Annotated in this window: 55 protein-coding genes (1 of these 55 cut by a window edge); 25 read left to right on the top strand and 30 right to left on the bottom strand. The window is 64.0% G+C overall.

Annotation, left to right across the window (positions count from 1 at the left end):
* The 7 genes from HWQ56_RS03110 to HWQ56_RS03140 form a co-directional block, all read left to right on the top strand.
* On the top strand, positions 1-112 hold the final stretch of the coding sequence (locus HWQ56_RS03110) for a precorrin-8X methylmutase (RefSeq protein WP_158154181.1). It extends 515 nt beyond the left edge of the window; the window shows 112 of its 627 coding nt (coding positions 516-627); its start codon lies off the left edge, out of view; its stop codon occupies positions 110-112.
* Entirely contained in the window at positions 109-843 is a 735-nt protein-coding gene (locus HWQ56_RS03115) for a precorrin-2 C(20)-methyltransferase (protein WP_425331931.1), read from the top strand. Before HWQ56_RS03110 ends, HWQ56_RS03115 begins: the two co-directional genes overlap by 4 nt.
* Entirely contained in the window at positions 840-2,543 is a 1,704-nt protein-coding gene (gene cobJ / locus HWQ56_RS03120) for a precorrin-3B C(17)-methyltransferase (protein ID WP_425331932.1), read from the top strand. Before HWQ56_RS03115 ends, cobJ begins: the two co-directional genes overlap by 4 nt.
* Positions 2,544-2,688: 145 nt before the next feature.
* A complete protein-coding gene (locus HWQ56_RS03125; protein WP_176569757.1) occupies positions 2,689-3,339 on the top strand; it encodes a hypothetical protein in 651 nt (216 codons plus the stop codon).
* 109 nt (positions 3,340-3,448) lie between these two features.
* On the top strand, positions 3,449-4,213 hold the full coding sequence (locus HWQ56_RS03130) for a hypothetical protein (RefSeq protein WP_158154179.1): 765 nt from the start codon (positions 3,449-3,451) through the stop codon (positions 4,211-4,213).
* Between the two features lie 63 nt (positions 4,214-4,276).
* Entirely contained in the window at positions 4,277-4,957 is a 681-nt protein-coding gene (locus HWQ56_RS03135; RefSeq protein ID WP_176569758.1) for a hypothetical protein, read from the top strand.
* Positions 4,958-4,959: 2 nt separating this feature from the next.
* Complete coding sequence (locus tag HWQ56_RS03140; RefSeq protein WP_158154177.1) at positions 4,960-5,574, top strand: hypothetical protein; 615 nt, start codon at positions 4,960-4,962, stop codon at positions 5,572-5,574.
* A gap of 1 nt (position 5,575) precedes the next feature.
* Here HWQ56_RS03140 and HWQ56_RS03145 read toward each other — a convergent pair whose 3' ends face one another.
* The 13 genes from HWQ56_RS03145 to HWQ56_RS03205 form a co-directional block, all read right to left on the bottom strand.
* The gene (locus tag HWQ56_RS03145; RefSeq protein ID WP_176569759.1) at positions 5,576-6,172 is read right to left on the bottom strand and encodes a MarC family protein; all 597 of its coding nucleotides are present in this window, start codon (positions 6,170-6,172) and stop codon (positions 5,576-5,578) included.
* 98 nt (positions 6,173-6,270) lie between these two features.
* Complete coding sequence (locus tag HWQ56_RS03150) at positions 6,271-9,039, bottom strand: hybrid sensor histidine kinase/response regulator (RefSeq protein WP_158154175.1); 2,769 nt, start codon at positions 9,037-9,039, stop codon at positions 6,271-6,273.
* Between the two features lie 122 nt (positions 9,040-9,161).
* Positions 9,162-10,448: a phosphoribosylamine--glycine ligase gene (gene purD / locus HWQ56_RS03155; RefSeq protein WP_158154174.1), complete on the bottom strand. Its 1,287-nt coding sequence runs from the start codon at positions 10,446-10,448 to the stop codon at positions 9,162-9,164.
* 99 nt (positions 10,449-10,547) lie between these two features.
* Positions 10,548-12,155, bottom strand: a complete 1,608-nt coding sequence (gene purH, locus HWQ56_RS03160) for a bifunctional phosphoribosylaminoimidazolecarboxamide formyltransferase/IMP cyclohydrolase (protein WP_158154173.1) — start codon at positions 12,153-12,155, stop codon at positions 10,548-10,550.
* 79 nt (positions 12,156-12,234) lie between these two features.
* The gene (fis, locus tag HWQ56_RS03165) at positions 12,235-12,555 is read right to left on the bottom strand and encodes a DNA-binding transcriptional regulator Fis (protein WP_008368706.1); all 321 of its coding nucleotides are present in this window, start codon (positions 12,553-12,555) and stop codon (positions 12,235-12,237) included.
* Positions 12,552-13,565, bottom strand: coding sequence for a tRNA dihydrouridine synthase DusB (gene dusB / locus HWQ56_RS03170; RefSeq protein ID WP_158154172.1), 1,014 nt, complete (start codon positions 13,563-13,565; stop codon positions 12,552-12,554). The genes fis and dusB overlap by 4 nt, the downstream gene beginning before the upstream one ends.
* Positions 13,566-13,740: 175 nt before the next feature.
* Positions 13,741-14,973, bottom strand: coding sequence for a DUF3426 domain-containing protein (locus HWQ56_RS03175; protein ID WP_176569760.1), 1,233 nt, complete (start codon positions 14,971-14,973; stop codon positions 13,741-13,743).
* Positions 14,974-15,013: 40 nt separating this feature from the next.
* Positions 15,014-15,892: a 50S ribosomal protein L11 methyltransferase gene (gene prmA / locus HWQ56_RS03180; protein ID WP_176569761.1), complete on the bottom strand. Its 879-nt coding sequence runs from the start codon at positions 15,890-15,892 to the stop codon at positions 15,014-15,016.
* A gap of 104 nt (positions 15,893-15,996) precedes the next feature.
* Positions 15,997-16,449, bottom strand: a complete 453-nt coding sequence (locus HWQ56_RS03185; protein WP_158154169.1) for a hypothetical protein — start codon at positions 16,447-16,449, stop codon at positions 15,997-15,999.
* A 150-nt stretch (positions 16,450-16,599) separates the two neighbouring features.
* Positions 16,600-17,961, bottom strand: a complete 1,362-nt coding sequence (gene accC, locus HWQ56_RS03190) for an acetyl-CoA carboxylase biotin carboxylase subunit (RefSeq protein ID WP_158154168.1) — start codon at positions 17,959-17,961, stop codon at positions 16,600-16,602.
* Between the two features lie 17 nt (positions 17,962-17,978).
* Complete coding sequence (gene accB, locus HWQ56_RS03195) at positions 17,979-18,437, bottom strand: acetyl-CoA carboxylase biotin carboxyl carrier protein (protein ID WP_158154167.1); 459 nt, start codon at positions 18,435-18,437, stop codon at positions 17,979-17,981.
* 447 nt (positions 18,438-18,884) lie between these two features.
* A complete protein-coding gene (dsbD, locus tag HWQ56_RS03200; protein ID WP_176569762.1) occupies positions 18,885-20,669 on the bottom strand; it encodes a protein-disulfide reductase DsbD in 1,785 nt (594 codons plus the stop codon).
* A gap of 122 nt (positions 20,670-20,791) precedes the next feature.
* Positions 20,792-22,402, bottom strand: a complete 1,611-nt coding sequence (locus tag HWQ56_RS03205) for a GGDEF domain-containing response regulator (protein WP_176569763.1) — start codon at positions 22,400-22,402, stop codon at positions 20,792-20,794.
* 274 nt (positions 22,403-22,676) lie between these two features.
* On the opposite strand from HWQ56_RS03205, the gene HWQ56_RS03210 reads away from it, so the two are divergent.
* The 5 genes from HWQ56_RS03210 to HWQ56_RS03230 all read left to right on the top strand — a co-directional run bounded on the left by HWQ56_RS03210 (position 22,677) and on the right by HWQ56_RS03230 (position 27,900).
* Positions 22,677-23,759, top strand: a complete 1,083-nt coding sequence (locus HWQ56_RS03210; protein WP_158154164.1) for a DUF2333 family protein — start codon at positions 22,677-22,679, stop codon at positions 23,757-23,759.
* A gap of 3 nt (positions 23,760-23,762) precedes the next feature.
* Complete coding sequence (locus tag HWQ56_RS03215; RefSeq protein ID WP_176569764.1) at positions 23,763-24,293, top strand: NUDIX hydrolase; 531 nt, start codon at positions 23,763-23,765, stop codon at positions 24,291-24,293.
* A 312-nt stretch (positions 24,294-24,605) separates the two neighbouring features.
* On the top strand, positions 24,606-24,977 hold the full coding sequence (locus HWQ56_RS03220) for a translation initiation factor Sui1 (RefSeq protein ID WP_158154162.1): 372 nt from the start codon (positions 24,606-24,608) through the stop codon (positions 24,975-24,977).
* Positions 24,978-25,120: 143 nt separating this feature from the next.
* Positions 25,121-27,034, top strand: a complete 1,914-nt coding sequence (gene speA, locus HWQ56_RS03225) for an arginine decarboxylase (protein WP_158154161.1) — start codon at positions 25,121-25,123, stop codon at positions 27,032-27,034.
* 5 nt (positions 27,035-27,039) lie between these two features.
* The gene (locus tag HWQ56_RS03230) at positions 27,040-27,900 is read left to right on the top strand and encodes an alpha/beta hydrolase (protein WP_176569765.1); all 861 of its coding nucleotides are present in this window, start codon (positions 27,040-27,042) and stop codon (positions 27,898-27,900) included.
* Positions 27,901-27,924: 24 nt separating this feature from the next.
* On the opposite strand, the gene HWQ56_RS03235 is transcribed toward HWQ56_RS03230, so the two are convergent.
* From HWQ56_RS03235 to HWQ56_RS03250, 4 genes are all read right to left on the bottom strand, one after another.
* Positions 27,925-29,262 (bottom strand): MATE family efflux transporter, encoded by a 1,338-nt coding sequence (locus HWQ56_RS03235; protein WP_176569766.1) that lies wholly within the window; start codon positions 29,260-29,262, stop codon positions 27,925-27,927.
* Between the two features lie 40 nt (positions 29,263-29,302).
* Positions 29,303-29,596, bottom strand: coding sequence for a hypothetical protein (locus tag HWQ56_RS03240; protein ID WP_158154158.1), 294 nt, complete (start codon positions 29,594-29,596; stop codon positions 29,303-29,305).
* A 146-nt stretch (positions 29,597-29,742) separates the two neighbouring features.
* On the bottom strand, positions 29,743-30,156 hold the full coding sequence (locus tag HWQ56_RS03245) for a response regulator (RefSeq protein ID WP_176569767.1): 414 nt from the start codon (positions 30,154-30,156) through the stop codon (positions 29,743-29,745).
* 25 nt (positions 30,157-30,181) lie between these two features.
* A complete protein-coding gene (locus HWQ56_RS03250) occupies positions 30,182-30,361 on the bottom strand; it encodes a Flp family type IVb pilin (protein WP_176569768.1) in 180 nt (59 codons plus the stop codon).
* Positions 30,362-30,677: 316 nt separating this feature from the next.
* Between HWQ56_RS03250 and cpaB the strand changes: the two genes are divergently transcribed.
* From cpaB to HWQ56_RS03290, 8 genes are read left to right on the top strand one after another with little or no spacing between them, the layout of a single operon-like run.
* Entirely contained in the window at positions 30,678-31,613 is a 936-nt protein-coding gene (cpaB, locus tag HWQ56_RS03255; protein WP_176569769.1) for a Flp pilus assembly protein CpaB, read from the top strand.
* Positions 31,614-31,634: 21 nt separating this feature from the next.
* The gene (locus HWQ56_RS03260; RefSeq protein ID WP_176569770.1) at positions 31,635-32,873 is read left to right on the top strand and encodes a type II and III secretion system protein family protein; all 1,239 of its coding nucleotides are present in this window, start codon (positions 31,635-31,637) and stop codon (positions 32,871-32,873) included.
* Positions 32,874-32,882: 9 nt separating this feature from the next.
* A complete protein-coding gene (locus HWQ56_RS03265) occupies positions 32,883-34,061 on the top strand; it encodes a CpaE/TadZ family protein (RefSeq protein ID WP_176572327.1) in 1,179 nt (392 codons plus the stop codon).
* A complete protein-coding gene (locus HWQ56_RS03270) occupies positions 34,058-35,329 on the top strand; it encodes a TadA family conjugal transfer-associated ATPase (protein WP_176569771.1) in 1,272 nt (423 codons plus the stop codon). The genes HWQ56_RS03265 and HWQ56_RS03270 overlap by 4 nt, the downstream gene beginning before the upstream one ends.
* Before the next feature lie 11 nt (positions 35,330-35,340).
* On the top strand, positions 35,341-36,225 hold the full coding sequence (locus tag HWQ56_RS03275) for a type II secretion system F family protein (protein WP_176569772.1): 885 nt from the start codon (positions 35,341-35,343) through the stop codon (positions 36,223-36,225).
* Position 36,226: 1 nt separating this feature from the next.
* Positions 36,227-37,111 carry a type II secretion system F family protein gene (locus HWQ56_RS03280; RefSeq protein ID WP_176569773.1) on the top strand — a complete coding sequence of 295 codons (885 nt, stop codon included), beginning with the start codon at positions 36,227-36,229 and terminating at the stop codon, positions 37,109-37,111.
* A gap of 19 nt (positions 37,112-37,130) precedes the next feature.
* Positions 37,131-37,823, top strand: a complete 693-nt coding sequence (locus tag HWQ56_RS03285; RefSeq protein WP_176569774.1) for a tetratricopeptide repeat protein — start codon at positions 37,131-37,133, stop codon at positions 37,821-37,823.
* A 12-nt stretch (positions 37,824-37,835) separates the two neighbouring features.
* Positions 37,836-38,096, top strand: a complete 261-nt coding sequence (locus tag HWQ56_RS03290; RefSeq protein WP_176569775.1) for a DUF3613 domain-containing protein — start codon at positions 37,836-37,838, stop codon at positions 38,094-38,096.
* A 3-nt stretch (positions 38,097-38,099) separates the two neighbouring features.
* On the opposite strand, the gene HWQ56_RS03295 is transcribed toward HWQ56_RS03290, so the two are convergent.
* Positions 38,100-38,864: a response regulator transcription factor gene (locus HWQ56_RS03295; RefSeq protein ID WP_176569776.1), complete on the bottom strand. Its 765-nt coding sequence runs from the start codon at positions 38,862-38,864 to the stop codon at positions 38,100-38,102.
* A gap of 122 nt (positions 38,865-38,986) precedes the next feature.
* A complete protein-coding gene (locus tag HWQ56_RS03300) occupies positions 38,987-39,457 on the bottom strand; it encodes a prepilin peptidase (protein WP_158158436.1) in 471 nt (156 codons plus the stop codon).
* Between the two features lie 74 nt (positions 39,458-39,531).
* On the opposite strand from HWQ56_RS03300, the gene HWQ56_RS03305 reads away from it, so the two are divergent.
* On the top strand, positions 39,532-39,984 hold the full coding sequence (locus tag HWQ56_RS03305; RefSeq protein ID WP_176569777.1) for a TadE/TadG family type IV pilus assembly protein: 453 nt from the start codon (positions 39,532-39,534) through the stop codon (positions 39,982-39,984).
* Positions 39,981-42,659: a PAS domain-containing sensor histidine kinase gene (locus HWQ56_RS03310; RefSeq protein ID WP_176569778.1), complete on the top strand. Its 2,679-nt coding sequence runs from the start codon at positions 39,981-39,983 to the stop codon at positions 42,657-42,659. Before HWQ56_RS03305 ends, HWQ56_RS03310 begins: the two co-directional genes overlap by 4 nt.
* 12 nt (positions 42,660-42,671) lie before the next feature.
* Here HWQ56_RS03310 and HWQ56_RS03315 read toward each other — a convergent pair whose 3' ends face one another.
* From HWQ56_RS03315 to HWQ56_RS03355, 9 genes are all read right to left on the bottom strand, one after another.
* Positions 42,672-44,567 (bottom strand): TadG family pilus assembly protein, encoded by a 1,896-nt coding sequence (locus HWQ56_RS03315; RefSeq protein WP_158158433.1) that lies wholly within the window; start codon positions 44,565-44,567, stop codon positions 42,672-42,674.
* Between the two features lie 75 nt (positions 44,568-44,642).
* Positions 44,643-45,206 (bottom strand): DUF4136 domain-containing protein, encoded by a 564-nt coding sequence (locus tag HWQ56_RS03320; protein ID WP_176569779.1) that lies wholly within the window; start codon positions 45,204-45,206, stop codon positions 44,643-44,645.
* Positions 45,207-45,301: 95 nt separating this feature from the next.
* Complete coding sequence (locus HWQ56_RS03325) at positions 45,302-45,892, bottom strand: DUF4136 domain-containing protein (RefSeq protein ID WP_158155024.1); 591 nt, start codon at positions 45,890-45,892, stop codon at positions 45,302-45,304.
* Between the two features lie 16 nt (positions 45,893-45,908).
* On the bottom strand, positions 45,909-46,658 hold the full coding sequence (locus HWQ56_RS03330; protein WP_158155022.1) for a methyltransferase domain-containing protein: 750 nt from the start codon (positions 46,656-46,658) through the stop codon (positions 45,909-45,911).
* Entirely contained in the window at positions 46,655-46,960 is a 306-nt protein-coding gene (locus HWQ56_RS03335; protein WP_158155021.1) for a MazG-like family protein, read from the bottom strand. Before HWQ56_RS03335 ends, HWQ56_RS03330 begins: the two co-directional genes overlap by 4 nt.
* 103 nt (positions 46,961-47,063) lie before the next feature.
* Positions 47,064-47,669 (bottom strand): LysE family translocator, encoded by a 606-nt coding sequence (locus HWQ56_RS03340; RefSeq protein WP_233270868.1) that lies wholly within the window; start codon positions 47,667-47,669, stop codon positions 47,064-47,066.
* A 19-nt stretch (positions 47,670-47,688) separates the two neighbouring features.
* Positions 47,689-48,528, bottom strand: a complete 840-nt coding sequence (locus HWQ56_RS03345) for an AraC family transcriptional regulator (protein WP_176569780.1) — start codon at positions 48,526-48,528, stop codon at positions 47,689-47,691.
* A gap of 51 nt (positions 48,529-48,579) precedes the next feature.
* On the bottom strand, positions 48,580-49,434 hold the full coding sequence (locus HWQ56_RS03350) for a MaoC family dehydratase (protein WP_158155017.1): 855 nt from the start codon (positions 49,432-49,434) through the stop codon (positions 48,580-48,582).
* A 2-nt stretch (positions 49,435-49,436) separates the two neighbouring features.
* Positions 49,437-50,786 carry a 3-oxoacyl-ACP reductase gene (locus HWQ56_RS03355; protein WP_176569781.1) on the bottom strand — a complete coding sequence of 450 codons (1,350 nt, stop codon included), beginning with the start codon at positions 50,784-50,786 and terminating at the stop codon, positions 49,437-49,439.
* A gap of 121 nt (positions 50,787-50,907) precedes the next feature.
* Here HWQ56_RS03355 and HWQ56_RS03360 point away from each other — a divergent pair, with 121 nt between their 5' ends.
* Positions 50,908-52,185: an acetyl-CoA C-acetyltransferase gene (locus HWQ56_RS03360; protein ID WP_176569782.1), complete on the top strand. Its 1,278-nt coding sequence runs from the start codon at positions 50,908-50,910 to the stop codon at positions 52,183-52,185.
* Here the strand turns inward: HWQ56_RS03360 and HWQ56_RS03365 are convergent.
* Entirely contained in the window at positions 52,172-53,206 is a 1,035-nt protein-coding gene (locus tag HWQ56_RS03365; RefSeq protein ID WP_158155012.1) for a bile acid:sodium symporter family protein, read from the bottom strand. The two genes, HWQ56_RS03360 and HWQ56_RS03365, sit on opposite strands and share 14 nt — an antisense overlap.
* An 88-nt stretch (positions 53,207-53,294) precedes the next feature.
* Between HWQ56_RS03365 and HWQ56_RS03370 the strand changes: the two genes are divergently transcribed.
* Positions 53,295-54,083 carry an AraC family transcriptional regulator gene (locus HWQ56_RS03370; protein ID WP_176569783.1) on the top strand — a complete coding sequence of 263 codons (789 nt, stop codon included), beginning with the start codon at positions 53,295-53,297 and terminating at the stop codon, positions 54,081-54,083.
* A 174-nt stretch (positions 54,084-54,257) separates the two neighbouring features.
* On the top strand, positions 54,258-55,226 hold the full coding sequence (locus tag HWQ56_RS03375; RefSeq protein WP_158155009.1) for an autotransporter outer membrane beta-barrel domain-containing protein: 969 nt from the start codon (positions 54,258-54,260) through the stop codon (positions 55,224-55,226).
* Positions 55,227-55,430: 204 nt separating this feature from the next.
* Here the strand turns inward: HWQ56_RS03375 and HWQ56_RS29360 are convergent, their stop codons facing one another.
* Positions 55,431-56,198: a methyl-accepting chemotaxis protein gene (locus HWQ56_RS29360; protein ID WP_425331950.1), complete on the bottom strand. Its 768-nt coding sequence runs from the start codon at positions 56,196-56,198 to the stop codon at positions 55,431-55,433.
* Between the last annotated feature and the right edge of the window lie 61 nt (positions 56,199-56,259).

The raw sequence follows: 56,259 nt of genomic DNA on the forward strand, positions 1-56,259 counted from the left end.
GATGCTGGCAGCTGACAGCCGTGGCATTCCCTTCGTGATCGTCGAAGGCCGTCGCGGCGGTAGCGCCATGGCGTGCGCCGCGGTCAACGCCCTGGCCACGGAGGTCGAATGATGCAGGCTCGCGGACGTTTGCTCGGCCTGGGCGTGGGGCCCGGCGACCCGGAACTGATCACCGTCAAGGCCCTGCGCCTGCTGCGCGAGGCGCCGGTGGTGGCCTATTTCGTGGCCAAGGGCAAGAAAGGCAACGCCTTCGGCATCATCGAGGGTCACTTGCAACAAGCGCAGACATTGTTGCCGCTGGTGTACCCGGTGACCACCGAGGTACTGCCCGCGCCGCTGTCTTACGAGCAGGTGATCAGCGACTTCTACGACACCGCCAGCCTGGACGTGGCCGCCCACCTGGACGCCGGCCGCGATGTAGCGGTGATCTGCGAAGGCGACCCGATGTTCTACGGTTCCTACATGTACCTGCATGACCGCCTGGCCGAGCGTTACGAAGCCCAGGTGATCCCCGGCGTCTGCTCGATGCTCGGTGGCGCCTCGGTGCTGGGCGCACCGCTGGTGTACCGCAACCAGAGCCTGTCGGTACTGTCCGGCGTGCTGCCGCCCGAGGAACTCAAGCGCCGCCTGGCCGATGCCGACGCGGCCGTGGTGATGAAGCTGGGCCGCAACTTCCCCAAGGTTCACGCGGTACTGACCGAGCTGGGCCTGGCCGAGCGTGCGCTGTACGTGGAGCGCGCGACCATGAGTAACCAGAAGATCGTGCCGATCAATGAGGTGGACCCCACTTCGTCACCGTACTTCTCCCTGATTATCGTGCCTGGCGAACGGTGGCAAGGATGATCAATACCCATGCACCGGCCATTGTCGTGCTCGGCAATGGCAGCCTGGCCACGGCCAGACGCATCCAGCAGATGTACCCCGACGCCTTGATCCATGGCCTCGCCGACCGGGTCGAGGGCGCCGACCGGACTTATGCGGATTTTGGCGCCAACCTGCGCCAGCTGTACCAGCAGGACGTGCCGATCATTGCCCTGTGCGCCGCAGGCATCGTCATCCGTAGCCTGGCCAGCGTGCTGCTGGACAAAGGCGCCGAGCCGCCCGTGCTGGCGGTGGCCGAGGACGGTAGCGCCGTGGTGCCGCTGCTGGGCGGCCTGGGTGGGGTGAATGTGATGGCCCGGCAGCTGGGCGCTGGCCTGGGGGTGGCGGCCGCCATCACCACCAGCGGCGAGTTGCGTTTCGGCACCTGCCTGCTGAACCCGCCAAGCGGCTATGCCCTGGCCGATCTGGAGCTGGGCAAGCGGTTTGTCAGCGACCTGCTGGCCGGTGAGCCCGTGCGCATCGAGGGTGACGCCCCCTGGCTGTCCCAGGCGCGGCTGCAGGAGGACGAACACGCGCAGTTGGCCATTCACGTGGGCTGCGCCGCGCGGGTTCCGTCCGCCAGCGAGCTGCTGATCTACCCCAAAAATGTATTGGTAGCCGTGGACGCCGAGTTGCCGGACATCGCTGCCAGCGTGCGCGATGCCCTCGAGCAGGCCAGGATCGCCCTGCCAGCGCTGGCCTGCCTGTTGGCCAGCGACAACCAGATGGCCAGCGCAGCGCTGCGTGACGCCGCTGATGAATTGGGCGTAGCGCTGCGCTTCGCCCCCCCATCCGCCACCATCAGCAGTTTGGCCGAACAGGCGGTGCCGCAATTGCTACCGGCGTTGAGCGTCAACGACAAGCTGGCCATCGCCGTGGCCAAGCAGCCATTGGACGTCTCGCGGATCGGCCGTGTACGCGGCCGGTTGGCGGTGATCGGCTTGGGGCCTGGGGCCGCCGAATTCATGGTGCCGGCCGTGAAGGCGGAGCTGGCGCGGGCCAACGATATTCTGGGTTACGAGACCTACGTGCGCATGGCGGGCCCGTTCCGCCCGGACCAGGTGATGCACTGCACCGACAACCGTGAAGAGATGCAGCGCGCCCGCCACGCCTTCGAGTTGGCGGCGCAGGGTCGCTCGGTGGTAGTGGTGTCCTCGGGCGACCCAGGGGTGTTTGCCATGGCTGCCGCGGTGCTGGAAGCGTTGCACGAATCCAGCGAAGCCACCTGGCACAACGTGGAACTGGCGATACTGCCAGGCGTTTCGGCCTCCCTGGCCACCGCCGCCCAGGCGGGCGCGCCGCTGGGGCATGACTTCTGCGTGATGTCGCTGTCAGACAACCTCAAGCCGTGGGACATCATAGAAAAACGCCTCGACCTGGCTTGCCAGGCAGACCTGGCACTGGCCTTCTATAACCCCATATCCCGTTCACGCCCGTGGCAATTGGGGCGTGCGCTGGAGATCGTGCGTCAGCACCGTTTGCCTGAGACCCCCGTGGTATTGGGGCGTGATATCGGCCGGCCGGGCCAGACGCTGCGCAACATCACCCTCGGTGACTTGACCCCGGAGCTGGTGGACATGCGCACCATGGTACTGGTCGGTTCTTCGACCACCTGTGCCTTCCCGCGAGCCGAAGGTGGCAGCTGGGTCTACACCCCTCGCTGGTACGGTCAAAAGCCCTGAACGCTGGCGTGACAGGCGGCGGATGGACCCGCCTCCTGCCGGCCGTGCCCTGAGCGGACGTTCCTCCTGATATTGGCTCCGGGATCCAACGTAAAGTCTTGGCAAGCCCCCACTCCGAGGGCGCTTTCGACAGGGAGTCGATGCCATGAATACTACCGAGCAACGTATCTTCACCAGCCACCGCTGCGCCGCCGGTTTTTCCGAAGGCCTTCCCGATGAATATGCGCAGGACATCCTGCACCTGCTCCAGAGCGCCGACGCATTCGCGTGCCGCGCCTATGATCGACAGCAATCGTGGATAAGCTGGCAGGACCGCTATTGCAACCGTCTGGAGAAGTACGGTTGCACACGCCGCAGCGTGATCGACTCCACTCCCCACTTCATTCGTTCACTTCATGAACTCCAGGCGTTGACCCTCAACGTCATCGGCATGCATGACAGCGGCCGGCTTGTAGACCTCAGCCGCGAGTGCGTCCAGGCACTGGCTATCGGGACCGTCGCCGGTGCTTTTTTCAGTGGCCGCGTGGTGGGTGGGTATAGCCAGAACTGGCAGGTAACCCCGTGCGGTCAGAATGACCATGGCGAGGTGGAGTTGCTGGTGTTGGGCGTGCACATGGCGTGCAACGTCGAGTCCCGGAGTCATGGCCTGTGGACCGCCAACACTCGCGAAGTGGTGTTGCGTTTGAAGGGTGGGGTCTACTGTTTTGAGCCGCAGCGCTTCGAGCCCTGGCGTGAAGAGATTTTCAGTGCGTTGACGGTCGCCCGCAAGCAAGCGTTCGTGCGTACTTTGCTCTAGGTCGGCGGTGCCGGGGTATGGGGTTTCCCGGTTCCCGACCTGTTCGTGCTGCTCTAATTTGTGCCTCATCAGGCCCATGCAGGGCCTGCTTACTAAAAGGGAATTTGCAATGAGTCAGATCACTGATTTGTCCAAGGGCCAACGCGTGGCCATGCTGCGCACCTTCAATGTCGACGCCGGCTGGCGCGTGATGGAGGCCGACCAGGAACAGGCGGAATGCGCGGCGGTCGTCGCCAATGGTTTGCTGGCTTTCGTTAAGGGCGTCAGCAAAAAGTACCGTCAAGATGCGCAGAATGCCTACCTGTACGCCACCATGGCTGCCGACAAGAAGTGCGGCAACTACGGTGAGGGCGAGCAGTGGTACAAGGTGTTTTGCGACGTCATGGGCTTGGCGGGTTGGGTGGTGAAGGAAAGCTCTTTCCGTTCCTACAATGCCACCGAGCGAAATTTCAGCATGGAAAAGGTGGCGATCGAGATTCTCAAGGGTGCCGTCATTGCTGCGGCCATGGGCCCGGCCGGCACGGTGAGTGCTCTGGAAACCGCGCGCAAGGCAGTCGATGCCGTAGGCAAGGACGATGAAGCGGTAACCCTCTTCGACCGCAGCGCCAAGAAGGATCGCGGTGGCAACTTTGGTATCGGTAGCGTCGTGGAGGAAGACGGCGACGTGTGCATGGCACTGGGCATCGTTCAGTACAAGGGCGCCAAGGCGACCACCAGCGTGCTGTTTTCCAAGTGGGACAGGGCCGACCTTGAAATCTACCAGGCCAAGACTGTGTTCTGGATGGATGAAATGGGTGTCGAGGACTCGCGGGATGAAATCCGCAGCATCATTCGTGAAGCCCGCAAGAAGAAGATGAAAGAGACCCCCATTTGATGTATTGGCCGCACGGGCTCCATTGGGCAGCCCGTGCGGCACCATTTTCTCAAGGAGAGACGCATGGTCACTACCAAGGATGAAACCTGGCTGGACGCTGGGCAGCTGCTTTGCATTGATGCCGGGCTGTCGGACGAAGACAGGCAAGACGTGCTGCTCTGCAGCTTGTATTTTCAGCTGGCGGCATCGAAGAAAATCGACAAGTTAGAGCATGCCGCCCGGTGGTTCGAGGTTTACCAGGGTTGCCTGCAAAACCTGGGGTGGCAAACGGTGAGGTCAGGGCAGTTCGGTAAGGCGTTCGCGCCTGGTCTGGCATTTACCTGGCAGGACATCCTGCGCGGTGTGGTGCGTGAAGGGCTGCCGTTCGACCTGAAGGGTGTCGCCCAGGTGTTTGAGCCCGGGCAGGGCTTGGATGACCCTGCTCGCAGCCGGATGGCGGCGCATTCGATTGGCGTGCAGGGCAAGGGCACCAAGGCGCGTCACCAAGTGGCATTGCTGCTGGCATCGGGCCACTCTGGCGCGAGGATGAACCTGCTGCTGGTGCACTTCCAGACGCAGCAGGTGTTGACGGGGGACATCACCCAAGCCCGCTTCGATAGCACCGCGCTGCAAGGCGAAGTAACGGCGGCCTGGCTTAGCGTTCGCCCGGATCCTTTCATTTTTCCCGAATTTCGCGAGGACATGTTCGACCGCTTGAAGGGCCGCGCCGACCATCATCTGCTGCGCATCCAGGACGGAAATTGACCATGTTCGAGCCCGATGAAAATGTGGTTTCCTTTGGCATCGGCCTGACCTCGCAAAACCGTTCTGACATCAGTGCCCTGCTGCAGCAGGCCGATCGTTTCGCCAGCCACGCCTATGATCGCAACGTCCATTGGCAGGCATGGCTCGATTATTACGACAGCCGTCTGAAGAAACATGGTTGCAACCGCTTGAGCACCATCACCAGCCAACCCCTTTTCGTTTCGGACATGCGTGATGTGGACGAGGTGAAGCTGGATATCGCCAGTTTCGACGACCCCCAGAAGCTGTTCGACCTGGCCCGCAGAGTCATGGCTGCGCTGGGGTTGCATGACTTTGTACGCGCTTGGCTCAAGGGCAACGGCAAAGGTGATGCGCGCATGCTGTCATGGGTAGTGGTGCCGTGCGAACTCAATGCACGCGGCGAGATCGTACTCACCACCTTTGGCGTACAGGTGCGCGGGCTTCCGCTGTCCACCCAGCAAAAGCCCGAGGTAGTGATCCGCATGAGCGGTGGGGTGTACATTTTCCAGCCTGAAGTGTACGAGCGTTTTCGCACCCCGATTCGAGAAGAGCTCAAGGGCATCGCATTGCGCAGGCTGGTACAAATGCGCATCTAGTTCAGGGCAGCAGGTAGCCCTTGATACCTGTGAAGATGATCTGGGCGGCCAGGGCGCAAACGAACAGCCCCATCAAACGGCTGACGATCTGCAGCCTTTGTTCGCCCAGCAACCGTTCGATACGGTTGGACAGGTACAGCACCAGGCCGACCGTGACGCTGGCCAGCGCGATGCTCAGGATGGCCATCAACTTGTCGTCCCAGTGGGGCTGGCTGACGCCCATGACCAGCAACGCACCGATCGTGCCCGGGCCCACAGTGATGGGAATGGTCAGGGGCACGATGGTCACATCCTGCTGAACATTATCGGTCTGCACCCCCGACTTGCCCTGCGCCATGCCCAGCGCGGAGATGAACAGCACGCTGCCGGCACCGATGCGGAAGGCGTCGGCGGTGATGCCGAAGACGCTGAAGATCACTCGCCCGAACAGGTACAGCAACACACTGGAGACCAATACCCCCAGGGCCACCTTCCACGCCAGGCGTTTTCGTTCCTTCGGCGAGTAGCCCCGCGACAGGCCGATGAAACAGGAGAGCACGAAGAATGGGCTGTAGAGCACCAGCATTTTCAAATAAACGCTGAACAACGTGTGGAGCATGGGCAAGGGCTCTTGGCAGGGGTGGGCGACGGCAGAGTCTAGCGTGGCGGACGCATGTCTGTCTTATTGGCGCAGTTGACGAGGAGGGGTTGTGGGGCTCAGGAGTTGCTGGCCTGGCTTTGCGCCTGGTTGCGCTGTGCTACCCAGTGTTCGATAAGCTCGCGCAATTGTGACAGTTCTATCGGCTTGGCCATGTGCCCGTCCATGCCGGCCTGGCGTGCGCGTTCCTTGTGTTCGGTCAGGATGTGCGCCGTGAGGGCCACCACGGGCGTGCGCTCGCGGTTGGTGCCCAGTTCCCAGTCGCGCAGCTGCTGGGTGGCGGAGAAGCCATCCAGTATGGGCATTTCGCAGTCCATCAGCACCAGGTCATAACGTTGCGCCTTCATCGCCCGCAGGGCTTCCTCGCCGTTGCTGGCCGTGTCGGGTTGCACGTTGAGCTTGCCTAGCATGCCGCGGATCACTTTGGTGGAGATGCTGTTGTCCTCGGCCACCAGAATACGGAAGTCGCCAGGCACCGAGATCGGCGCGTGGGGCTGCGGGGCGCTGGCCTGGGCGGTGGCCTGCCCGCGTTGCGCCAGTTCGTCGGCCAGGGTGGTCTTGAGGGTGTAGCCGGCCACAGGTTTTGCCAGGATGCGCTTGATACCGGCATTGCGGGCGATGATCTTGGTAGGTGCGTTGCTGATGCCGGTCAGCATGATGATCAGAATATCGTGGTTCAGGCTGGGGTCTTCCTTGATCTTGGCCGCTAGTTGCATGCCGGTCATGCCAGGCATGTTCTGGTCCAGCAGTACCGCGTCGAAATAGTCGCGCAGGTGTGCCTTGGTGCGCAACAGCGCCAGCGCTTCCTTGCCCGAGGGCACCGAGCTGACGTTCAGCCCCCAGGCACTGCACTGTTGCACCAGCACCTTGCGGCAGGTGTCATTGTCGTCCACCACCAGCACCCGCGCGCCGCGCAGAGGGCCGTCCAGGTCCAGGGTCGGGTGTTCCAGGCGTTCCGGGTCCAGTGGCAAGGTCAACCACAGGGTGCTGCCCTGCTGGCTACCGCTCTTGATACCGAACTCGCCTTTCATCAGCAGGATCAGTTGGCGGGCGATGACCAGCCCCAGGTGCCCGCCCACGCCATTGCCCGACAGCAGGTTCTTGCTGTGCAACTCGCTGTGCAGCAGGGCGTCGCGCTCATCGCGCGGGATGGGCTCGCCGCTGTCCTGCACCGCGATGCGCAGGCGCGGCTCGCCACTGCGCTGGTCCAGCGCGACCACCAGCAGCACTTCGCCTTCGTCGGTTTTGCGCAGGGCGTGGTCTAGCAGGGCCAGCAGGGTCTGGCGCAGGCGAGTGGGGTCGCCGCTGATGACCTGGGGTACCTGGGGCTGGGTGAAACTGATCAGCTCGACGTTTTGCTGTTCGGCCTTGGCGCGGAAGATGTTCAGGCACTCTTCGATCAGGGCGCTGAGGTCGAACTGCACGTCATCGAGTTCGATCTGCCCGGATTCGATCTTGGAGATGTCGAGGATCTCGTTGATCAGCGTCAGCAGCTCATTGCCAGCGCTGTGAATCGTTTGCACGTAGTCGCGCTGCTTGACCGAAAGGGGCGTACCGAGCAGCAATTCGGTCATGCCCAACACGCCATTCATCGGGGTGCGAATCTCGTGGCTGATGCGCGCGAGGAACTCGGCCTTGGCGTTTATTTCCGCGGTGCTGGCGGCCAGTTCGCGGCTGGCGCTGAAACGGTCCTCGCTGATGGTGCGCAGGCGTTCGCTCAGGGCTGTGTTGAGCATCAGCCCAGTCAGCGCGCCTATGCCCATCAGCCCGAGTACCAGCCACTGGGGCGGGGTACGGGTCAGCACCAGCAGGGCGGGCAGCACGATCAACACACCCAGGTTGAGCAACAGCATGGCCCAGGTGAACAACCGTGCCGGCCGATAGCCTTTCTGCCAGTGCCAGGCCGCGGTCAGCAACATGCCCAGGCCGCCCACCACCATCATGGCGTAGGTGATGGAGTTGATGGGCAAGCCATCGACCATCAGCACCAGCAGGCCGCTAAGGCCGATCAACAGCTTGGCGGCGCCCAGCAGACGGTCGATCAGCGGGGTAGTACGCGGTGCGAAGAAGCGTTGGGTGAACATCAGGCAGCAAATGGCCGCCACCATCAGCGACAGGTAGCTGCCCGTGGTGCGCAGGGAGTGCCAGGTGTCGAACCAGGGGCCGCTGAGGTTCAGCAGGATCGCGGCGCTGAGGGTAAGCAGCGTCTCGGCGGCCGCCAGCCACAGGCTGCTGCTCGACCGGCTGTAGGCGTAACGGGCCAGGTTGTGCACCACCAGCATGGCCAGGCAGCCGAACAGCAGGCCCATGAGCAGGGTCTGGCGCTGGTCGGCGGCAGCGGTGACGGCAGGCAGCAGGGCGACATTGGGGCGCAACTGATGGGCCGATGCCAGGCGCAGGTAAAGGTCCAGGGCGTGCGAGCTGATGGGCACCGGCAGCAGGATGTCGGTGTTGGCCAGGGCGGGTTCCACGCCCAGGCTGTCACGACCACTGCGTTGCTGGCGGACCAGCGTATCGCCGTCCAGTACGTAGAATTCGAGCTCGGACAGGTCGGGCGCGAAAATGCGCAATACCTGTTCGTGAGGGCCGGGCGGCAGGCGGTAATGCAACCATTGCGCGGTATTGGCGGCGGTAGGGGTCAACTGGCTCAGTTCGAGGGGGCTGAACTGGTTTTGATAGCGGGGCGAGCGTATGTCGCTCAGTTGCAGGTGTGCGTGTTCATCGAGCAATACCGACCAGCCACTGCCGGACTCGGCCATGGCCGGGTACGCGCACAACAGGGTCAGTGCACAGACAATCGATGAAATGGCGATCCTGAGCCAACGCACAGCGAAATCCCTTCGAAGGTTTAATGACTGAGTATAACTATGCGCGGCGGATAAAGCGTAGGGCTACTGGCCGAACGGCCTTTAGTACCGGTCTAACCCGGTACTAAAGGCGTAAGGAAATGTTACTTGGCGCTTTCCCGAGCGATGGCGCGGTAGCCAATATCGGAGCGGTAGAAGCAACCTTCCCAGTCGATCTGGCTGGCCAGGGCGTAGGCTTGTTGCTGGGCTTCACCCACGGTATCGCCCAGGGCGGTGGCACACAGCACGCGGCCGCCGGAGGTCACGACCTGGCCGTCTTTCAAGGCGGTACCGGCGTGGAAGACCTTGCCGGACAGTTGCGCGGCAGCGTCCAGGCCGCCGATGGCGGCGCCCTTGGCGTAGTCGCCCGGGTAGCCGCCGGCCGCCAGCACCACGCCTAGGCTAGGGCGCGGGTCCCACTGGGCCTCGATCTTGTCCAGCGCCTGGGCCAGGGCGGCCTCTACCAGCAGCACCAGGCTCGATTGCAGGCGCAGCATCACGGGCTGGGTTTCGGGGTCGCCGAAACGGCAATTGAACTCGATGACCTTCGGGTTACCGGCCTTGTCGATCATCAGGCCTGCGTACAGGAAACCGGTGTAGACATTGCCTTCCTCGGCCATGCCGCGCACGGTCGGCCAGATCACCTGGTCCATGACCTTCTGGTGCACGTCGGCGGTCACCACCGGGGCAGGGGAATAAGCGCCCATGCCGCCGGTGTTCGGGCCGCTGTCGCCGTCGCCGACGCGCTTGTGGTCCTGGCTGGTGGCCATGGGCAGCACGTTCTTGCCGTCGACCATGACGATGAAGCTGGCTTCCTCGCCGTCCAGGAACTCCTCGATGACCACGCGCGAACCGGCGTCACCGAAGGCGTTGCCGGCCAGCATGTCGCGCACCGCGTCCTCGGCTTCGGCCAGGGTCAGGGCAACGATGACGCCTTTGCCGGCGGCCAGTCCGTCGGCCTTGATGACGATGGGCGCACCCTTTTCACGCAGGTAGGCCAGGGCAGGCTCGATTTCGGTGAAGTTCTGGTATTCGGCGGTCGGGATCTTGTGACGGGCCAGGAAGTCCTTGGCGAACGCCTTGGAGCCTTCCAGCTGAGCGGCGCCCTTGGTAGGGCCGAAGCAATCCAGGCCACGGCTGCGGAACAGGTCGACGACACCGGCCACCAGCGGCACTTCCGGGCCGACGATGGTCAGGGAAACGTTCTTCTCGGCGAAGTCGGCCAGTTGTTCGATGGCCTGCACGTCGATGGCGACGTTTTCGCACTTGGCTTCGGTGGCAGTGCCGGCGTTGCCGGGGGCGACGAAGACTTTCTCGACACGCGGGTCCTGGGCTACTTTCCAGGCCAGGGCGTGTTCACGGCCGCCGCTGCCAATGATCAATACGTTCATAGCTAAAAACCTCGAATTCTGTGTGGGCTTGCGCTGCAGGTGCAGAAACAGCGATTTCCCGTGGGGAAAACCGCGAATCGCGGCTTCCCCTGCTCTCGATCAGTGGCGGAAATGACGCATGCCGGTGAAGACCATGGCGATGCCGGCTTCGTCGGCCGCGGCGATGACTTCGGCGTCACGCATGGAGCCGCCTGGCTGGATCACTGCGGTGATGCCCACCTTGGCCGCGTTGTCGATGCCGTCACGGAACGGGAAGAACGCGTCGGAGGCCATGACCGCGCCCTGTACCTGCAGGCCAGCGTGCTCGGCCTTGATGGCGGCGATGCGCGCGGAGTTCACGCGGCTCATCTGGCCGGCGCCGACACCGATGGTCTGGCGGTTCTTGGCGTAGACGATAGCGTTGGACTTCACGTACTTGGCCACTTTCCAGGCGAAGATCAGGTCGTGGATCTCCTGCTCGGTCGGGGCGCGCTGGGTCACCACTTTCAGGTCGTCGGCGCCGATCATGCCGATGTCGCGGCTCTGAACCAGCAGGCCGCCGTTGACGCGCTTGTAGTCCCAGGCAGCGGCGCGGTCGGCCGACCACTGGCCGCAGGCCAGCAGGCGCACGTTGGCCTTGGCGGCAACGATGGCGCGGGCTTCTTCGCTGACGCTCGGGGCAATGATCACTTCCACGAACTGGCGGTCGACGATGGCCTTGGCGGTCTCGGCGTCCAGTTCGCGGTTGAAGGCGATGATGCCGCCGAACGCCGACTCGGTGTCAGTGGCATAGGCCAGTTCGTAGGCCTGGCGGATGCCGCCTTCGGCGTCTGGGCTGACGGCCACGCCGCACGGGTTGGCGTGCTTGACGATCACGCAGGCCGGTTTGACGAAGCTCTTCACGCACTCCAGGGCAGCGTCGGTGTCGGCCACGTTGTTGTAGGACAGTTCCTTGCCCTGCAACTGGGTAGCGGTGGCGATGCCCACTTCGGCTGGCTTGGCTTCCACGTAGAACGCCGCACTCTGGTGCGGGTTCTCGCCGTAGCGCATTTCCTGGGCCTTGATGAACTGGCTGTTGAAGGTGCGCGGGAATTCGCTGCGGCCTTCGGTGCTCAGGGTCTCGGCGGCCTGGTTCACGGTGCCCATGTAGTTGGCGATCATGCCGTCGTAGGCCGCGGTGTGCTCGAAAGCCTTGAGCATCAGGTCGAAGCGCTGAGCGTAGGTCAGGCCGCCGGCCTTCAGGCTGTCCAGCACCTGGCCGTAGTCGCTGGCGTTGACCACGATGGCCACGTCCTTGTGGTTCTTGGCCGCGGAGCGGACCATGGTCGGGCCGCCGATGTCGATGTTCTCGATGGCGGTCGGCAGGTCGCAGCCCGGCTTGCTGATGGTGGCTTCGAACGGATAGAGGTTGACCGCGACCAGGTCGATCGGCTTGATGCCGTGCTCGTTCATGATGGCGTCGTCGACGCCGCGACGGCCCAGGATGCCGCCGTGGATTTTCGGGTGCAGGGTCTTCACCCGGCCGTCCATCATTTCGGCGAAGCCGGTGTAATCCGCCACTTCCACTGCGGCAACGCCGTTGTCCTGCAGCAACTTGAAGGTACCGCCGGTGGACAGGATCTCGACGCCCAGGGCTTCGAGTTCACGGGCGAATTCAAGGATACCGGTCTTGTCGGAGACGCTGATCAAAGCGCGGCGGACGGGCAGGCGGGTAGTCTGGTCGGTCATTTCAATTTCCGTCTAAAGCAGAGGAGTCAGCAAAAAAGGCGACCCTGGACAGGTCGCCTTTTCTGGTTTGAATGCATGCTTACAGCAGATCGTATTGCTTGAGCTTCTTGCGCAAGGTACCGCGATTCAGGCCCAGCATCTCGCTGGCCTTCGTCTGGTTGCCCTTGACGTAGTTCATCACGCTTTCGAGCAAGGGGGCCTCGACTTCGGAAAGCACCAGGTTGTACACGTCAGTGACGGCAGCGCCCTCAAGATGGGCGAAATAATTGTGCAGCGCCTTCTCAACACTGCCGCGAAGGGTCTGACCCTCTTCGCTTGGCGTGTTCAGGTGCTGTTTCAAGTTGACGTTGTCGCTCACGGGCGTTGTTCCACTCACTAAAGTCTCGGTCATCATCGTCATGCGGCCACCCCCTGTCCGTCCCCTGTCACAGGGCTCTCATTACATTCACCGAGGAACTGGCGAACGTTGGCGCACTGCGCTTGCGTATCTTCCAAGCGGTTGAACTGGGCGCGGAATTCCTTGGCGCCCGGCAAGGTGGCCAGGTACCACCCGACATGCTTGCGGGCGATACGCACGCCCATCACATCGCCGTAGAAGGCGTGCAGTGCCGTCAGGTGCTCCAGCAGAATCTGTTCCACTTCACTCAATTGCGGTGCCGGCAGCAGTTCGCCGGTGCGCAGGTAATGCTCGGTCTCGCGAAAGATCCACGGCCGCCCCTGGGCGGCGCGGCCGATCAGCAGGCCGTCGGCGCCGGTGGCGTCGAGGACGCGCCGGGCCTTTTGCGGTGAATCGATGTCGCCATTGGCAAAGACCGGGATGGACACCGCCTGCTTGATGGCAGCGATGGTGTCGTATTCGGCTTCACCCGTGTAAAGGTCGGCGCGTGTGCGGCCATGTACCGCCAGGGCGCTGATGCCCGCCTGCTCGGCAATCTTTGCAACGGTGATGCCATTCTTGTTGGAACGGTCCCAGCCGGTGCGAATCTTCAGGGTGACGGGCACCTGGACGGCGCCGACCACGGCATGCAGGATCTCCTGCACCAGGGCCTCGTCTTTCAGTAAAGCGGAACCTGCCGCCTTGTTGCAGACTTTCTTCGCCGGGCAACCCATGTTGATGTCGATGATCTGGGCGCCCATTTCGACGTTGGCCCGTGCGGCCGCGGCCAGCATCTGCGCGTCACCGCCGGCGATCTGTACCGAGCGGGGCTCGGGATCGCCTTCGTGGATCATGCGCATGCGCGACTTGCGGCTGTTCCACAGGCTCATGTCACTGGTGACCATTTCTGATACGACCAGGCCTGCGCCCATCCGTCGGCAAAGCTGCCGGAAGGGCTGGTCCGTGACCCCCGCCATGGGGGCGAGGATCAGGGCGTTGTTCAATGTGTATGGGCCGATGCGTACCGCCGACATAGGTGTTCCCTGTTGTGGGGCCGGATCATTAGAGTTCGAAAAAGGGTGGGCATAATACCCGCTCTCGGTGACCGGATAAAGGTCGTTTTGGATAAAATCTGAACAACTATTTGCTTATGCCAAGCGGTTTGGTCGCTCGGCAGCTCCCGCAGCCGCCACTGTTTACAGGGGCTGGCTACTCCGGGGAGCGGAAGCTGAGGCTGTAATTCACCGCTTTCGGGCCCGGGTCGAGGATGTCCAGCGAGATGTGGATCGGGGTCTGGGGTGGCATTTCGGCCTGGCTACCGGCCAGCTCGCCCGACAGGTATTCGCCTGGCTTGAACCGACGACTGGCTATCAATTGGCCATTGAGGTCGGCGAAACGCAGTTCCAGCAGCGGGAAGGGCTGGGAGAACGGCGCGCGGTTGTAGATGATGGCGTCCACCACCAGCGCGCCATTGAAGTCGGGGTGGCTGCGCACCACCAGGTTGCTGCTCTTGATGCGGTCGATGTCGACCTTCGACGGCACGCTGCAGCCCAGGCTCGGGCATACCTGCTGGAACCATGGCCGGTACTGGTCCTGGCGGGCCAGTTCGTCGAAGTGGTACCACAGGTACTGGCCGCCCAGCGCCAGGGCGGCCACCAGGGTCGCCAGGGTCCACAGCAGCCGTTTACCCCACGGCGTGCGGCGTTTCTGCCAATCCAGTTGCAGCGGGTCGTCCATCAGGTCCAGCAGCGGCGCCTCGCGCAGGTTCGGCTCGCTGCGTTCGTGCCGGCCAGGGCGGGGCGCCGGTTCGTCAGGGTCGTCATCATCGGCATCCAGCGCCGACAAGCGCTCACCACGCGGCGGCAGGTCGTCATCAGCGTGCAGGCGGCCAAGGGCGGGCGCGTGCGCTTCGACGGGCGCCAGGGTCAGTGAAGGCTCGGTGCGCTCGTTGTCGGTGTCCTCGTCAAGGGCCGGCTGGCGCTCGATGATGGGGGGCGACGGTTCGTCATCGTCGTGCAGTTCGAGGTCCTCGGCGTGGGTGCCGAAGGGCCGCTCGTGCCACGCTTCATCCTGATGTTCGTCCCGGCTGGCGCTGAATGACTCCTCGCGTGGAGGGTGGTCCTTGAATGCCTTGACCGGCTGGATCTCCCGTTGCTCCAGGCGTGCCAGTTCGCCGTCGAGGTCGAGCTGGTCGAGGTCCAGCTCGTTGGCCGTCCACTCGCGCAGGCTGATGGGCGCGGCGCGCTGCTCGGCCACCGGTGGCGCGGGTTCCTGGGCCGGTTCCTGGCGGCCGGTGCTTTGCTCCAGCAACTGGCGCGCAGCGTTGAACACCTGCAGGCAGGCGCCACAACGCACCACTCCGCGGGCCACGCTCAGTTGAGTGTGGCTGACGCGAAAGCTGGTCTGGCAATGGGGGCACTGGGTGACGAAACTGTCGGTCATGCGCGGGTCCGGGTTATGCAGACAAGCATTCTAGGCACTCTCAGCGGCGGCGACCACTGATGCGTACCCAGCCATCGCGGTTGGCGATAGGGTCCAGGTCGAACGCGGCGGCATAGGCGGCGGCCACTTCCTCGCCTTGCTCGGCAAGGATGCCCGACAGGGCCAGCAGGCCGCCTGGCTTCACCAGGCCGGTCAGCTGTGGCGCCAGGGAAACCAGTGGGCCGGCCAGGATGTTGGCCACCAGCACATCGCTCTGTACTTGCGGCAGGTCTTGCGGAAGGTACAGCGGGAACTGCGCGTCGGCCACGCCATTGCGCCGGGCATTGTCGCGCGATGCTTCCAGCGCCTGCACGTCGATGTCGGTACCTACCGCCTGCTCAGCGCCGAGCAGCAGGGCGGCGATGGCCAGAATGCCCGAGCCGCAGCCGAAATCCAGCACGCTCCGGCCCTTCAGGTCCTGGCCATCGAGCCATTCCAGGCACAGCGCGGTAGTAGGGTGGGTGCCTGTGCCGAAGGCCAGGCCCGGGTCCAGCAGCAGGTTCACCGCGCCAGGCTCCGGGGCGGCGTGCCAGCTGGGCACGATCCACAGGCGCTGGCCGAAGCGCATGGGGTGGAAGTTGTCCATCCAGGTGCGCTCCCAGTCCTGGTCCTCGATCACCTCGGCGTGGTGCTCGGGCAGCACCGCGCCGGTCAGCAGTTCCAGGTGGGCGAACACGCTGGCGGGCTCGGCGTCGGCTTCGAACAGGGCCAGCAAGTGGGTGTGGGCCCACAGCGGCGTGGTGTTGAGTTCCGGTTCGAAGATCGGCTGGTCCTCGGCGTCCATGAAGGTGACCGAAACGGCGCCGACTTCCAGCAGGGCGTCTTCATAGGTTTCGGCTTGTTCTGGGCTGATGGCCAGACGAACTTGCAGCCACGGCATGGCGGGTACCTTTGAATAAATGGTGCGAAAGCATTGCAGTTTACTAGAGCCGCCGCTGAAAAGCTCCGAGGAAAAGCAGGTGCGGCGGCTTGCATCGGCTCCTTTCAGGGCCTGAGGTTGAATGTTCCGTCACCGCGGAAGTCAACCCCGGTTTGCTCGGGGTTGGGGGTCTGGAAGGCGAACTCACCTTTAAAGGTGTGCTCTTTTACGTTGATGTCCACGTCCAGATGGCCTTCCAGATAAGTGCTCCGTGACCATACATCGCCGTACTGGTCGCTGACATTCCAGAAGTATTGGAACAAGAAATCCGGCGTGGAAATCTTTCCTTTGATGATTGTCGACTCTGAGTCCGCCGGGATTAGCAGGAAAAAGGCCTGGAAGGAGGCGGAGTTTCGGTCGCCTGTGCTTGCTTCAAGCGTCCAGCCAGTGCGCCCCCAGCCAAGGAGGGTGTGGTCCGCCTGAAACGAGGAGCCGTTGCGTGTCCATTCGAACGTACCTGATGGCCGGGTGCCTGGCAGAATGTTCAACGCGCCAGGATTTGGTTTGTGTGAAAACATGGGATGATCTCCGGTAGGGTGCGCGGTCGCGCTTGACCATCCTCCTGCCGTGAAGCTTGCCGCCGCAACTGTAAGAAGTGACAGGTAAGCACCAATGAAAACGCCCCGACAAGTCGGGGCGTTTTTTGTGCAGCTATCTACAACCGTGGATTACTTCTGGGCAGCCAGCTTGTGTTCCAGGTAGTGGATGTTCACGCCGCCTTTGCAGAAGCCTTCGTCGCGGGTCAGGTCGCGGTGCAGCGGGATGTTGGTCTTGATCCCGTCCACCACGATCTCGTCGAGGGCATTGCGCATGCGCGCCATGGCTTCGTCGCGGTCCTTGCCGTAGGTGATCAGCTTGCCGATCAGCGAATCGTAGTTCGGCGGAACGGCATAGCCACTGTACAGGTGCGAATCGACGCGAACGCCGTTGCCGCCCGGTGCGTGGAAGTGCTTGACCGTGCCTGGGCTCGGGATGAAGCTCTTCGGGTCTTCGGCGTTGATGCGGCATTCCAGCGAGTGGCCGCGGATGACCACGTCGTCCTGGGTGTACGACAACGGGTTGCCCGCAGCAATGCTCAACATCTCCTTGAGGATGTCGATGCCGGTGACCATTTCCGATACCGGGTGCTCTACCTGTACGCGGGTGTTCATTTCGATGAAATAGAACGCGCCGTTTTCATACAGGAACTCGAAGGTGCCAGCACCGCGGTAGCCGATGTCGATGCACGCCTTGACGCAGCGGGCGAAGACCATCTGCCGGGCTTCTTCGTCGATACCCGGTGCCGGGGCTTCTTCCAGTACCTTCTGGTGACGGCGCTGCAGGGAGCAGTCACGGTCGCCCAGGTGGATGGCGTGGCCCTGGCCGTCGGACAGTACCTGCACTTCCACGTGGCGTGGGTTGGTCAGGAACTTCTCCAGGTAGACCATCGGGTTGCCGAACGCAGCACCGGCTTCGGTACGGGTCAGCTTGGCCGAAGCGATCAGGTCTTCTTCCTTGTGCACCACGCGCATGCCGCGACCACCACCGCCACCGGCGGCCTTGATGATCACCGGGTAGCCGACTTCACGGCCGATGCGCAGGGCTTCTTCCTCGTCTTCGGGCAGCGGGCCGTCGGACCCGGGAACGGTCGGCACGCCGGCTTCGATCATGGCGTGCTTGGCCGATACCTTGTCGCCCATCAGGCGAATGGTGTCGGCTTTCGGGCCGATGAAGGCGAAGCCGGATTTCTCGACCTGTTCGGCGAAGTCGGCGTTTTCAGCCAGGAAGCCGTAGCCAGGGTGAATGGCGGTAGCGCCAGTCACTTCGGCAGCTGCGATGATCGCCGGAATGTGCAGGTAGGATTGCGCAGCCGGTGCCGGACCGATGCAAACGGATTCGTCTGCCAGGCCCAGGTGCATCAGCTCCTTGTCGGCCTTGGAGTAGACGGCGACAGTCTTGATGCCCAGTTCCTTGCAGGCACGCAGGATCCGCAGGGCGATTTCGCCGCGGTTGGCAATCAGGACTTTTTCCAATTTCGCAGGTTGGGACATCGTTGGCTCTCCGCGATTCAAACGATGGTGAACAGCGGCTGGTCGAATTCAACCGGCTGGCCGTCTTCCACGAGGATCGATTCGATCACACCGCTGGTTTCAGCTTCGATGTGGTTCATCATCTTCATCGCTTCGACGATGCACAGGGTGTCGCCTTTCTTCACGGTCTGGCCGACTTCAACGAAGGCTGGCGAGGCAGGCGAAGCCTTGCGGTAGAAGGTCCCGACCATTGGCGAGCGCGCCACGGTGCCGTTCAGTTTCGGTGCGGCGGCCGGGGCGTCCGCAGCGGCGGCGGCTGGTGCTGCAGCCGGGGCGGCGGCAGGGGCGGCAACCGGGGCTGGAGCGTAGTACTGCTGGGCCGGGGTCTTGCTGTGGCGGCTGATCCGTACGGACTCTTCGCCTTCACGAATTTCCAGCTCGTCGATACCGGACTCTTCCAGCAGCTCGATCAGTTTCTTTACTTTGCGAATATCCATTAATCATCAACTCCCAAGGGTCGGTCAGGGGCGTTCAGGTAGTGTGTACAAATCGTTCCAGGGCGACCTCCCAAGCCAGTCGACAAGCGCTGGCGCCAAGGCCGCGGATCACCGTGGCGGCCGGTAGGGCCTGCCATGGCGATGGCGGAAATTGCTGCGGCGGCCCCGTGGGACACCCGCTGTTCGAGAAGTGGGATGCTCACTCTTGGCGGCGCGTCACGTTTTGCGTTGATACCAGGGGCAACTTGGGCGAAAACCTGAGGATCATCTGCATTCACGGCTCCTTGAATCTACCCGGGTTGTTCAGGCGGCACGACTATGCCGCAATGGGGCGACGACTGTCCAGTCAAGCACAATAGCCTGCACGTTGCCCGATGTTCGCCTGAAAATTGTGACTTGTTTGCTGAAATGAGTCACTTAGGTGGGCGCGGACGCTGAAGGCGCGGCTCAACGCGCCATTTGGCGGTCGGCGAGGGCGATCTTGCCGAGAAAGTCGACGGCGTTGATCTCGCCGATGACCTTGGCCTCAGTGATTTCGCTGCCGTTCGGTGCGAAGAACATCAGGGCAGGGGGACCAAACAGCTTGTAGCGGTCCAGCAGGGCGCGCTGCTCGGCGTTGCTGTCGGTGACGTCGAAACGTACCTGCTGGTAGCCCGCCAGGCGAGCTATCACCTGGGGGTCGGTGAGCACGTCGTGTTCGATGACCTTGCAACTGATGCACCAGTCGGCGTACCAGTCCAGCACCAGCGGCTTGCCGGCCTGTTTCGCCTGGGCCAGGGCTGCGTCCAGCTGCGCGGCGGTCGTGACTGTCTGCCAGTGGGTGCTGGCCGGGTTGGCCGTGGCGCTGGCGGCCAGCGGGGCGGGAAGCGGGCGTAGCGGGTCGCCCTGGCCACTGAATGCGCCATACCAGCACGCCAGGCCATACACCAACAGCAGCAAGCCCAGCAGCTGCGCCAGACGCTGGCGCGGCGGCTTGGCGGTGAACTCCAGCGCGCCCAGGAACAGCGCCACGCCCGCCGCCAGCAGGCCCACCAGCAACAGTGTCGCCGGCCCCGGCAGTACCCGGCTGAGCAGCCCGATGGCCAGGCCCAGCAGCAGCACACCGATGGCATTCTTGACCAGCTCCAGCCACGGCCCGCTTTTGGGCAGCCAGGTGACCCCGCCAATGGCCACGGCCATGAGGGGCAGGCCCATGCCCAGACCCAGGGCGAACAGTTTGAGCGCCCCGCCCAGGGCGTCGCCGGTGGTGCTGATGTACAGCAGCGCACCGGCCAGCGGCGCCGAGACACAGGGCGACACCAGCAGGCTCGAGAGCACGCCCATGACCGCGGCGCCCCACAGCGAGCCGCCCTGGGTGTTGCCAGCGATACGGTCCAGGCGGTGACTGATGGCCGCTGGCAGCTTGAGCTCGAAGAGCCCGAACATCGACAGGGCAAACACCACGAAGAACAGCGAGAATGGTCCCAGCACCCAGGCCGATTGCAGCCTTGCCTGCAGATTCAGGCCGGCACCGAACAGCCCCATCAACGCTCCCAGCACCGCGAAGCACAGCGCCATGGGCAGCACGTAGGCCAGCGACAGGCTGTAACGGCGCACTTTGCTGGTCTGGCCACGCATGACCACCGCCGAAAGAATCGGCAGCATGGGCAGCACGCAGGGCGTGAAGGTCAGGCCTATGCCGCCCAGCAGATACAGCAGCAGTTCATTCCACGACCAGCCGCGCACAGGGGCACTGTCGACGGCAGAGGCGGTAGCCTGCGCCGGTGCGCCGCCATCGATGGCCAGCTTCTCGGTTTCCGGCGGGTAGCACAGGCCCTTGTCGGCGCAACCCTGGTAGGTGACGGCGAGGGTGAAGGGGCGTTGGTCAGCCGGGTCGCGGGGCAGTGTCACCTCGACGATGCCGTGGTACACCTCGACGTCGCCGAAGTAGTCGTCGTGCTTCTTCTCGCCGTCCGGCAACTGTGGCGCGCCGAGCTTGACGTCGGCTGGCGTGGCCTTGAACTGGAAACGGTGGCGGTACAGGTAGTAGCCGTCGGTGGCGACGAATTGCAGGGTGATGGCGTCAGGCGTGGTCTTGCTGAGGTTGAGCTGAAATGCCTGGTGCACCGGCAGGAAGTCGCTGTTGCCGTTCGGGGCGCCGCCCAAGGTAGCGCTGGGGCGTGAGTCCAGCAGACCGGCACCGAAAGCGGGCAGGGTCAGCACCAGTAACAGAAGGCAAAGCAGGCGGCGCATGGCAATCTCGCGAAACAAATGTGCGCGCATGATAGCCCAGCGGGCTCTGCCGTGCAGGGGGCGGGGTTGTTACTTCATCTGTCGGCTGCGGTTGCCCGGTTGCCGAGCCTGGCCAACCTCAGTCAAACGGCCAGCACCCGATTGCGTCCCAGCCCCTTGGCCCGGTACAGCGCCTCATCGGCCAGGGTGGCCATGGTCAGGCTGTCGCTGGCCTCGACCATTGCCACCACCCCCGCGCTGAACGTGCACTGCAGGTCGTGGGGTTGGGCGGGATAATGGATCTCCGCGAAGCGCTCGCGAATCTCGTCGAGCACGGCGTGGGCTGCCGCGATATCGGTGTCGGGCATGACGATGGCGAATTCCTCGCCACCGTAGCGGCCGATGAAGTCGGTCTTGCGCAGCCGCTGCTTGAGGAACAGCGCCAGGCTCTTGATCACCCGGTCGCCCATGGGGTGGCCGTGGCTGTCGTTGACCTTCTTGAAATGGTCAATGTCGAGCATGGCGAAGCTCAGCGGCTGGCCCTCGCGGCGGGCCCGGAACGCGCAATCCTCCAGCAGTTGCAGGATATGGGTGTGGTTGTACAGCCCGGTCAGGCTGTCGCGCACCATGCGCGACTTGAGGTTGCGCGCGCGAGCGGCGCGGTTGCGCACCGTGGTGATCAGGTGGCGCGAACGGATGGGCTTGGTCAGGAAGTCGTCGCCGCCTTCGCTCATGGCGTCCAGTTGCTTGTCCAGGTCGTCCTCGGCCGACAGGTAGATGATCGGCACGCTGACATAGCGGTCGTTGTGGCGGATGACCTTGGCCAACTCGGGCCCCGTGCAGGCGGGCATGTACATGTCCAGGATGATCAGGTCGGGTTGGAAGTCGGCCAGTTCCGCCATGGTGCCGATGGGGTCGGTCAAGGTACGGGTGACGATTCCGGCGTTGTTCAGCAAGCGTTCGGTGTGCATCGCCTGAGCGCGGGAATCGTCAATGATCAATACCTTGAACGGCTCGTACTGGGCCACGCAGGTCAGGGCTTCGATCTTTTCCAGCAGGCCGGAGGCTTCCAGGGCACCGGTGAGAAACTCCTGGCCGCCGGCGCGTACCGCCGCTAGTCGCGTGGGGGTGTCGGCTTCATGCAGGCTGAAGAACAGCAGCGGCAGTTTCGGTTCCTGGCCTTGCTGGGCCTGGGCGGCCAGTTGCAGGCCGGCGCCGCGACCGCCGAAGTCCACATCCATGACGATGGCCGCCGGCAGGCACTCGCGTAGCGAGTCCTGAAACGCCGCGGGGTTGACCAATGCCTGCACATACAGGCCGAAGAACTCCAGTTGCATGGCCAGCCGTTCACCGCGCTCGACGTCCTGCAACAGCAGATAAACCGGCTTGCGCACGGGCGGCAGCGGGGTCTGGTCGAGGCTGTCGCCGTGGCGCAGGCCCGTGCGGGACAGGCGTTGCATCAGGCGGTTGAGCTCGCTGATGGCCTCGCTGCTCAAGCGTCCCTGGTTGGTTTCCACGGCCAGCAGCACCTGCTGGAGCTGGCGGGCGATCTGGCTGTGCTCGGGTTGTTCGAAACGTTCGGCGAAGCGCAGCAGGCGCACGTTGGCTTCATCGAGTTCACACAAGCTTTCCCCCGACCATTCGCTGCGTTGCAGGCGCTGCCAGGCCTCCAGAATATGCCGGGCCTGGTGGATGACCCGCTGGGCAAAATGATGCTTTAACCGCTCTCGGCTGGGGTCTTGGGGTTCGGTCATGGGCTGACTGCTTATGGGGGCAAGGTGCTGCGTGATGGCCCTATGCTAGCACAGGGTTTTTTTCTCGTGCTGGCCGCTGGGCATATAAAGGCAAAGGTTCTTGCATTCATTTAATGACTGGCCAGTCGCTTATGCGCGGGCCGCTGCTTGATTTATAGTGCAGGCCAGGGTCGCGAGCCCCGCAGTGTCTCGAGGCGTCACATCGAGTTTCACTGGCACGATGCGCGGGGTTCGCGGTCGAACTTTTGAATTCAGTGATCGAAAGGATATAGCCATGCTGGACTGGAAGAACCGCACAGGCAAAGGCGAGGCGCCCGCGAGCGCCGACAGCAAGGGAGCGGCTGCAACCGCACCGCGCAGTTACCTGCGCGGCCTGCTGGTCAGCCGCGCATTGCTCAGCGTCATCGCGATCTACCTGCTGGTTACCGGTGCCCTGGGGTGGTACTGGAGCGAAGAGCCTGCGCTGTTCCCGGTGCAACAGCATGCCCAGGAGGCTGCGGCCCACGAGGGGCACAAGATGGTGGTGGGCTACACCACCGTGGAAACCCTCAAGACTGTGGCGGGCACCCTGCTGAACAAGCCTGGTGGCTATATCTCCAACGACCGTTTCCCCCCAGGCCTGTGGATGGACAACATGCCCAGCTGGGAATACGGCGTACTGGTCCAGGTACGCGATTTCAGCCGTGCGCTGCGCAAGGATTTCGCCCGTTCCCAGTCGCAATCGGCTGAAGACGGCGACCTGGTGCGCGCCGAGCCGCGCTTCAACTTCGACAACAAGAGCTGGATCTGGCCATCCAGCGAGTCCGAGTTCCAGGAAGGCATCAATTCCCTGAGCCGCTACCAGGCGCGCTTGTCCGACCCTAACCAGACCGGAGCGCTGTTCTACCCGCGCGCCGACAACCTGAACAACTGGCTGGGCGACGTCGCTACGCGCCTGGGGTCGCTGTCCCAGCGCCTGTCTGCCAGCGTCGGCCGAGTCAAGCTCAACAGCACCCTGAAAACCGAAACCGTGGTGCCGGGCCAGGCGCCGCAGCTGGACGAGGAGATCGTCGAGACCCCCTGGATGCAGATCGATAACGTCTTCTATGAAGCTCGCGGCCAGGCCTGGGCCCTGTCGCACATGCTGCGCGCGGTCGAGGTGGACTTCGCCGATGTTCTGGCCAAGAAGAACGCCACGGTCAGCGTGCGCCAGATCATTCGTGAACTGGAAGCTTCCCAGGAGCCGGTCTGGAGCCCGATGATCCTCAACGGCAGTGGTTTCGGCATCCTGGCCAACCATTCCCTGGTAATGGCCAACTACATCTCCCGCGCCAACGCGGCGGTCATCGACCTGCGTCAATTGCTGTCCCAGGGGTGACGGATGAGCTACTCCGATAAAGAAGCGGCGCACCGCGCTGCTTCCGACGCCGAGCAGATTGCCTGGGTCGACGAACAGGACACCGTGCTGGGCGCCTTGCCGCGCCAGCAACTGCGTGAGCGTGGCCTGATCGGCCGCGCCACCTTCATCGTGCTGTTCAACGCCGCTGGCGAGCTGTGCGTGCACCGCCGTACCCTGAGCAAGGCGGTGTACCCCGGTTACTGGGACGTGGCGGCCGGTGGCATGGTGGGTGCTGGTGAAAGCTATGAGGATTCGGCGGCCCGCGAGCTGCACGAGGAACTGGGAGTGGCCGGCGTGCCCCTCACGGCCCACGGCCATTTCTTCTTCGACGAACCCTGCAACCGCGCCTGGTGCGCGGTGTACTCGGCGGTGTGGGACGGCCCTTTGAGCGTTCAACCGGAAGAGGTCATGGAGGCGGGGTTCATGCCCGTGGCCCAGGCCCTGGCCGAAAGCGAAACCCGGCCGTACTGCCCGGACTCGCTGATGGCACTGCGGCTGTGCATAACCCCGTGAGCCACGGTGTGGGCTGGCTTGCCCTGGAGCTTCGCAGGTTTCAGACGTTCGCTGGCAAGCCAGCTTCCCCATGACGGAGCGGCGCGTCCTCGATATGAGTGTTTGCCCAACGCGCGGCACGTCGCGAAAGTTGTGGAAAATGGCGCGTTTTGGCACTTAGCATTCCTTGCATTTGCCGTTACACTGCGCGACCTTTTCAAACTGCAGGCCTTCAACCGCCTTCAGTAGCGCTGCCCCTGCCTGAGTGGGGCTTCGCGGTCGGTCCCGCCCCGTGCGCCGGCCAGTTTTTTCGTCCTCACAAGAGGATTGCCAGTGGCCAAAAAAGCCGCATCCTTCGCCGCACTCGGCGGCCTGGTGTTCTCCACCGATGCAGGTCGGCATTGCCCGGACTGTCGTCAACCCCTGGATGCTTGCATCTGCAAGCAAGCCGTCATCCCTGAAGGTGACGGTATTGCCCGTGTGCGTCGTGAAAGCAAGGGCCGGGGCGGCAAGACGGTGACCACCATCACCGGCGTCCCGCTGGCGCCCGACGACCTCAAGGAACTGGCCTCCACCCTCAAGCGTCGCTGCGGTACCGGCGGTGCACTCAAGGATGGCGTCATTGAAATCCAGGGCGACCACGTCGAGCTGCTGCTCGGCGAATTGGTCAAGCAGGGTTTCAAGGCCAAGAAGTCCGGCGGCTGAGCCGCCCGGGCGCTTTCTCCCTTTTTGCAAACTTGGCGCGCCCTGCAGGGTCTACCCTGCACAGGCGGGTAATCGTCATCTTCACTTATTACACTGCAGCGGCCCGATGGCCGCTGGCATTTGACTTTTTATAGGGGACTTCGATGTCCGTACGACGCACACGCAAAGACGATGGCAGCCAATGGACAGTTGCGGACAGCCGCAGTGTTTACGGGATACGCCATTGGGGGGCCGGTTATTTCGCGATCAACGAGGCCGGGCGCGTGGAAGTGCGTCCCAATGGGCCGCAGAGCGCACCCATCGACCTGTTCGAACAAGTGGACGAACTGCGCAAGAGCGGTTTGTCGCTGCCATTGCTGGTGCGCTTCCCTGACATTCTGCAAGACCGCGTGCGCCAGCTGACCGGCGCCTTCGACGCCAACATCGCGCGCCTGGATTACCAGAGCCAGTACACCGCGCTGTACCCGATCAAGGTGAACCAGCAGGAAGCGGTGGTGGAAAACATCATCGCCACCCAGAACGTGTCCATCGGCCTTGAGGCCGGTTCCAAACCCGAGCTGCTGGCCGTGCTGGCCCTGGCGCCCAAGGGCGGCACCATCGTCTGCAACGGCTACAAGGACCGCGAGTTCATTCGCCTGGCGCTGATGGGCCAGAAACTGGGCCATAACGTCTTCATCGTCATCGAGAAAGAGTCGGAAGTGGCGCTGGTGATCGAAGAAGCGGCCGACCTCAAGGTCAAGCCGCAGGTGGGCCTGCGCGTGCGCCTGTCGTCGCTGGCCTCCAGCAAGTGGGCCGACACCGGTGGCGAGAAGTCCAAGTTCGGCCTGTCGGCCGCCCAGTTGCTATCGGTCGTGGAGCGCTTCCGCGCCGCCGGCCTGGACGACGGCATTCGCCTGCTGCACTTCCACATGGGTTCGCAGATCGCCAACCTGGCTGACTACCAGCACGGCTTCAAGGAAGCCATTCGCTACTACGGCGAACTGCGCGCCCTGGGCTTGCCGGTGGACCACATCGACGTGGGCGGCGGCCTGGGCGTCGACTACGACGGCACCCACTCGCGCAATGCCAGCTCCATCAACTACGACATGGACGATTACGCCGGTGTCGTGGTGGGCATGCTCAAGGAATTCTGCGACGCCCAGGGCCTGCCGCACCCGCACATTTTCTCGGAAAGCGGCCGCTCCCTGACCGCGCACCACGCCATGCTGGTGGTGCAGGTGACCGACGTCGAGAAGCACAACGACGACGTGCCGGAAATCGAAGACAAGGAAAGCCTGCCGGAAACCGTGCAATGGCTGGTGGACCTGCTGGGCCCGACCGACATCGAAATGGTCACCGAGACCTACTGGCGCGCCACCCACTACATGAGCGACGTAGCCACCCAGTACGCCGATGGCAAGATCACCCTGGCGCAGAAAGCCCTGGCCGAGCAATGCTACTTCGCCGTGTGCCGCCGCCTGCACAATTCGCTGAAGGCGCGCCAGCGCTCGCACCGCATGGTGCTGGACGAACTCAACGACAAGCTGGCCGACAAGTACATCTGCAACTTCTCGGTGTTCCAGAGCCTGCCCGACACCTGGGCCATCGGCCAGGTACTGCCGATCCTGCCGCTGCACCGCCTGGACGAAGAGCCCATGCGCCGCGCCGTGCTGCAGGACCTGACCTGCGACAGCGACGGCAAGATCAAGCAATACGTCGACGAGCAGAGCATCGAGACCAGCCTGCCGGTGCATTCGGTGAACGAAGGCGAGGACTACTTGCTGGGTATCTTCCTGGTCGGCGCCTACCAGGAAATCCTGGGTGACATGCACAACCTGTTCGGCGACACCGACTCGGTGAACATCTACCAGAACGCCGATGGCAGCGTGTACCACGCCGGCATCGAGACCCACGACACCATCGAGGACATGCTGCGCTACGTGCACCTGTCGCCCGAGGAACTGATGACCCACTACCGTGACAAGGTCGCCAGCGCCAAGATCAGCGCCCGTGAACGCACTCAGTACCTGGACGCATTGCGCCTGGGCCTGACCCGTTCCTCGTACCTGTCGTCGTGAGCTGAATGAGAGGCCTGCTGGCCGTGCTGGGCGGGGCGATCATCGCCCTGCTGGCGGCCTGCTCGCCGCTGAAACTGGTCGACGGCCTGACACCGTCGGACAGTTACCGGCTGACAGCGGGCATTGCCTACGGCAGCGACCCACGCCAGCAACTGGATATCTACCAGCCTTTGAAACCACTGCCGGAGCATCCGGTGGTGGTTTTTTTCTATGGGGGCACCTGGAACAGTGGCTCGCGGCAGCAATACCGGTTCGTCGGCGAAGCCCTCGCTTCACGGGGCATACTGACCGTGGTCGCCGATTACCGGCTGTACCCGCAGGTGCGCTACCCCGACTTCCTCAAGGACAATGCCGCGGCGCTGGCCTGGACCTGGCGGCACATCGCCGGGTATGGCGGCAACCTCGAACGACTGTTCGTGATGGGGCACAGCTCCGGCGCCTACAACGCCTCGATGCTGGCGCTGGACCCGCGCTGGCTGGCCGCCGAAGGCCTTAGCCCCACCATCCTGCATGGCTGGATAGGCCTGGCCGGGCCCTATGATTTCCTGCCCATCGAAAACCCGCAAGCCAAGCCCGTGTTCTTTTCCCCTCACGAGCCGCCCGACTCCCAGCCCATCCACCACCTGAGCGCCCAGGCACCACCGGCGCTGCTGATAGCCGCCAACAGCGATAACCTGGTCAACCCGCGGCGCAACACCTGGCAACTGGCGACCCGTTTGCGCGAGCAAGGCGTGCCGGTGCAAGACTTCTACTACAACCGCATCAACCACATCACGCTGGTGGGCAGCCTCGCCCGGCCGCTGCGCTGGTTGGCCCCGGTGCTGCCGGACATCGTGCAATTCGTCAGCCGCCCGTCAACCCCGTAGCAGTGGCAGCGCCCTGCGAAAGCGTCAGGTGAACCAACCGTCGCGCTGGTGCAAACGCCAGCCCACCACCCCCAGCGTCACCGCCCGCAACGCCATGAACAAGAGAAAACTCAACCACAGGCCGTGGTTGCCCAACCCTGTGGTCAGTACTGCCACCGGCAGCATCAGCGCCACGCTCAGCAGCATGGCGTTGCGCATTTCCCGCGCCCGGGTGGCGCCGATGAACAGGCCGTCGAGCAGGTAGCTGGCCACGGCTATCAGCGGTAGCACCGCCAGGTAGGGCAAGTAGGTATCCGCTGTCTCGCGCACGCTGGGAATGTCGGTCTGCATGGCAATGAACAGGTGCCCGCCGAACAGGAATACCCCCGCGAACGCCACGCTGGCCAGCAGCGACCAACCGCAGGCCACCGTCATGGACCGCCGCAGTTGGGCACGGTTGCCCGCGCCGATGGCGTGCCCGCAGAGCGCTTCCACCGCATGGGCCAAGCCGTCCAGGGCGTAGGCCGTGATCATCAGGCCATTGAGGAGCAGGGCATTGGCGGCCACCGTGGCATCGCCCAGCCGCGCCCCCTGCACGGTCACCAGGAAGAACACCAATTGCAACGCCAGGCTGCGCAGGAAGATGTCGCGGTTGACCACCAGCATGGGCTTCCAGCTATGCCAGGCTTTCAGTGCCGCCCACGCCATGTGCCCCGGGTAGGCCCGCAACGATGGCCGGGTCAGCGCCAGGCCGATGGCCACCGACAACCACTCCGCCAACACCGATGCCCACGCCGAGCCGATCACGCCCCAGCCAAGCCCAATTACCAACCACAGGTTCAGACCGATGTTGGTGAAGTTGGTGACCAGCAGGATGGCCAGTGGTGCGCGGGCGTTCTGGGTCCCCAGAAACCAGCCGACCAGGGCGTAGGTCGCCAGCGCGGCGGGCAGGCCCAGCAGGCGCACTTGGAAGAAGTCGCGGGTACTTTGCTCAAGGGCCGCCGAGGGTTGCATCAGGCCCAGGGCCAGGTGGCTGAACGGCAAGGCCAGGGCCCACAGCAACAGGGAAAACAGCAGGGCCAGGGACAACCCCTGCACCAGCACCCGGCGCAACATGGCGCCGTCGTCGCGCCCCGCCGCCTGGGCCGCAAACCCCGTGGCGCCCATGCGCAAAAAGCCCATCATCGAGGCCAGGAAACTGTAGAGGCTGGCGCCCACCGCTACGGCGCCCAGTTGGTGAGCGTGGGGCAGGTGGCCGATGACAGCGCTGTCGACCAGCGCCACCAGTGGCACGGAAATGTTGGAGAGGATCATTGGCGCGGCAAGGCCCCACACCCGGCGGTGGGTAGGGCGGTCGCGCCAATCGTTCAGCAGTGTACTCATGCGGGCTCCTTCACGGGCCCGACATGCTACCTCATTGTGCTCAGTGGATAATCCAGCTGAGCAGCCACAAGCCCAGGATCAGCCAGATCACCCCGAGGAAAATCGAGGCGCGCATGAACGCGCGTAAGGCTGAATACAGAAACATCAGGCCGATGACCAGGGCGATGATGCTGATCAGCGAGGTGTCCATGCCCAGGGTGCGCGACAGCCCCTCGACGAAATTGCCCCCCGCGTGGGCCAGCAGGTTGAACAGCCAGCTCAGGCTGTCGACCACGAAACGAATGATCGCGCCCAGCGCCTGGCCCAGCCATTCGAAAAAACCATCTGCGTGCATGTGTGCTTCCCGATCGATTACCGGCTGATGCCGGCCAGAGGCTTGGGCAGGGGCTTTGCCGCCGAGTTCCCCTGCTGCCTATATCTTAGCCAGCCTGACAGTGACCTGGGTGGCTCCGTGTGACCGGGCCCATGACGCCTATGTGCTCAATGGCCAACCAGATGGACCTTGGGTTGCGGGAAGAGGTTGTTCAGGGTTTCCAGCAAGCGCACGTGATAGATGGGCTTGCGGAACAGGTCCAGCACCTGCAGGCGCAGCATATCGCTGACGTCCTCCATGTCGGCGTGGCCCGAGGTGACGATCACCGGCAAATGCTGGCGCGAGGTGTGCTCGCGCAAGCGCTTGATCAGCGACATGCCGCTTTCCTCCGGCATGCGCAGGTCGGTGATGACCAGCGCGATGTCAGGGTGGCGGGTAAGGTGGTGCAGGGCGAGTTTCACCGAGGTGGCGGTGAAACAGCAGAAACCCTCGCCTTCCAGGAGCTCGGCGAGCTCGAGCAGGGCGTCCTCCTCGTCGTCCACGAGAAGCAGTTGTTGGCGTGGGGGTGGAGAGGGGCTCATAGGGGGTACCTGATGCCGGGTAAAGTCATGGTAGCGCGCTTTTGATGCTGTTGAATACGTTGGTGAGGCCGGCCTGGATCGGTGTGCTGAACGAGAAGATGAATACAGCAATCATAGCCGCGATGATGGCATATTCAATGCCGGATGCGCCGTCTTTGTCGCGCAGGAACTTAACGACCTTGTGCTTCATTTTGACGAGGGACATACAACACACTCCTTGCGTAGAGGACGCTAATGCTGCGGTTTTTGCGACGTGGTTCCCTTCAAATGCAGCATCGACAACAACCCGACACCCGGCAACTGTAAGAAAGCGTTAGCGCTAAAGTGATAGTCCCCAATTCGGCGCCAACAAGTCGTTGTTTTTCAGAGGCGCCATCGTTTGCGCCGAATTTGTTCCGCCAGGTAATGGCGTTTCGTCCTACCTCAACTACCTTGAAATAGCGAAATGGTTTCACCCACTTAACAACTGTACACGGCCATTGTTGGCAAGGATGACGGTTGAGGCATAGGGAGGCGCCCAGATGAGCAGTCGTTTCACCATGATCCTGGCAGGCCTCTTTCTAGTGGGTGCACTGATCGCAGGGTACTGGGGCATTGTCCTCAGCCGACCTGCGCCGCCCGTGCCCGTGCCTGAGGCTGCTGCGCCCACCAGCGCAGCGCAGGCACAAACCGAGGCGCCCACACCCCCCGACCTGCTTCAGCCCGTGGTGGTGCTGGCCCATGACGTGGCGGCCAACGTACCGCTGGTGGCCACGGATTTGACGGTGGAAAAGGTGCGCATTGCTCCGCCGGGCAGCCTCGCCGCCGTGGACAAGGCAGTGGGCCGCAGTACATGGCGCCCGCTGGCGGGGGGTACCTGGCTCAGTGACGATTCGTTCAGCCCTGGCGGCCCGCTGGCGCGCATGATCCGCCCGGACGAGCGTGCCCTTGCGGTGGCGGTTGACGAGGTGATCAGCGCCGCCGGTCAATTGACCCCCGGCGATTATGTGGATGTGATGCTGTACTTGCGTCAGGACCAGAGCAACCCGCTGGCCTCCGCCCAGGTGGTGGTACCAGCGGTACGGGTGCTCAGCGTCGGCGACCAGTTGGGCCCGGCCAATAATGGCCAGCCTGCAGCGCCTGACGCCGTGCCTGATGACAAGAACCGCCGGGCCGCGCGCACCGTGGTGCTGGCTGTGCCTCAGGCGCTGGTCAGCCGGTTGATGCTCGGGGCGCAGGCCGGAACCCTGCGCCTGGCTGTGCGCAGTGCCGATGAACAGCGCCTGGCCCATTACTGGGCCGGCGACCAGGCCGCAAGCGAGGCCGTGGAAAGCACCAACCGCCAGTTGCTGCAGTTCAGCCAACTGGCGATGACCAACGCAACGCCAGCGCCTGTTGGGCCAGCCCCGGCGCGGCGCAAGATGGAAGTGATTCGTGGAGCCGTGGTAGACAAACAGGCCAACGCGCAAACGCCCTGAATTACAGCAAGGATGCCTTCAATGAGCTGTCGTACCGTGCCAGTTTTCCAGCGAGTGATTTACAGCGTGCTGCTGGCGGGATGTTGTGTGCCCGCGGTTCAGGCTGCCGTGGCCGGTTGCGGGCAATTGCCTGCGCTGCCCGGCGTATTCGAGGTGGAGCAGGGCGGCCAGACCGAGGTGCATAGCCCGGTAGCCATTACCCGGGTGGCGGTGGGCGAACCGAAGATCGCTGACGTACGCGAAGCGGGCGACAACGGCGTGCTGCTGACCGGCGTGGCCCCAGGCACCACCAGCCTGATGCTCTGGACCGGGTGTTCCACGGCGCCACGCCAAGCCATGGTCTTCGTCCGTGGGGCGGCCACCGCTGGCATGGACCCGCGCAACGGGCCGCCTTCGGTCGACCCCGGTTTGCCCAGCCAGGTGCAGACCGATATCCGCTTCGTCGAGATCAGCCGCACCAAACTCAAGGAGGCCAGTACGTCGATCTTCGGCAAGGGCTCCAACTTTCTGTTTGGCTCACCCAGTACCGTCAGCGGCACGGTGGCGCCGGGTGCCATCGGCGACGTGGCCGGGGCCGCGACGCTGGCCAGTGGCACGTTCAACATCGCCTTCGGCGGCGGCAAGGTGCTGGGGGTAATCAACGCGCTTGAGAGCAGCGGCTTCGCCTATACCCTGGCGCGGCCCACCCTGGTGGCGCTGACGGGCCAGAGCGCCAGCTTCCTGGCGGGGGGTGAGGTGCCGATCCCGGTGCCCAGTGCGGGCAGCAACAACATCTCCATCGAGTACAAGGAATTCGGCATTCGCCTGACGCTGACTCCCACGGTGGTGAGCGGCGACCGCATTTCCCTGAAGGTCGCCCCCGAAGTCAGTGAGCTGGATTACAGCGGCGGCATCACCATCGCCGGTACCACGGTGCCGGCGCTTAATGTGCGGCGTACCGATACCAGCGTGTCGCTAGCCGACGGCGAGAGTTTCGTGATCAGCGGCCTGATCAGCAACAAGACGGTGTCGGCGGTGGACAAGTTCCCCGGGTTGGGTGACATCCCGATCCTGGGGGCGTTCTTCCGCAATTCGGCCCTCACCCGCGAAGAAAAAGAGCTGCTGATGGTGGTCACGCCGCACCTGGTCAGGCCCCTGGCGGCCGATGCGAAGCTGCCGAGTTTGCCCGGGGAGAAAATGCGCAATTACGACCCCAACTTCTACCGCATGTATTTCCTCGAAAACGGTAACTACGACCGAATGAGCGGGTTGTCCCAATGAGCTCAGAGCCTGAGCCAGACCTTCCTCGCCATCACCCGCAACGACGGTGACCTGGAGTGGTTGCAAGGCGCCCTGGCGCCGCTGGGCCAGGTGGTCGGTGCCGCCGGCGACAGCTTGGACGAACTGCTGGCTCTGGTGGACGTGACCTTTGCCAGCCTGGTGTTCATCGGCCTGGACCGCGACCAGGTAGGCAACCAGTGCGCGCTGATCGAAGGCGCCCTGGAAGCCAAGCCAATGCTGGCCGTGGTGGCGCTGGGCGACGGCATGGACAACCAGTTGGTGCTCAACGCCATGCGCGCCGGGGCCCGCGACTTTGTTGCCTATGGCTCGCGCTCCAGCGAGGTAGCGGGCCTGGTCAGGCGGCTGAGCAAGCGCCTGCCGCCCGTGGCCACCAACCCCAACCTGGGCGCGCTCACGGTACTGTACGGCGCCCAGTGCGACGGCGATGGCGCCTTGCTGTCGGCGCACTTGGGCCTGGTGGTGCACCGCAGCAAACAGCACACCTTGCTGCTGGACCTGGGGCTGCCGCACGGCGCCAGCCTGGGCATGCTCAACCTGGAGGCGACCTTTCATTTTGGCGATGCGCTGCGCAACTTGCGCCGCCTGGACGGCACCATGATCGACAGTGCCTTCCCGCGTTCACCCTCAGGCATGAGCATCCTGGCCTACAGCGAAAAGGACGAAGCGCTGGAAACCACCAGCGCCGCCGAGCTGTACATGCTGCTCAGCGCCCTGCGCCAGCACTTCCAGCACATCATCGTGAACCTCATGGGCCAGCCTGACAGCGAGGCGCTGCGCACCTTCGTCAGCCATTGCGACAAGCTGCTCTGGTACACCGACCAGAGCGTGGTGGAATGCCGCCGCAACCTGGCGGTGCTCAACCTGTGGCGCGAGAAAGGCATGAAGCTGCAGCACGCGCGCCTGCTGGTGGACCGCTACCTGCGCTCGGTGGTGCCCGATTCCGATGCATTGGGCAAGAGTTACGGGCTACCGGTGCTGTCAGTGCTGCCTTTCAGCCCGGAAATACGCATGAACGCCAAGAACCAGGGCGCCAGCCTGTTCGAACTGGCCCCACGGGAAACCCTGACCAACGGCCTCAAGGCCCTGGGCGAACGCCTGGCCAAGCGCTCTGAAAGCGTCAAGCCGCAAAGTTCGGGCTGGTTCAACCGGTTGTGGAGCAAGGAATGAGCGAAAAACTGTTCGGCGGCGGCCGTACCCAGGGTGGTAGTGGCGGCGACCCTCAGGGCCTGAAGCTGGTACTGCACCGCTTTATCATCGATGCCATCGAGGAATCCGGCAAGAACCTGCTGGAAGGCTCGCGGCCAGTATTGGCCCAGTTCGTCGTGGACAAGGTCGGTGACTATATCGCCCGTCGCCACCTGGCAGTGTCACGCTATGAGATGGAGCGCCTGGCTGAGGAACTGGTGGATGAACTGACCGGTTTCGGCCCGCTGGAGGTGCTTCTGCGCGACCCCACCGTGACCGAGATCCTGGTCAACGGCCCGCACCGGGTGTTCGTCGAGCGCCAAGGGGTGTTGCACCACACCGACCTGCGTTTCATCGACTCGCACCATGTGGAACGGGTGATGCAGCGTATCCTTGCGCCGCTGGGCCGGCGCCTGGACGAGTCATCGCCCATGGTCGACGCGCGTCTGCCTGACGGCAGCCGGGTCAATGCCATTATCCCGCCCATTGCCCTGGACGGCCCGTGCCTGTCGATCCGAAAGTTTCGCAAGGACATGCTCAAGAGCGCTGACCTGATGGCCACCCAGACCATCGACCAAGCCATCTACGATTTCATTCAGGAGGCCGTGGGCAAGCGCTGCAACATTCTGGTCAGTGGCGGTACCGGCACCGGCAAGACCACCCTCCTGAACATTCTCAGCCAGTTGATCAACCCCCATGAGCGGCTGGTCACCATCGAAGACGTGGCCGAGCTGCAACTGGATCACCCCCATGTGGTTCGCCTGGAGACCCGGCCGCCGAACGCGGAAGGGCACGGCGAAGTCAAGTCTTCGGACCTGATCCGCAACGCCCTGCGGATGCGCCCCGACCGCATCATCCTGGGCGAGATACGCGGCGTGGAAGTGGTGGATGTGCTGACGGCCATGAACACTGGCCACGACGGCTCCATGAGCACCGTCCATGCCAACAACGCACAGGATGCCCTGCTGCGCCTGGAAACGCTGGTAGGGCTGACCGGGCGCGCCGTGGCCGAGAAGACGCTGCGGCAGATGATCGTCGCGGCACTGGATGTGGTGATTCAACTGACGCGGCGACCCGATGGCCGCCGTTGCGTCAGCGAAGTGGTCGAGGTGGTGGGTGTGCGTGACGACGTCTACGTTACCAATACCCTGTTCCGCCTGGACCGCCAGACGGGGTACGGCTTTGTGCGCGAGGCCATCAACCCGGCCGGCGACAAGCTGCGCCGCGACTCCTTCAGCCACGTGCACTGAGGGGCACACCCATGCTCGGACCGATCGTGCTGGGGCTACTGAGCATGGGGCTGCTGGGCCTGTCGGCGCGGTTGTTCTTCCTGGGCATGCGCCGAAGCGGTGACAAGCGGGTGCTGGAGCGCCTGGGCCAAGGGCAGGTGGCCGCGGCCAGCGATCGGCCGCTGATGCGCTGGCTGGAACGTATGTTCCTGCGTGCCGGGCTGGGCCGGCCCCATGACCGAATCTGGTTGTTCATCGCCATCTGGGGCGGCCTGACGCTTGTCGGCCTGCTCGCCGGGCAATGGTTCGGCATGCTGCTGATGTTGCTGACGCCACCGCTGATATTGCGCGGCTACGTCAGCTGGCGCTACCGCCGCAGGGTGCAGCGAATGATCGAGCAGTTGCCCTCATTGCTTGATTACACGGTGCGCAGCCTGAAGTCCGGGCGGACCTTGGCCGATGCCGTGCTGGGCGCGATGGAGGCCAGCTACGACCCGTTGCGCGAGGCGCTGGCGCGGGTGGAGCGTAATGTGCGCCTGGGGGTCAGCCTGGACCAGGCGGTGGAAGACTTCGCCGAACTGTACGAACGCGACGAGTTTCGCCTGTTTGCGCTGGGGTTGCGCATCAATCAGCGCTTTGGCGGGAACGCGAGCGAGCTGCTGGAAAACCTCATCAAGCTGATACGCGAGCGCGAGCAGGGGGCGCGGCAATTGTCGGCCATGACCGGGGAAACCCGCCTGACCGCGTACGTGCTGGCCAGCTTGCCGGCGGCGGTGGCCGCTTACTTCCTGGCCACCAACCCGACCTACCTGTCCAAGGTCTGGCAGGACCCCAGTGGGCAGCACATGCTGATTGCCGCCATCGCGCTGCAGGTCTGCGGCTGCGTGGCGCTGTGGCGCATGCTGAGGAGTATCTGAGATGCCTTTGCTGCTCAGTGCGGTGCTGTTGTTGGCCGTGGTCGTATTGCTGGTCAACCAGTTGCTGGAGCATCGGCGTCGCCAGCGCCTGGTCAACCGACGGCTGCGTGGCGAAGCCGACGAGGTCAAGAGCACCCGTGGCTGGCTGCAGCGCCTGGGCGATAGTTCGCTCGGCCAACGGGCCATCAGCCTGGACAGTGAAACGCAGTTGCTGCTTGATCGGATTGGCTGGCGCAGGGCCGGTCAACGCTCGCAGTTTGCCGCCTGGCAAGTGGGCACGCCCCTGGTGATGTTCGTGCTGGTGTGGGCCGTGCAGACGCTATTTTTTCTGCCGGTGAACCATGAAGTCGTGGCGCCACTGCTCGGCCTGGGTGTGGGCTACATAGCGCCCAAGCGGGTGCTGGCCTGGGCGGCGGAACGACGCAAGCAGCAGATCAGCCGTGAGGTGTCTACCTTCATTCCGTTGCTGCGCATTCTGTTCGAATCCGGCCTTGCGGTGGAGCAGGCACTGCGGGTGCTGACCACTGAATCACAGACCCTGCTGCCGGCACTCAGCGCAGAGCTGAAACTGGTCCTTAACCGTGTGGATTCCGGCCTGGAACTGGGCGAGCAGTTGGACCATGCCGCCCATGCCGTGGCGGTCGATGAGTTCACCGACACCTGCGTCATCCTCCGCCAACTGATCAACCAGGGCGGCGGGGCGATGAAGTCCCTGCTGTCGCTCAAGCAACTGCTGGACGACCGCCGCCTGACCAACCTGCAGGAATACATTTCCAAACTCTCGGGCAAGATGTCGGTGGTGATGATGGTGTTCCTGTTTCCTGCCTTGCTCATTGTATTGGCCGGGCCCGGCATGCTGGCTATTTCCCGCGCCTTTGCCCACTGACCCCCTTGGAGCTTCACGGATGAAAGCACTGCTGTTGGCAACCTTGCTGTTGGCCCTGACCGGTTGCGCCGCCGATGGCCGTATCGACTGGCAGGCCCTGAACGGCAAACCGGGCGAATGCCCCAAACCGACGCCCGAACAGGAGCTGTCGCTGAACCTGGCCGATGACATGGCCAACGAAGGCCGCCTGCACGCCAGCCTGGCCAACCTGGAGGGGCTGCCGGGCAACCTGCTCCAGGTGCGCTTGCGCAAGGCCCGAGTGCTGCGCCAGTTAGGGCGCAGCGACGCTGAACCGCTTTACCGCGGCCTGCTGGGTACCTGCCTGGCCGCCGAAGGCGAGCATGGGCTGGGGCAACTGGCGGCGGCCCGTGGCAACAACGGCCTGGCCATGAGCCACTTGCAGCGGGCGGCGCGGCTGTCGCCCACCGATGACAAGATCCGCAACGACCTGGGTGTGGTCTACCTCAACCAACTGCGCCTGGACGACGCGCGCTTCGAGTTCCTGACGGCCATGGAACTCAAGCAGGAAGACCCTCTGGCGGCGTCCAACCTGGTCACGCTGCTGCTCTACCAGGACAACTGGAAGCAGGCTGCCGAACTGGTCAGCCGGGCCCACCTCACCCCCGATCAGGTTAACGCCGCCCAGGCACGGGCGGAAAAACTCAGGAGCGGCGTCAAGGTCGTGGCGACCCTCGATGCCCCGGCCAAATAAGCAGGAGGGAGTATGCGCATCAACCTTGGGTTACTGGTACTGACGCTGGCCTGGGTCCCGGCCTGGGCTATTCAACCCGGGCCGTCCTCGGCACCACAACAAGGTACCGAACAATGGCTGCAACTGCAGAGCAGCGGCCAGGTCGCCTCGCGCAACCCACAGGCGACCACGGCCATTGAGCATGAGGCGGCGATGCGCCGGTGGCTGGAAAGCTACACGCTGAAAATCCCGCAATGGTACAGGGACGAGGACTCGGGCAAGATCGGCAAGTAGCCGTCAGTGGTTGCCCGCGCGGCGTCGGTCGGAAGGCTGCGCGGGCCCCAGCGCCAACGCCAGTTGCGTGCGATTGTGCATGTGGGTCAGGCGCAGTACCTGGCTGACGTAAAGTTTGACGGTGTTTTCCGTGATGCCCAACTCGCAGGCGATCTGGTAGTTGGTCTGGCCTTTGCCGACCAACTGCGCCACGGCCAACTGGCGCGGGGACAAGCGGTCGAAGGCGGCTGGCACTGCGGCGCGCTCGGGGAAGCCGCTGGCGGGTGCCGGCCGCCGTGCCCGGTCGAGGTCGTGATATAGCTCATCGATGGACTCGGCCAGGTATTGCAATTTCTCGTTGAGGTGCCCCAGCTCCCGGTAGTGGGCTTGCTGCTCGACAAGGTTGCGCTCATGGCGGTGCAGGCCTTCGAGCAGCTCGGCCAGGTCCATGGGTTTCTGGTAGTAGTCCACGAAGCCTTCGCGCAGGGCCTTGATCACGTCCTGCTTGTCGGCACGGCCGGTCATCATGATCGGCTCGAACGGGCGTTGTCGGCCGCCCCGGCGCTTGAGCTCACGGACCAGTTCGATGCCGTCCATCTGTGGCATGTGCAAATCGCACAGCACCAGGCCAATGCCGGCATGCTGGTCGAAACACTCCAGCGCCTGCCAACTGGTGAGCGCCGGCACACATTCGTAGCCGTGGCCTTGAAGGAATTCGCAGAGTTCTTCGACGGTGGCCGGCTGGTCGTCAACCACCAGCACCTTCACGGATGAGACAAGCATGTTCACGCGCAACTCCCTGTTGGCAACCGGCTGAAGGTTGTGTCCCTGGCGGGCGCTGATGGCCGCGCGCCTGTATCTGAAAGTAGCCTACTTTCCGACTATGTACATAGAGGGAGTGACGGCCCCGATCAGTGGATCCAGACTAATGAAGCCAGAAAGCCGACCAGCAGGAAGGGCACGAACGGCGGTTTGGTGGCCGGATCCGGCTCAAGGTTGTGCAGGCGTTTGCGCAGCTTGACGCTCAGGCGTTTCCACAGCCTGGGCCCCAGCCACGCCCAGGCGATCATGACCACCCCGGCGCCGATGAACGTCGCCAGCACGTGGGCGCGGTCACTGGCCAGGGCCAGGGCCCACAACAGCTTCACGTCACCGGCGCCCAGGCGCCCGGTCATGTAGCCGGGCAGCGTCAGCACCATGGCCACGGCCAACGCCAGGCCGGCTTCCTCGACAGTGCCGCCCAGCCAGCTATGGCCGCTGAGGAACAGAAAGATCAGCGCAAACAGGGCTCCGCCCAAAGTCAACCCGTTGGCAATCTGCCGCTGGCGGATGTCCTGTTCGGCGCAGAGGGTGAACCAGATCAGGAGTACTAGGCTTGGCATCCGGTAAAAAACGTCCCTTTTCGTCGAATGATTCTATGCTCTAACACAGGCGTAATGTCAGGGTAGACGCGATCATGCAAGCAGGCCTCCCCCATAAGCAAAAAGGTGCAGCGGCGATCGAATTCGCCATCGTGTTCATGATCTTCTTCGCCGCTTTCTACGCGGTGGTGGCCTACAGCTTGCCGTTGCTGATGATGCAGAGCTTCAACCAAGCCAGCGCCGAAGCCATCCGCCAGACCGTGGCTATCGACCCGGCCACGGCAGGTACCGGTTACACCGCGCAAGTGAAGTCCACCGCGGTCACTGCAGTGACCACTGTGGTGAACAAGTGGCTGCCTACAGCCCTCAACTTTTCTTCCAGCAACGTCAACGTCACCTACGCTGGCGCTGGCAACCTGCTGACGGTGACCATCAGCTACCCCAGCAGCAACCTCAACTCCATCATGCCCTTCCTGACCTTGCCTGGCATCGGCCAAGTGCCTAACTTGCCCACCAACCTGACGGCGACGTCGAGCATGATGCTTTGAGCGCCGGCGACAAGTTGTTCGGCCGCTGGCGCGCCCAACCCGCGGTGGCGTTGCCGGTGCCCCTGGAGGTCGCGGCGCAAGTCACCAGCGGCTTGCAGGTGCTGCTCGACGGCCAGGGCCAGGTACTGCGCCTGAGCGGCCCGTTGCGCCACCAACTGGCAACCCCGGCGGACCGGCGTCTGGCCAGTTACCTGCAGCCCGATAGCCGCCTGGTGATCGAAGGCGAGCCGGCTGACTGGCAGGGCCAGACCCTGGATCTGCAATTCAAAGGTACCCAGGGCACCGTGCATACCCGCGGTTGGGTGCAGCATCAGGCCGATGGTTGGGTGTTGCAGGTGTTCGATGTGGGCGACCTGTTGGCCGAACGCGGCCAGCAACAGGACCGCGGGCAGTCCCAGCGCCTGCTGGCGGAGGTAAGCGAGCGCCTGCGCCTCTGCAGCCTGGAACGCCTGGACGAAGTCATCGCCGAGCAAATGCACAGCGTGGCCACCTACCTGCGGTTGCCCAGCGCTGCCCTGCTGTTGCCTGACCATGAGCGCGCGCAATGGCGGCTGCATGCCGATTGGCTGCGCCCGGGCGAACTGACCCTGTGGCCGGCCGAGGCGCGGCTCAGCCGTAGCCTGCGCGGGCTGGACAGCCACACGGTGTTGGAGACCGAACTGCTGGCACCTGCCCATGCCTGCCTGATGCCCTACCGCGAGAACCACGGCGTCGCGGCCTGGTTGTTATGTGCCCTGCCATCGGATGGCCTGTCGCCGCTGATTCGCGAGCAAGGCCCGAAGCTGTTCGCGGCGTTGGCCGGTCCGGTGCTGGCACGCCTGGCCGAGCGCGACCACCGTCACGAACTTGAGCGCTTGGAAACCTTGCAAGGCCTGATGGGCACCGGTTGGTGGGAGTTCTTCCCGGAGCGTGACGCCCTGCAACTGGCACCTGGCCTCGCCGAGGCCCTGGAGGCGCCACAGCAACTGGCGCTACAGGACTGGCTGGCGCTCATCCACCCCGCCGACCGCAGCGAATTGCAAAGCCGCCTGCGCGATGTGCAACGCGGCCATGAGTTGATGCTCAGCGTGCGCCTGCACAACGTCGAGCCTCCGGCCTGGTTCCGTATTCAGGGGCGGGTACTGGAGGGCGACCGCATTCGTCGGGTGGTGGGCATGATGCTCGACATCAGTGACATCAAGAACCAGCAACAGCAGGCCGCCGCCGCCCACAAACGCCTGGACAACGTGATCGCCAGTTCGCCCGCGGTGATCTATGTGCAGCGCTATGCCGAGGGTGCCTTGCAGCCGTCGTTCTTCAGCGACAGCCTGCGGCCGCTGTTGGGCTGGACCCTGGAAGACTGCCAGGAAGGCGAGCTGGCCCAGTGGGTACACCCCGACGACCGCGACGGTTATTTCCAGCGCACCCGCCAGTTGCTGCGCGAAGGCGCGGTGCGCAGCCGCTACCGCATGCGTGATCGCCAGGGCAATTACCATTGGCTGCTGGACGAAGCCCGCCTGTTGCGCGATGACCTGGGCATGCCGGTGGAAGCCGTGGGCCTGTGGCTGGACATCACCGAAGCGACCGTGGCGTCCGAGCGGGTGCGCCAGAGCGAAGAGCGCTACCGCATTCTGGTGGAAGACTCGCCGGCCATGATCTGCCGCTACCGCCCGGACCTGACCCTGACTTTCGGCAACCAGCCGCTGGCGCGCTACCTGGAGTGCAGCACCGAGCAACTGCCCGGCATCAACCTGGGCAATTGGCTGTCCAGCGAGCAGCGCGAAGCTTTCCTCCAGCGGTTGGCAGGCCTGACGCCGCAGGCGCCGGTCAGCTCGGCCGAGATCAGCCTGCAACTGCCGGGCCGCGAGCATGCCTGGTGGGTGTGGTCGGACCGTGGTGTGTTCGACGAGCGCGGCCAGTTGATCGAGGTGCAGGCCGTGGGCCGCGACAACACCGAAGTACGGCGTACCCAGCAGCAACTGACCCAGAGCGCGAAAATGGCCACCCTCGGCGAGATGGCCACGGGCCTGGCCCACGAGATCAACCAGCCGCTCAACGTGATGCGCATGGCCATCGTCAACGTGCTCAAGCGCTTGAGCAATGGCGACGTGCAGATCGACTACCTGCAAGACAAGCTCAACCGCATCGATGCCCAGGTACAGCGGGCTGCCCGGGTGGTGGACCACATGCGGGTGTTCGGCCGACGCTCGGAAATCGAGATGCAGTTGTTCAACCCGAAACAGGCGGTGGAAGGCACCTTGTCGTTGCTCAGCGAGGGCATGAAGGGCAAGGGCGTGCAGCTGCGAGTACCGGAGATCGCCCTGGAAGTCGAAGTGCGCGGGCACGTGGACCAGTTGGAGCAGGTGCTGATCAACCTGATGGTCAATGCCCGAGATGCGCTGTTGTCCAAGCGTGAAGGCAACCGCGACTTCGAGCCCTGGATCGAGACCACCGCCGAGGCGGACGACGAGCGCGTACGCTTGTACGTGCAGGACAACGGCGGGGGTATCCCACCGCGGTTGCTGGAGAAAATCTTCGAGCCGTTTTTCACCACCAAGCCGGTGGGGGTGGGCACCGGGCTGGGGTTGTCGGTGAGCTATGGCATCATTGAAAACATGGGGGGGCGGTTGAGTGTCAGCAACACCGAGGAGGGGGCGCGGTTTTGTATCGAACTGCCCATCGCCAGGGCTGATTAAGGCGTCCTCAGCTCAAAGCACCAGCTGCGCCCTGCCGCTTTGACACGTCAGGTTCGCCCCCACGGTGACGTTGGCCAGATCGATTCCCAGCAACGTCAACAGGCTGTTGAGCAACGGGTCAACCAGCGAGCTGAGCAAAGAAACGATCGGCGCCAGCACCAACCCGACCACCGTGTTCACCAGCCCGCTGACCAGTGAGGTCAGGGCACTGAGCAGGTTGGGCGTGGTCGCTGCGTAGGAAATCAGGCTGATCCCGTTCAAAGTGCTGTTGAGGCTATTGACCACGTTGGTGGATGAAAAGGTGTAGTTCTGCGAGGCAAGCCCAACGTTCGGCGGGTTGCTGTAGATGTGGGTTTGAGAGCTGCCCGCCACGCTGCTGCTGACCGCCAGCCCCAGGCCTCCACCGCCATATGCCGTGCGGGTACCGCAATTGAGCCCCAGTGCGCCGCATTGGGTGGTACCCACATCGAGCACGTTGAAGGGCGAGCTGGCGGTGGGGGTGGCGGACGAGAAAAAGCTACTTGAATTGATATTGCCGATCACCACCGTGGCGGCCGAGGTGTTGGCTGAGACGGTCAGGCTTTTCTGCGAAGCGGCGCAGTTATAGCCCGTTACCCAACTGCTCGCACCACCTGCATCGATGCCCACCCCCAGGTTTGCCCCGTCGGGCAGCAGTTTGACGTCGGTCAGTGTACAACCCAGCAGGCACAGCACTGGTTTGAGCAGTGTATTCAATGCCGACCCGAGCCCGTTGACCGTGTTGGTCAACGCGCTCACGGCGCTCAACTGCACCGACAACAGGATGCGCACTTGCGCCGTGCGCACATAAATGCGCCCAGTGCTGGTCGCATCCTTGGCGTACTGCGGATTACCCACGGCGGAAAACTGCGGTGGCTCGATGATGCGGATCTGCGTACTCAACCCGGCCAGCCCCGGCACGCTCAGGTTGGTGCCAAGGTTGATGGCGTTGCTGCCCCCTGCGGCCTCGATGATGCTCTGCACCAGGGTCAGCAGTTGCAACGTGCCGTTCAACCCTGCCGTGGCAGACCCCGTGGTGGTCTGCAGCAGCGAGCCTAATTGCAGGGTGGTGGCATTGCCCAGCGCCGAAATCTGCCCCAGGGCAGTAGTCACGTCCACCCCGGCGCCGCTTTGCGAGGCCAGGGTGGCCGCTGCCTGCACCAGGGTGGTCACGCTCAGGTTGGTATTGAGCAGCGTGTCATAGTCGCCCACAGTGAGCCCGGCAGTGATTGCCGCCTGGTTCAGGTAACTGAGCAGGTTGACGTCAGTATTGAGTAGCCCGTTGTACTGGGCCACGCTGAGGTTCAGGCTGCCGCCCAGCAACCCACCCAGCAGGCTGTTGAGCAGGGCCGATTGTGAACTGTCGACAGTGGCCAGGGCGCTGCGGATGTTCAGTTGTGCCAGCGGGGTGCCGACATAGCCGGCGGTGGCGGTGGCACGCAGCGTCGTGGTGCTGCTGAAGGTGCCACCGGAGAACAGTGACCACAGGGCATTGGCGAAACTGCTGCTCACGCTCTCGCTGGCCACTACTTGAATGGCCTGGGTGGCGTTGGCGTTGGCGGTGAAGGCGCGCAGGTTGTTGCTGCCCGTGGCCAGAGTGCCGCAGGTGACCGTCAAGGTGTTCCCATTGCCTGCCACATAACCGTTGCGCGCTGCGCTGGCCGTGGCTTGGGTGAGGGCGCTGACCCCGGTGCCACTGCACACGGCGTTCAGGTTGGAGGCTTCCAGTGCCGCGGTGTCGACCACGCGTTGCAATTGGCGCTTGTTCAGGTAAAGCCGCCCACTGTCGATCACCAGCAGCATGAACAGCAGCGCCATGCCCAGCGTGATGGCTGCGAACAGGCCAATAGCCCCTTGCTGGCGAGCGGGAAAAGCAAAGCGCGGGGCCATCTAGCACTCCTTGCCACACTGTCACATCCAGTCAATAGCATTGAGCGTAGCAGTTCGAAGCGGCGACGCCCCGCGCTATTTAGGTGGGTAGTTGGCCAGCACCTTGGTCACGGTTTTCTGGATCGCGGCGCTACGCTCGGCAGGGCTGGGCGGGTAGTTGTTCATGATCTGTTCCGAGCTGCCGCGCCATACCAGCTTGCCATCGTGGCCATCGAGCAGGTCTACCTGAATGGTCGCGACCTTGTAGTCCACGCTGCGGGTCTCGTTGTACATCGGCCCACCCCAGTAGCCGCCCCAGTAGCCCCCCCAACCGCCACCATAGTTGGTGGTGATCTGTTGCTGCCTGTTTTCCACGATCAGGTAGGTTTGCACGCTCAGGTCACCCCGGGCCCCGGCCGGGGCGGGGCGCAGGCCGCGCTGGTCCAGCTCGCTGGCCACGGCCGCGCGGATGCGCTGCTCGGTCAGGTCGCTCTTGATGCGCGGGTCATCGGGGCGGTACTGCAGCGCTGGGTCTTTCCAGCTCCAGCTGCGGTAAGCGGCGAAATCGCGGCTGGCGTCGAAGTCGCGGTTCACCTGGTTGCTTTCACAGGCGCTGAGCAGCAGCGCGACCACGGACAGTAGTGCAAGGCGGCGGAACATGATGAGGTACTCCAGTTACCTAGGCTCTTTATGAAATACGTTCCAGGTCGGCCAAGCGGCGTTGAACCTTCGCTGGCGTACATTTCATACCGACCCTAGCTCGGTGGGTAGGCCGTCAGGGCCTTGTTCACGGCGCTGCGCAGTGCGTCGCCGCGTTGACTGCTGCTTCCCTGGCCGTCGGTTTCCGCGCTGGTGGTCCAGATGGGCTGGCCGGTGTTGCCATCGAACAGGGTAATCCTTACCACCATGACCTGCACTTCATAGGTGCGTACTACTGGAGGATAGCCTCCGTAAGGGCCATAGGGGCCGTAGCCATAACCCGGGCCGTAGTCCTCCTGGACCTGGCGCAGGCGTTTTTCCAGGCGCACATCGGTGCTCACCAGCAAGTCCGCCGGGCCGTTGCGGGCAGGGCGCAGGCCGCGTTGGTCGAGGCCTTCGCTCACGGCTTCGGCGATCTGGTCGGACTCGGCCACGGGGCTGCCGGGGGGCAACTGGTGGTTGAACCAGGTCCAGCTGCGGTAACTGGCGAAGTCCCGCGGCGTGGCCGGGTACGCGCTGCGGTCGAAGGTCTGCGCCGCCTGGGCCGGGGCCGGCGGCAGCGGGTTCGAGCTGGCGGTGTAAGGGTTGGGCGACTCGCAAGCCGCCAGGGCCAGGCACATCAGGCTTAAAGCTGTTCGGCGGTACATGGTGATCTCCACTGCGTCAGAGGGGACGGCAGATCCAGTGCAGGTAGCGGCCCAGGCCCGCGTAGGCCGGGTGGCGGCGGTGAGCCAGCTCCATTTCCAGCAGGTCCTCCAGCGCGGCCTTCTTCTGAAAGTCGACTGGCATGTAGTCGTGAAATACCCGTACACCGCTTCTGCTTTCGACCTGCCAGTGGCCGTCGAGTTGCGCCTGCAGTTCGCGCGGGTCCAGGGGTTTTTGCGGGGTCAGGCTTTGCTTCTCGCCGGCCAGTTCGTTACTGCGCAGTTTGCGGAAATGGCCTTTCAGCAGGTTGCGGTACACCAGCGCGTCGCGGTTGTAGAACGCCAGCGATAGCCACCCGCCGGGGGCGACCAGGCGCTGCAGTATGGGCAGGATAGTGAAGGGCTCGGCCAGCCATTCCAGCACGGCATGGCAGACCACCAGGTCGTAGGTCGCGGTCAACAGGCCCGGCAAGTCTTGCCAGGGCGCCTGGATGAACGTGGCGTCCAGGCCTGCCTCGGCAAAGCGCTGGCGTGCGCCTTCGAGCATCGGCGCGGCGGGTTCGGTCACGGTCACCTGGTGACCTTGCTGCGCCAGCCATAGCGACATGTGGCCCAGGCCGGCACCGATGTCCAGCACGCGCAGTGGCCGTTGCGGCAAAGCTTCGGTCAGGTCGGCCTGCAGCACGGCCAGGCGGATGGCGCCCTTGGCGCCACCGTAGATCTTCTCGGCGAAGCGGGTCGCCAGCTCATCGAAGTGGCGGTCGCTCATTTGGCGAACCGCCGTTCGCTGTCAGCCAGCTTGGCGCGCACCACGGCGTCCATGTCCAGCCCCAGTTCGCTGCACAAAAGCAACAGATAAAGGACGATGTCGCCCACTTCCTGGCCGGCATGTTCCAGCTGGTCAGCGGGGAGCTGGCGCGACTGGTCTTCGCTCAGCCATTGGAAAATTTCTACCAGCTCGGCCATTTCGACGCTGGCGGCCATGGCCAGGTTCTTGGGGCTGTGGAAACCACGCCAGTCATTGTTATCGCGGATGCGATGCAGGCGTTGGGTCAGTTCTTCGAGGTTCATGGGGCTCTCCTGTGCCTAAAGCTTGGGGCGCAGGGGCGCGGGGCGCAAGAGCCGCGATGATGAAAAACTGTATGAGGGCTGAAGCACAATCCAATCAGGTAAATCAGTGGGTCAGCACGGCGGCCCAGCTGGAAACCAACAACAGCACCGCCAACACCCGGTTCATGCGCTGCATCGCCTGCGGCGAACGCAACCAGCGCGCTGCGCCTGTGCCCAGCACCGCCCAGCAGCCCATGCACGGCAATGACACCAGGAAAAATGCCAGCGCCAGCCAATGCACCGCCAGCCCCTGGGCACTGAACACGCTGACTACCGCCAACGCCATCATCCAGGTCTTGGGGTTGACCAGTTGCAGCCCGGCCGCACCGCCCAGCCCCAGGCGCCGGCCTTGATCGGCCTCGATGGCATGGCCCGGCGCGGCCCAGATCTTCCACGCCAGCCAGGTCAGCCAGGCCAGGCCCGCGACGGTCATGGCCAGTTGCACACCCGGCAGGGTCATCAGGGTGCGACCCAGCCCGGTACCGACGGCCAGCACGATCAGCGCGGCGGCCGCGCAGGCACCGAAAATAACCGGCAGCACCGCGCGCAGGCCAAAACGCGCACTGTTGCTCAGTACCAGCAGGTTGGTGGGGCCGGGGGTGATGGAGGCGACGAAGGCGAACAGCATGAAGGCGAGCATGGCAGGCTCCAGAAAGGGCAGGGCAGCCATGATCGACGCTGGGCAGCATTCAGTCTGGAAGGTTTGAGCAGCGCTTGCGGTAGGCTGCCGGGGTCAGGCCGTAGGCGCGCATGAACCAGCGGCCCAGGTGGCTCTGGTCGGCGAAACCCAGGTCGGTGGCCACATCCGCCACCCGCGCGCCACCAGCCAGCAGGCGCCGGGCGCGGGCCAGGCGCAGTTGCACCAGATAGGCATGGGGCGGCAGGCCGAACGCGGCCTTGAAGGCACGGGTCAGGCGGAAGCGATCGATGTTGCAGGCCAGGGCCAGTTCGTCCATGCCCAGGTCCCGGTGGCAGTGGGCGTGCAGGTAATCGCGAGCGCGCAGGGCCACCAATGGCAGGCGTGGGTCTGCGTCCTGTCGCTTGCGCCATTGCAGGTGGCTGGTCAGCCGTTCCACCAGGCCGTCCAGGGCGCTCTGGCGCACGATGCGCAGCTCCTGACCGTGCAGCGCGCCGAAGGCAAACAAGGCGGCATGGGCCAACCGTGGGTCCTGGTTCAGCGTCTGGGCGAAGCTCAACACGTGGCTGGCAGGCGCGTCTTCGAACAGGCTGGCCATTTCCCGTTCCAGCCAGTGCGGGTCCAGGTACAGCATGCGGTAGGTGAAACCCGACTCGTCCGGCGCTTCGCCATCGTGGATCTCGCCAGGTTCCAGCAGGAAGATCTTGCCGGGCGTGCTGTCATGGCGTGTGCGGCGGCAGTTGAAGCGCTGCACGCCCTGCTCGGTGACGCCCACCAGGTAACTGTCATGCCAATGTGGGTCGTAGGCATGGCCTTGATAGAAATGGGCGCGCAGGGTTTCGATACCGGTGTCGCGGTCCTGGGCCAGGTCGATCCAATTGGAAGGGTTCATGGCCCAAGCTTAACGCGCGCGCGCCGGGGGCTGTCTAGAAGCTTTGTGCAGTCAGGCGACCGGCGACCACTGGCCCTCCATGTGCAACAGGTCGCCTTTGCCTTTGAGCTCGAACTGGCCGCTGGAACCACCGGTGCTGGCCCACAGCACCACTTCGCTGGGCAGGCGTACCGGTTTGCGAAACTCGACCTGCACCTGCAGGTTGGCCGCCGGCAGTTGTTCGCGCAGAGCTGCCAGCGCGCGAGCCTTGCTGAACATGCCGTGGGCAATGGCGGTAGGAAAGCCGAACAGTCTGGCGCTGGCGGCGCTCAGGTGAATGGGGTTGTAATCGCCGGACACCTTGGCATATTTGCGCCCGCAATCGTTGCCGGCGTACCAGCGCGCTTGCTCGATCATGGGCGCCGTGGGCGCCTGCACGTCAGTGACCGGTTCGCCATCCAGATGCACGCCTTTGCACAGCATTACACTGTCTTCTTCCCACAGGGGGCCCAACGCGTCCTCGATGCGCGTCACCAGGCTGAAGGTCGCGCCTTTCTCATGGGCTCGCAGGTTTTCCACGTGCACGCTGGCATGCACCCGGCTCAACCCACCCAGAGGCCGGAGTACCTGGATGCGGTTGCTCAGGTGTACCAGGCCCAGCAGTGGAAACGGGAAGTCGTGGTCGGTGAGCAATTGCATCTGCAGCGCGAACGCCATCACGTGGGGGTAGGTGATCGGCAGCAGGCTGCCACCGCCGAAGCCGCATACGTCGCGGTAGGCTGCCAACCGCTGGTCATCCACCGCCAGCCAGGTGCGCAGGCCGGTATCAGGCAGTTGCTTGCCGGTGACCTTACGGCGCAGGGCCGCACGGGTGTACAAGCCCGAGAGCGGGGCGACGCGGTCCAGGTCATGCCATTGAAGGGTCATCGTCAGGCTCCCACCACGCTTTGTCCGCACACGCGCAGCACCTGGCCGTTGACCGCGCCGCTGCCGGGTTGGGCCAGCCACGCCACCGCCTCGGCAACGTCCTGGGGCAATCCACCCTGGCCCAGCGCATTCATCCGCCGCCCCGCTTCGCGCAGGGCAAAAGGCATCTGGGCGGTCATGCGGGTTTCGATGAAGCCGGGGGCGACGGCGTTGATGCTGGCGCCGCGCTCGGCCAGTTTCGGCCCGAACGCCTGGGCCAAGCCGATCAGGCCGGCCTTGCTGGCGGCATAATTGGTTTGCCCGCGGTTACCGGCGATACCGCTGGTAGAGGACAGCACCACCACCCGGCCGTGGTCACGCAGGGTGCCGCTGTCGAACAGCGCCTGGGTAAGACGGTGCGGTGCGTTGAGGTTGACCGCCAATACCGAGTCCCAGTATTCCGGGGTCATGTTGACCAGGGTCTTGTCGCGGGTGATGCCGGCGTTGTGCACCATCACGTCGATGCCGTCCGGCAGGGCTTCGATCAATTGCTGCGCGGCATCGGTGGCGCAGATGTCCAGGTCGATGGTGCGGCCACCCAGCCGCGCCGCCAGGGCATCGAGGTCCGCCTTGGCCTGGGGCACGTCCAGCAGGAACACCTCGGCGCCATCACGGGCCAGGGCTTCAGCGATGGCGGCGCCTATACCGCGGGCGGCGCCGGTGACCAGGGCTTTCTTGCCGGCCAGGGGCCGGGTCCAGTCGTTGACCTGCACGGTACAAGGCCCCAGGCGCACCACCTGGCCGTCCACATAGGCGCTTTTGGGTGACAGGAAGAAACGCAGGGCGCCTTCCAGTTCGGCCTCCACACCTTGTTCCAGTTGCAGCAATTGCAGGACACCGCCGCCGCGCAATTCCTTGGCCAGCGAACGGCTGAACCCTTCAACCGCCTTCTGCGCGATGTGCGCGTCGGGCGCCAGGCCGTCGGGCACGCGGCCCAGAATCAGCAGGTGCGCGCTGGTATCGAGGCTTTTGATCAGCGGCTGGAAAAATTCACGCAGTTGCTTGAGCTGTTCGGTGTCGCCGATATGGCTGGCGTCGTAGACCACGGCCTTGATCTTCGGCCCCAGGCCAGGTGTCCAGGCACTCAGCGGCGAGCCTTCGGTGGCGAAGGCAAAAGCGCTGTCGGTCAGGCGCGGGGCCAGTTCGGCCACCTTCAGGGCCAGCGGCCCGCCGCCCACCAGCAACGCACCCTCCACCGGGCGCAGGCGTCCGGCCTGCCAGCGTTCCAGCCGGGCCGGGGTTGGCAGGCCCACGGCGCCCGCCAGGCGACGGCCGATGTCGGAATTGGCGAAGTCGATATAACGGTCGGACATGGAACGCTCTCCGGCAGATTGAGTTCAAAGTGTGGACCACGTTTGCGCCTCAGTCGTTCGCTTGGCGATTTTACGCCTAGGCTGTAAGCGCCCCTTCGTTCAGCCGCACAGGGAGTTTCACATGAATGCAGTGCGTCGGGTCGCCATTATCGGCGGCAACCGTATCCCCTTTTCCCGCGCCAATGGCCCGTATGCCCGCGCCAGTAACCAGGCCATGCTCACGGCCGCCCTGGAAGGTTTGATCGAACGCTTCGGTTTGCATGGCGTGCGCATGGGTGAGGTGGCGGCCGGGGCGGTGCTGAAATTGTCCCGTGACTTCAACCTGACCCGCGAATGCGTGCTGGGCTCGCGGCTTTCGCCGCAGACACCGGCCTATGACGTCAGCCAAGCCTGCGGCACCGGGCTGGAGGCCGCGCTGCTGGTGGCCAACAAGATCGCCCTGGGGCAAATCGAGTGCGGTATTGCCGGTGGCGTGGACACCGCCTCCGATGCGCCCATCGCCGTCAGCGAGGGCATGCGTCAGATTCTGCTGCAGGCCAACCGGGCGAAAAGCACTGGCGACAAGGTCAAGGCCCTGCTGCAATTGCGCCCGCACCACTTCAAGCCGGAATTGCCGCGCAACGGCGAGCCGCGTACGGGGCTGTCCATGGGCGAGCATTGCGAGCTGATGGCGCAAGCCTGGCACATCAGCCGGGAAGACCAGGACCTGCTGGCCCTGCACAGCCATCAGAACATGGCCCGTGCCTATACCGATGGTTGGCACGATGACCTGGTAACGCCTTTCCTGGGGCTCACCCGTGATAACAACCTGCGCCCCGACCTGACCCTGGAAAAGCTCGCCAGCCTCAAACCGGTATTCGAACGCAGCGCCAAAGGCACCCTGACAGCCGGCAACTCCACGCCGCTGACCGATGGCGCTTCGGTGGTGCTGTTGGCCAGCGAAGAATGGGCCCAGGCCCGCGGCCTGCCGGTATTGGCCTACCTGCGCGATGGCGAGGCGGCGGCGGTAGACTTCGTCAAGGGTGACGAAGGCCTGCTGATGGCCCCGGCCTACGCGGTACCGCGCCTGCTGGCACGCAACGGCCTCACCTTGCAGGACTTCGATTACTACGAGATTCACGAAGCGTTCGCGGCCCAGGTGCTGTGCACGTTGAAGGCCTGGGAAGACCCGGACTACTGCCGCACCCGCCTGGGCCTGGACGCGCCGCTAGGCGCTATCGACCGCAGCAAGTTGAACGTCAAAGGCAGTTCATTGGCGGCCGGCCATCCCTTTGCCGCCACTGGCGGGCGCATCCTGGCCAACCTGGCCAAGTTGCTGGCCCAGACGGGTAGCGGCCGTGGGCTGATTTCCATCTGCGCCGCCGGTGGCCAGGGCGTGACCGCGATTATCGAGCGCTGACGGTTTCCTGCGCTTCGATCTCGGCCAGGGTCTGGGTCTTCTTGCGGTGCGAATAGCTTTCGGCGATCACCGAACAGACGATCAACTGCAGCGGATGGTAGATCATGATCGGCAGCAGGATCAGGCCCAGGCCCGGGTTGGCGCCGAAAATCAGCGCTGCCATGGGCGCCCCGGCCGCCAGGGATTTCTTGGTGGCGCAGAACACCGCTGCCACTTCGTCGGCGTGGTTGAAATGCAGGGCCTTGGCGGTGCGGGTGGTCAGCACCAGGATCACCGCCAGCAGGATCGCCGTGCCGACGAAAGCCGTGACAAGCACACTGTCACCCTGCTGCTGCCACATGCCCGATACCATCGAGTTGCAGAACGCCGCGTACACCAGCAGCAGGATCACCACTTTGTCGATCACGTTGGTGTAGCGCTTGTAGCGGGCGAAGAACTTGCCCAGCAGCGGGCGCAGCAGTTGGCCCAGCACCAGGGGCAGCAACAGCATGGCGCACAGGTCGAGCAGGGTCTTGCCCAGGTCGATGCCGCCGCTGCCGGTGCCTACCACCAGGCTCACCAGCCAAGGGGTGATGAAAATGCCTAGCACGCTGGACAGGCTGGCGTTCAGGATCGCCGCCGGCACATTGCCGAAGGCGCTGCCCGTGAGGGCGACCGACGAGGAAATGGTCGACGGCAGGGCGCACAGGTAGAAGAACCCCAGCATCAGCGTCGGTGACACGAAATGGCCGAACAGCTTGTCGCAAGCCAGCCAGATCAGCGGAAACACTACGAAGGTAAACACCTGCACCATCACGTGCAGGCGGGTGTTTTTCAGCCCGTGACGGATCTGCTCGCCCGACAGGTTGATGCCGTGCATGAAGAACACCACGAACACCCCGGCATTGATCACCACTTCGGCGTGCATGGAGCCGCCGCTGGCGCCGAAGCCGGGGAAGAAGTAGGCCAGCAGGGTCGCCAGGAACATGCCCAGCAGGAACCAGTCGGTGACCACGCGTTTAAGGTGTTTGAGAGCTTGCATAACAAGAGCCTGCGAACGGATTTGTAATCATTGGTCACAGAGATTACCGTGGGCAATCTTCTGCCGTCTTGCGACATAAGGCCAACCGATGCCGACTAACGGACAAACCGGCCTGCCCCGCCGAATACCAGAGCTCACCCGGCTGCCCCGGCCGCTCTATGCCCGGGCCGAAAGCCTGAGCGCAGGCTCCTGGACGCCGCCCCACACCCATGACTGGGTGCAATTTTCCTATGCCATCAGCGGTGTGCTCGGCGTACATACCGCCGAAGGCAGCTTCTTCGCTCCGCCCCAGTGGGGCGTGTGGATACCAGCGGGGCTGGAGCATGAGGTGGTGACGTCCATGCGTGCGGAAATGCGCAGCCTTTATGTGCGCCGTGAGGACTGTCCCTGGGCTTCGCTCAGGTGTCGGGTGCTGGAGGTCACGCCGCTGGCGCGTGAGCTGATCAAGGGTTTCTGCCAATTACCGGTGGAATACCCCGAAGGCGACACCGCCGAGGCGCGGTTGGTGCAGGTGCTGCTGGACCAGCTGGCCAGCCTGCCTGAAGTGGGCTTCTCATTGCCGCTGCCTCGACACCCGCGGTTGCTGGCCCTGTGCAATGAACTGATCGAGAACCCGGAGCTGGCCGTGACCCTCAGCGACTGGGCTGGCCGCCTGGGCACCTCGGAGAAAACCCTCATGCGCCTGTTCCAGCGCGAAACCGGTTTGAGTTTTCGCGGCTGGCGCCAGCGTATGCGCTTGTTGTCTTCGCTGGACACGCTGGAGCAGGGGCACAGCGTGACCACGGCGGCGTTGTCCAGCGGCTATGACTCGACCTCGGCGTTCATCGCTGCGTTCAAGGGTTTGTTTGGTATTACCCCTGGTGAGTTGTTTCGCTAGTCAACTCTAGCGTGGAGTGGGGTGTTTTCTCTTTTCCTACGGCGTGGCAACGTATTTTCTGTCGTACAGCGCAGCCCTATCCGGCAGGCGCCACTGCGCGCGTCCTAATTCCACGCCGTGCCTTCCCTAGTAGCGTGTTCAAGCCAATACAGCACCAACTAAGGAAGGTTGAACATGAACAAGCATTTTTCCCTCGCCGTTCTCGCGACTACCGCGGTCATCGCCAGCCAGGCAGCACTCGCTGAATACCCCGGCGAGCGCGCCAGCCTCGCCGCCGCCAGTGCCGGTACCCAGGCCTGGTATGGTGAGCTTTCAGGTATTCGCGGGCGCTTCGACGAACTGCGCAACCAGGGCGGCCAGGAAGGCGTTTGGGTGCGTACGCTCAACAGCAAGTCGCGGGTGTCGCCGGGCAGCGGTGCCGATTACACGCAACGCCAGGGTGGCTTCGTCCTGGGCGTCGATGCCAGCCTGAGCGAAGAGGCCCGTGTCGGCCTGATGGGCGGCTACAGTCGCTCGAACCTCAGCATGAAAGGCCCGGACAGCGCCTACCTGTCCAGTTATTTCCTGGGCGCCTATGGCACCTGGATGAACCAGGAAGGCTACTACGTGGATGGCTTGGTCAAGGCCAATCAGTTGCGCAATGACCTGTCTTCCCACTCTGCCGGTTCTCGCATCAAGGGGCAGTACCGCAACCTGGGTCTCGGTGCTTCGGTGGAGGGTGGCAAGGTCATCAGCCTGGATGACGGCTGGTATGTGAAACCGTTCGGCCAGATGTCGGCGGTGGCATTGCAGGGCAAGGAACACCAGCTGAATGACGGGCTGGGTAGCCACGCCGAGAACAGCCACTCCATGCTAGGCAAGGCCGGGCTGCAGGTGGGTCGCAACCTCATGACGGCAGACGGTGGCGCACTGCAGCCGTATGCACGGCTGGCGTATGCGCGTGAATTCGCCGACACCAACGACGTGCAGGTGCATGATCGTCTCTACCGCAATGACATGGCCGGTGGTCGCGCCGAATACGGTGTTGGCCTGGTTGCCCAGGTGGCCGAGCGCGTGCAGTTGAATGCCGACATGGAATACGTCAAGGGCAAGCGTGTCGAGCAGCCCTACGGCCTGAACTTCGGCATGCGTTACGCCTTCTGAGCCCGAGGCTGCGCGGTGCCCCTGACGCGGCCAGGTCCGCTGCTACGCGGCCTGTAGCAGCGGACCTGGCCGCGTCGGCGGTCCATGCGGTGCCCCAGAAACTACGCGGCGCCCTTGACGCGGCCAGGTCCGCTGCTACGCAGCCTTGTAGCAGCGGACCTGGCCGCGTCGGCGGTACATACGGTGCACCTGATATGGCGCGCCTCAGGTCCTGAACCGCCGCACCAGGGCGTCCAGCTCGTTGGACAGCCCCGCCAGGCTATGGGAGTCGTTGCGGGCGGTGTTGGCCAACTCGGCCACCAGCTGTGCGTCACCGTGGATCTGGCTGATATGCCGGTTGATGTCCTCGGCCACCTGGTGCTGCTCCTCGGCCGCGGTAGCGATCTGGGTGTTCATGTCGCGGATCACGTCCACCGACTCACGGATCTGCCCGAAACTCGACCGCGCCTGGCCAATTCGCTCCACCGACTGTTGCGACACCTCCAGGCTGGCGTGCATCTGCTGCGCCACCTGGCTGGTGCGCTGGGCCAGGTTACCCAGCAGCCCGTCGATTTCCGCGGTTGAGTCGGCGGTGCGCTTGGCCAGCGCCCGGACCTCATCTGCCACCACCGCAAAGCCACGGCCCTGTTCGCCCGCCCTGGCGGCTTCGATGGCCGCATTGAGCGCCAGCAGGTTGGTCTGCTCGGCAATGGAGCGAATGGTGCCCAGGATCGACTGGATGTCGTTGCTGTCACGCTCCAGTTGCGCAATGGACTGCGCCGATTGCTCGATCTCCTGGCTCAGGCGGTCGACACTGTTCACTGCCGCGTCGATCTGTTGCTGGCCTTCGCGTGCCTGACGCTGGCCGCTGTCGGCAGAGTCGGCGGCCTGGCTGCAGGAGCGCGCCACCTCGTTGGCGGTAGCGACCATTTCGTGGAACGCCGTGGACACCATGTCCACGGCCTCGCGCTGGCGCCCGGCAGCGTCAGCCATGTTGGCCGAGACCTGCGTGGAGTTGGCGGAGCTGGCGAGAATCTTCGCCGCGGCGCCGCCA

The organism is Pseudomonas eucalypticola (genome assembly GCF_013374995.1).
Lineage (GTDB): Bacteria > Pseudomonadota > Gammaproteobacteria > Pseudomonadales > Pseudomonadaceae > Aquipseudomonas > Aquipseudomonas eucalypticola.

Coding starts and splice junctions, on each gene's coding strand:
- HWQ56_RS03375 (WP_158155009.1), top strand. CDS start 54,258: ATGAACAAGCATTTTTCCCTCGCCGTTCTCGCGACTACCGCGGTCATC.
- HWQ56_RS03240 (WP_158154158.1), bottom strand. CDS start 29,596: ATGCACGCAGATGGTTTTTTCGAATGGCTGGGCCAGGCGCTGGGCGCG.
- HWQ56_RS03300 (WP_158158436.1), bottom strand. CDS start 39,457: ATGCCAAGCCTAGTACTCCTGATCTGGTTCACCCTCTGCGCCGAACAG.
- cpaB (WP_176569769.1), top strand. CDS start 30,678: ATGAGCAGTCGTTTCACCATGATCCTGGCAGGCCTCTTTCTAGTGGGT.
- accB (WP_158154167.1), bottom strand. CDS start 18,437: ATGGATATTCGCAAAGTAAAGAAACTGATCGAGCTGCTGGAAGAGTCC.
- fis (WP_008368706.1), bottom strand. CDS start 12,555: ATGACGATGATGACCGAGACTTTAGTGAGTGGAACAACGCCCGTGAGC.
- HWQ56_RS03325 (WP_158155024.1), bottom strand. CDS start 45,892: ATGTACCGCCGAACAGCTTTAAGCCTGATGTGCCTGGCCCTGGCGGCT.
- HWQ56_RS03205 (WP_176569763.1), bottom strand. CDS start 22,402: ATGACCGAACCCCAAGACCCCAGCCGAGAGCGGTTAAAGCATCATTTT.
- HWQ56_RS03355 (WP_176569781.1), bottom strand. CDS start 50,786: ATGTCCGACCGTTATATCGACTTCGCCAATTCCGACATCGGCCGTCGC.
- HWQ56_RS03230 (WP_176569765.1), top strand. CDS start 27,040: ATGAGAGGCCTGCTGGCCGTGCTGGGCGGGGCGATCATCGCCCTGCTG.
- HWQ56_RS03140 (WP_158154177.1), top strand. CDS start 4,960: ATGTTCGAGCCCGATGAAAATGTGGTTTCCTTTGGCATCGGCCTGACC.
- HWQ56_RS03275 (WP_176569772.1), top strand. CDS start 35,341: ATGCTCGGACCGATCGTGCTGGGGCTACTGAGCATGGGGCTGCTGGGC.
- HWQ56_RS03215 (WP_176569764.1), top strand. CDS start 23,763: ATGAGCTACTCCGATAAAGAAGCGGCGCACCGCGCTGCTTCCGACGCC.
- HWQ56_RS03370 (WP_176569783.1), top strand. CDS start 53,295: ATGCCGACTAACGGACAAACCGGCCTGCCCCGCCGAATACCAGAGCTC.
- purH (WP_158154173.1), bottom strand. CDS start 12,155: ATGACCGACCAGACTACCCGCCTGCCCGTCCGCCGCGCTTTGATCAGC.
- HWQ56_RS03175 (WP_176569760.1), bottom strand. CDS start 14,973: ATGACCGACAGTTTCGTCACCCAGTGCCCCCATTGCCAGACCAGCTTT.
- HWQ56_RS03185 (WP_158154169.1), bottom strand. CDS start 16,449: ATGTTTTCACACAAACCAAATCCTGGCGCGTTGAACATTCTGCCAGGC.
- HWQ56_RS03365 (WP_158155012.1), bottom strand. CDS start 53,206: ATGCAAGCTCTCAAACACCTTAAACGCGTGGTCACCGACTGGTTCCTG.
- HWQ56_RS03330 (WP_158155022.1), bottom strand. CDS start 46,658: ATGAGCGACCGCCACTTCGATGAGCTGGCGACCCGCTTCGCCGAGAAG.
- HWQ56_RS03245 (WP_176569767.1), bottom strand. CDS start 30,156: ATGAGCCCCTCTCCACCCCCACGCCAACAACTGCTTCTCGTGGACGAC.
- HWQ56_RS03115 (WP_425331931.1), top strand. CDS start 109: ATGATGCAGGCTCGCGGACGTTTGCTCGGCCTGGGCGTGGGGCCCGGC.
- HWQ56_RS03285 (WP_176569774.1), top strand. CDS start 37,131: ATGAAAGCACTGCTGTTGGCAACCTTGCTGTTGGCCCTGACCGGTTGC.
- HWQ56_RS03360 (WP_176569782.1), top strand. CDS start 50,908: ATGAATGCAGTGCGTCGGGTCGCCATTATCGGCGGCAACCGTATCCCC.
- HWQ56_RS03270 (WP_176569771.1), top strand. CDS start 34,058: ATGAGCGAAAAACTGTTCGGCGGCGGCCGTACCCAGGGTGGTAGTGGC.
- HWQ56_RS03145 (WP_176569759.1), bottom strand. CDS start 6,172: ATGCTCCACACGTTGTTCAGCGTTTATTTGAAAATGCTGGTGCTCTAC.
- HWQ56_RS03125 (WP_176569757.1), top strand. CDS start 2,689: ATGAATACTACCGAGCAACGTATCTTCACCAGCCACCGCTGCGCCGCC.
- accC (WP_158154168.1), bottom strand. CDS start 17,961: ATGTCCCAACCTGCGAAATTGGAAAAAGTCCTGATTGCCAACCGCGGC.
- dsbD (WP_176569762.1), bottom strand. CDS start 20,669: ATGCGCCGCCTGCTTTGCCTTCTGTTACTGGTGCTGACCCTGCCCGCT.
- HWQ56_RS29360 (WP_425331950.1), bottom strand. CDS start 56,198: ATGGCTGACGCTGCCGGGCGCCAGCGCGAGGCCGTGGACATGGTGTCC.
- HWQ56_RS03340 (WP_233270868.1), bottom strand. CDS start 47,669: ATGGCTGCCCTGCCCTTTCTGGAGCCTGCCATGCTCGCCTTCATGCTG.
- HWQ56_RS03250 (WP_176569768.1), bottom strand. CDS start 30,361: ATGTCCCTCGTCAAAATGAAGCACAAGGTCGTTAAGTTCCTGCGCGAC.
- HWQ56_RS03290 (WP_176569775.1), top strand. CDS start 37,836: ATGCGCATCAACCTTGGGTTACTGGTACTGACGCTGGCCTGGGTCCCG.
- purD (WP_158154174.1), bottom strand. CDS start 10,448: ATGAACGTATTGATCATTGGCAGCGGCGGCCGTGAACACGCCCTGGCC.
- dusB (WP_158154172.1), bottom strand. CDS start 13,565: ATGTCGGCGGTACGCATCGGCCCATACACATTGAACAACGCCCTGATC.
- HWQ56_RS03305 (WP_176569777.1), top strand. CDS start 39,532: ATGCAAGCAGGCCTCCCCCATAAGCAAAAAGGTGCAGCGGCGATCGAA.
- HWQ56_RS03315 (WP_158158433.1), bottom strand. CDS start 44,567: ATGGCCCCGCGCTTTGCTTTTCCCGCTCGCCAGCAAGGGGCTATTGGC.
- HWQ56_RS03235 (WP_176569766.1), bottom strand. CDS start 29,262: ATGAGTACACTGCTGAACGATTGGCGCGACCGCCCTACCCACCGCCGG.
- HWQ56_RS03135 (WP_176569758.1), top strand. CDS start 4,277: ATGGTCACTACCAAGGATGAAACCTGGCTGGACGCTGGGCAGCTGCTT.
- HWQ56_RS03350 (WP_158155017.1), bottom strand. CDS start 49,434: ATGACCCTTCAATGGCATGACCTGGACCGCGTCGCCCCGCTCTCGGGC.
- HWQ56_RS03345 (WP_176569780.1), bottom strand. CDS start 48,528: ATGAACCCTTCCAATTGGATCGACCTGGCCCAGGACCGCGACACCGGT.
- HWQ56_RS03260 (WP_176569770.1), top strand. CDS start 31,635: ATGAGCTGTCGTACCGTGCCAGTTTTCCAGCGAGTGATTTACAGCGTG.
- HWQ56_RS03335 (WP_158155021.1), bottom strand. CDS start 46,960: ATGAACCTCGAAGAACTGACCCAACGCCTGCATCGCATCCGCGATAAC.
- HWQ56_RS03280 (WP_176569773.1), top strand. CDS start 36,227: ATGCCTTTGCTGCTCAGTGCGGTGCTGTTGTTGGCCGTGGTCGTATTG.
- HWQ56_RS03320 (WP_176569779.1), bottom strand. CDS start 45,206: ATGTTCCGCCGCCTTGCACTACTGTCCGTGGTCGCGCTGCTGCTCAGC.
- HWQ56_RS03210 (WP_158154164.1), top strand. CDS start 22,677: ATGCTGGACTGGAAGAACCGCACAGGCAAAGGCGAGGCGCCCGCGAGC.
- prmA (WP_176569761.1), bottom strand. CDS start 15,892: ATGCCGTGGCTGCAAGTTCGTCTGGCCATCAGCCCAGAACAAGCCGAA.
- cobJ (WP_425331932.1), top strand. CDS start 840: ATGATCAATACCCATGCACCGGCCATTGTCGTGCTCGGCAATGGCAGC.
- speA (WP_158154161.1), top strand. CDS start 25,121: ATGTCCGTACGACGCACACGCAAAGACGATGGCAGCCAATGGACAGTT.
- HWQ56_RS03130 (WP_158154179.1), top strand. CDS start 3,449: ATGAGTCAGATCACTGATTTGTCCAAGGGCCAACGCGTGGCCATGCTG.